Below are 57354 nucleotides of genomic sequence, written 5' to 3'. Positions count from 1 at the left end.
CAAGCCTGACAGGATGCCGTCCGGACCCGTCAGTACAGCCTGCGAAATCGCTGGCGAGGGCAGACAGGTGATAACGGCATCGACGCCGGCTGCCAGCGCCTGCGGACTGTCGGCCCACAGCGCGCCGCGTTCCAGCAATGGTTCCGCACGGCTGCGGTCCCGGTCGTGAATGGTGAGCGGAAAACCCTCGCGCACGAGACTGCCCGCCAGGTACTGGCCCAAATGCCCAAGTCCGATAAAGCCGTAGCGCATATCCGTCCTCCGTTTCAGGTCGCTCCGGGAGTGATGAAATGGCTTCATCCGCCGCCGGCCATGGTCGTCATAGTCTCAAGCCGCATCCTCAAGGATCATGGCTGCGCCCTTTTCGGCCACCATCATCGTCGGTGCATTGATGTTGCCGGCGGTGACATTGGGAAAGACCGAGGCATCGACGATGCGCAGGCCCTCCACCCCGTGCACCCGAAGCCGGGCATCCACCACCGAGGTCTCCGCATCCGGTCCCATCGCGCAGCTGCCGCAGAGGTGATAGATCGAGCTGGCATTGGCGCGGAAATAATCGAGCAGGCTTTCGTCGCTTGCAGCTGTTGGCGACGGGGAAACCTCGGCGTCGATAATGGCCGCCAGCGACGGCGCCGAAGCGATCCGCCGCACCAGCCGGCTCCCCTCGATGACTTCAGTGATATCGCGCTCCGTCGATAAATAGTTCGGCTGGATCAGCGCTGCGGCGGCAGGATCGCTGGAGGCCAGCGCAATCCGGCCACGGCTTGTCGGGCGGCAGGAATTGAACGCAATCAGGAAACCCGCATAAGGCTCGGGCACCATGGACGCGCTGGCATCGACAGGGATGCGGTAGGACAGCGGATTGAAATAGAGCTGGATATTGGGCCGCGCCTGCGCTGGCGACCCGCGGAAGAACCCGCCCGCCTGGTTGACGCTCATGGCGAAAGGCCCCTTGCGGGTCAGCATATATTGCAGTCCCAGCCGCGCCTGGCCGAACAGGCTTGCGAACACGCCGTTCAATGTCGGCCGGTTGGCACGGTAGTAAAAGCTTGCCGCCAGATGATCCTGCAGGTTCTCCCCGACGGCCGGCAGATGGCGGCGGCTCTCGATACCTTTTTCGTTAAGCGCTTTTCCATCGCCGATGCCCGAAAGTTGCAGCAGTTTCGGCGTATCGATCGCACCGGCCGACAGGATGACCTCGCGCCGCGCCGAAAATATCCGCTTGACGCCATCCTGCAGGACCTCGACGCCGGCCGCGCGCCCGTCCGGCGCAAAAACCAGCCTTTGCGCAAGGGAACGGTGCGCGATCGAGACATTAGCTCTTTTCAGCGCCGGGCGCAGATATTCGGCGCTGGAATGCGAGCGCCGGCCGTTGCGGGTGTTGATATCGTAGACCCCCGCACCTTCGATCGAGGCGCCGTTAAAATCGGCGGTGGCTGGCAGATGCAACTCCTCGCAGCCCTTCAGATAGGCATCGGTGACAGGGTGGGTCATGCCGCGCATCGGCGTCACATGGATCGGGCCATGGCCGCCATGCCAGGGGGAGGCACCATTTTCATGGGTCTCGAGCTTCTTGAAAAAGGGCAGGACATCGGCAGCGCCCCAGCCGGGATTCCCCGCCGCTTCCCAATCGTCGAAATCATCGGCCGCACCCCGCACGAACACCATGGCGTTGATCGAACCGGACCCGCCCTGGACCTTGCCGCGCGGCACATAGATCCTGCGCCCGTCGAGCCCCGCTTCCGGCTCGGTCGAATACATCCAGTTGACCTTGGGATTGTAATAGCTCTTGGCGTATCCGATCGGGATCTTGAACCAGAAGGACGTGTCCTTGCCGCCCGCCTCGATGAGGAGAACGCTGTAGCGGCCGCTCTCGCTGAGGCGGCTTGCAAGGATGCAGCCGGCCGAACCCGCGCCAACAATGACGAAATCGTAGATCATGGACGGTCTCTGTTCAGGCTCAGCCCCTGGCGGGCATGAATTCCTTGATATCGGCGGGCGTTGCGGCCATCTGCAAGTGCAGGCGGTCGCCGGTATAGGGAGAGTGCTTTGCGATCACATCGAGATCGAGCTCGATGCCAAGGCCCGGCTCGCGCGAGGGAATGAGATAACCATCGTCGAACTGCAGCTTGGTTTTCAGCACCTCTGCGTGGAAGCCGCCGAAATCCATGATCGCTTCGTGGATCAGGAAGTTGGGGGTTGCGGCCGAAAGCTGGATGCTGGCGGCGGCGCCCACCGGCCCGTTATAGAGATGCGGTGCGATCTGGGCATAGAAGGCCTCGGCCATCCCGGCGATCTTCTTGGCCTCCAGCAGGCCGCCGACGCGGGCGACATTCATCTGCAGGATCGCCGCTGCGCCAAGCTGCAGCACACGCTGGAATTCGTATTTCGTCGTCAGCCGCTCGCCGGTCGAGATCGGGATGGAGGTGGCGCGCGCCACTTCGGCCATGGCCGCTTCCTGACCGGGCGGCACCGGCTCTTCGAACCACAGCGGATCGTATTTCTCCAGCCGCCGCGCCAGCCGGATCGCCGAGGACGGCACCATCTGTCCATGCGTGCCGAAAAGGATATCCGCCCGGCTGCCGATCGCTTCGCGGATCTTGGCGCAGAAGAGTTCGCAACGGTCGAGAACACCCATCGAAAGCTGGTGGCCGGAATAATTGGTGTAGGGACCGGCCGGATCGAACTTGACGGCGGTGAAGCCCATCTCGACCATGCGGATGGCCTCTTCGGCGGCAAGATCCGGGTCGTTGTAATCGTAGTCGCCGGCCGCGTTCTTCGGATAGAGATAGGTATAGGCGCGCAGCTTTTCGTGGACGGTCCCACCCAGCAGATCGGAGACCGGCCGGCCGGCAGCCTTGCCGATAATGTCCCAACAGGCGATTTCCAGGCCCGAGACGATCCCCATCATCGTCGTATCAGGCCGCTGCGTGAAGCCGCTCGAATAGGCCGCCCGCCAGAAACGCTCGATCTGGTGGGGGTCGTGATCGAGAAGATAGCGCTGGAAGACATCGTCGATCAGCGCAACCATGGCCGAGGGATGAAACGAGGTCGCATAGATTTCGCCGACGCCCGAAATGCCGCAGGCCGTCTCAAGCTCGACGAAAATCCAGTACATGCCGCCGACATGCGGTGGTGGAACGGCAACCACGTGGGTTTTCAGCGATGCGATCTTCATGGGGTGATTCCTCCTCGCCGGGTCATCAATGTTTCAGGATAACAAGCCGCGTCTGCGTGAATTCGAGCATGCCGTGCTTGCCGTCATCGCCGCCGAGCCCGGATTTCTTCCAGCCCGCATGATAGCCCTGGTAGGGATCGGCCGGGAAACGGTTGACGTAAAGCTCGCCTGCTTCGATCTCGCTCGCCGCCTGCATGACCTTGCGGTAATTTTCCGAAAACAGCACCGAGGCGAGCCCGAACTGGTGATCGCTGGCAAGCGCCAAAGCCTCATCGAACGTCTCGTAGGACAACACCGCCAGCACCGGGCCAAACACCTCTTCGCGGACGATCTCCATTTCCTGGCGGCAGCCGGTCATCAGGGTCGGCGGATAGAAATAGCCTTCGCCATCCGGAATCGCACCACCCGCAATAACTGTCGCTCCCTCCGCCACGGCCCGCTCGACCATGCCGTGAATACGGGCTCGCGCCGCCGCATTGGCAAGCGGTCCCATCATCTCGGGGTCAATGGCGCGGTCGCCGAAACGGCGGGCGGCGAAGCCCTGGCGCAGCTTCTCGACCAAAGCATCGTGGATCGACCTATGGACGTAAAGCCGCTCGGCAGAGGTACAGACCTGTCCGCAATGGGCCGTCTTTGCGCCGAGGACCATGCGGGCCACGGCGTCGAGATCGGCATCGGGCTCGACGATGACAGGCGACTTGCCGCCAAGCTCCAGGGAGGGTTTGGCAATATTGGTCTTGCAGTAATCGAGCACCGTCTGGCCCGCCGAAACGCTGCCGGTCAGCGTGATCATGCCGACGGCCGGATGCGTGCACATGGTGCGGGCCACATCGTGCGACATCGTCATGATGTTGACGAGCCCGTCCGGCAGACCCGCTTCCAGCACCGCTTGTGCAAACGCGAAGGCGGAGGCCGGGGTTGTGTTACTCGGACGGACAACGACGGCATTGCCGGTGATGAGGGCGGGCGCGATCTTGCGCACCAGCGTATAGATCGGAAAATTGAACGGGATCAGGCAGGCAACGACGCCGATCGGCTCGCGCTTAAGCAGCAGCGTCTCATCCGGCGTATCGCTTTCGATGATCTCGCCTTCGATGCGGCGCGCCCATTCCGCGTGATAGCGCATCAGTTCGACGCCGTAGATGGCTTCGGCGATGGCGTCCGCAAGGCTCTTGCCGGATTCCAGCGCCAGCGCCTCGCCAATCGTCGGGGCATGCCGCTCGACCGCATCGGCCAGTTTGCGCAAGGCATTGCCACGCTGGATCGCCGCGAGCTTGCGCCAAAGCTTCTGCGCGCTTTTCGCTGCCTCGACCGCCGCTATGACATCCGCGTCGTCTGCGGCCGGAACCGTGGTGAAGATCTGGCCATTGGCCGGATTGCGCACCTCGATCTCAGCCAAGCCGGCCTTATCGACAAAACGGCCACCGATGAAGTTGCGATATTGCGTCATGAGCCCACCCGAAACATAGTCTGTTTCACGCAGTAGACGGGACCTTGGGCCCCGTTCGCAAGCGACTTATTATCGGGCCAAGCATTCCAAAAACGAATGTTTCGCCTTGCTCATTGTGCTGCGGCGTTGGAGCCTTCAGCCAGCGCGATCTCATTCATCAGCCATGTGCGAAATTGCTGGACACTGGCGCTCTCAGGCTGGTCGGTGCGGGTAACCAGCCAGTAGGATTCATGGCCCTCGATCTCGACATCGAGCACGGGCACAAGCTGGCCGCTTTGCAGCTGGCTTTCCACCATGAAGCGATCGACCACGGCAATTCCAAGCCCGTTGCAGGCGGCCTCGATCACCAGGTCGAGAAGATCGAATTCCATACCGCCGCGCACATCGGTGCCGCCGAGACCGGCGGCATCCAGCCAATGCTGCCAGGTGAGATAGCGCTGGTCGGCGGCGGCCAGCACATGCAGGAAGGTAAAGGACGAAAGGTCGATCCGGCCACCGCGCTCCGCTGCCCTCAAAAGGCCGGGCGCGCAGACTGCAATGTGCCGTTCGGTCATCAGGATGCGCGATTGCAGCATCGGCCATTCGCCATCGCCGAAGCGAATGGCGCAATCGAGCAGGCTGCGCTCGGCCAGCGTATCCTTGAGATCGGTGCTGAGGCTGATCTCGATCTCCGGCAAGGCCTCGCGCAGCCGCGACAGCCGGGGCATCAGCCAGCGCTTGGCAAAGGTCGGCGGCACGTTGATACGCAGCCGGTTGCGGTTGCTCTTCTCCATGATCGAGCGCACTGTCTGCTCGACATTGTGAAAGGCAAGCTGCAGCGTTGCCAGAAGTTCGGCACCCGCGCGCGTCAATTCGAGATCATGATGATGGCGGATCAAAAGGTTTTCGCCCAGCTGCTTTTCCAGATTGCGCACCTGGCGGCTGACCGCACTTTGCGTGAGGTTCAGCAGCTCGGCCGCACGCGTGAAACTGCGTGTCTGCCCGACGACCTCGAACACCTTCATCGCCGAAAGCGCAGGTAATTTCCGCATGCCATCGCTTCCATATATTCCATCGACCGGCATCGGCCGGAGCACGCTGTCATCTATGTTCCAGGCGTCCCGGCAAGGTCAAGTTTCCGATGTTTGCCGCGCCACACCTTCTTCGGCAGAACGATCGGCCTTTGCCCGCTTGCCGCGCCCATATTGGCTATCGCAGCACCAGCCGCAGCGCTTTTTGCGTGTCCTTGAGCAAAGACAGGTAGCGATGCCCCATCTCGGCTGCCGGCACATGCGCTGCCGGCGCGCCGATATTGATGGCAGCCAGCACACGCCCGCGATCGTTTTCAACGGGGACGGCGATGGAGCAGAGGCCGAGTTCCAGCTCCTGATCGATGACGGCATATCCCTGCGACCGCACAAGGCGAAGCTCTTCCATGAGCGCGTCCGGGGCCGTCTTGGTCACCGGCGTATTGGCCTTGAGTTCCGAGCGGTCCAGAATGCTGCGCGCCTCCGCTTCGGGCAACGAAGCCAAGAGAGCCCGCCCCATCGAGGCGCAATAGGCAGGCAAGCGCGATCCCGGAGAAAGATTGATCGACATCACCCGCTTTTGCGCGGCGCGGGCGATATAGACGATCTCGGTCCCATCGAGAACAGAGGCGGAGGCACTTTGCCCCGCCTTTTCCGAGAGCTGGTCGAGATAGGGCTGGATCACCAGGGGCAGGGGCGTTGCCGAAAGATAGGCATGGCCGAGCCGCAGCACCTTCGGCGTCAACGCAAAAAACTTGCCGTCATAATCGGCGTAACCCAGATCGGCGAGTGTGAGCAGGCAGCGGCGCACCGTCGCCCTGTCGAGTTCCGTGAGCTTCGCAGCCTCGGCGATGGTGAGCTTCGGACGTGCTTCCCCGAAGGCTTCGATGACCTTCAGGCCGCGGGCAAAGCCGCTGACGAAATCCGATTCCCGCATAACCACGCCTCGCAAATTTGATCTTTGTCTGTGCGTTATACGAACAAATATCAAATAACGCACGAAATATTTGACGGCGCACGGATTCGGGCGCTTATTTGCGCTACCCAAAGATCAGGAGGAGAATGCCTTGGCGCGACTGACTTCGCTGGCGGAAGCCATTTCCGAAAACGTGCGGGACGGCGATACTGTCGCCATGGAAGGGTTCACCCATCTGATCCCCTATGCCGCCGGTCACGAGGTGATCCGGCAGGGCAAAAAGGATTTGTTCCTGATCCGCATGACGCCGGATATTCTCTACGATCAGTTGATCGGGGCGGGTGCTGCGCGCGGCATGAAATTCTCCTGGGGCGGCAATCCGGGCGTCGGCTCGCTGCACCGCTTCCGCGATGCCGTCGAAAACCAGTGGCCACGGCCGCTGGAGATCGAGGAACACTCCCACGCCGCGATGGCGAACGGCTATGAAGCCGGCGCCGCAAACCTGCCATTTGCCATGCTGCGCGGCTATATCGGCGCCGACCTTCCCAAGGTGAACCCGAATATCAAGCAGGTCACATGCCCCTTCACAGGCGAGGTGCTGGCGGCCGTGCCGGCCATCCGCCCGGACGTGACGATCATCCATGCTCTCAAGGCCGACCGGAAGGGCAATGTGCTGCTCGAAGGGATCGTTGGCGTGCAGAAGGAAGCGGTGCTTGGTGCAAAGCGCTCGATCGTCACGGTCGAGGAGATCGTCGATGACCTGAACGCGCCTTCACCCAATTCCGTCATTCTGCCTTCCTGGGCCGTGACTGCGGTTGTTGCCGTGCCCGGTGGCGCTTTTCCATCCTATGCGCACGGCTATTATCCACGCTCGAACGCCTTCTACATTGCCTGGGACGAGATCGCCCGCGACCGCGATACGTTCCAGGCCTGGATCGAGGACAACATCATGAAGGCCGGGCCGGAAGACTTTGCCAGGCATGCAAAGAAGGCCGCGTGAGGAGATGACGATGAGCGACTTCACCCCCACCGAAATGATGACCATTGCGGCCGCGCGTGCACTGACCAACGAGGATGTCTGTTTCGTCGGCATCGGCGCGCCATCGGCTGCCTGCAACGTGGCACGGCTCACCCATGCGCCGGATATCACGCTGATCTATGAAAGCGGCACGGTCGGCACCAGGCCGGATGTTCTGCCGCTGTCGATCGGCGATGGCGAGTTGTGCGCCACGGCGCTGTTCACCGTCCCAGTGCCTGAAATGTTCCGCTACTGGCTGCAGGGCGGGCGCATCACCACCGGCTTTCTCGGCGGCGCCCAGATCGACAGATTCGCCAATCTCAACACCACGGTGGTCGGTCCCTACGATCATCCGAAGGTGCGCCTGCCCGGTGGTGGTGGCGCTCCGGAGATTGCCAGCAATTGCGGCCAGATTTTCATTACCATGGCGCTCTCCAAACGCGGCTTCGTCGATAAGCTCAATTTCATCACCTCGATGGGCCACGGCGAAGGCGGCAATCACCGCGAACGGCTCGGCATGAAGACCAAGGGACCGAGCCGCGTGATCACGGACCTCTGCATCCTCGAGCCGGACCCGGTCACCAAGGAATTGACCGTGGTGTCGATCCATCAGGGCGTGACCCGCGCGCAAATCTCTGAGAATTGCGGCTGGCCGATCAAGTTTGCCGACACGGTGATGGACACGCCCGCTCCGACTGAAACCGAGCTGCAGACCCTGCGCGACATCAACGCCCGCACCAGGAAAGCCCATCAGGGCGACGGGGAGGCGGCGTGATGGCTGAAGCCTATATCTGCGACTATATCCGCACGCCGATCGGCCGTTTCGGTGGTTCTCTCTCTTCCGTGCGGGCCGATGATCTCGGCGCCATTCCGCTGAAAGCGCTGATGCAACGCAATGCTTCCGTTGACTGGCAGGCGGTGGACGATGTGATTTTCGGCTGCGCCAACCAGGCGGGTGAGGACAATCGCAACATCGCGCGCATGTCGCTGCTGCTCTCCGGCATGCCGCTTGACGTGTCCGGCACCACCATCAACCGGTTGTGCGGCTCCGGCATGGATGCCGTCATCACGGCCGCCCGTGCCATCCGTGCCGGCGAGGCCGAACTGATGATTGCCGGGGGCGTGGAAAGCATGTCGCGCGCGCCGTTCGTCATGCCCAAGGCCGAAACTGCCTTTTCCCGCGCCGCCGAAATTCACGATACGACAATCGGCTGGCGCTTCATCAATCCGTTGATGAAGAAACAATATGGCGTCGATTCGATGCCGGAGACCGGCGAAAAAGTCGCCGAGGATTACAAGGTGAGCCGGGCAGACCAGGACGCCTTCGCACTCCACTCACAGAACAAGGCGGCCGCTGCCCAGGACAACGGACGTCTTGCGCGCGAGATCACCGCCGTCGTCATCCCGCAGCGCAAGGGTGATCCGGTCACCATCGACAGGGATGAGCACCCCCGCGCAACCACGATCGAAACGCTTGCCAAGCTCGGCACACCCTTCAGGAAGGAAGGCGGTACCGTGACCGCCGGCAATGCCTCCGGCGTCAACGATGGCGCTGCCGCGCTGATCATTGCCTCGGAAGCCGCCGTGAAGAAACATGGCCTGACGCCGGTCGCCCGCGTCATGGGAGGTGCGGCTGCAGGCGTGCCGCCGCGCATCATGGGCATCGGCCCGGTACCCGCCTCGCAAAAGCTGATGGCGCGGCTGGGCATGACGCAAGACCAGTTCGATGTGATCGAGCTCAACGAAGCCTTTGCCAGCCAGGGTCTCGCCGTCCTTCGCGAACTCGGCATCGCCGATGAGGATCCACGCGTCAACCGCAACGGCGGCGCCATCGCGCTTGGGCATCCGCTTGGCATGTCCGGCGCCCGCATCACCGGCACCGCCGCCCTCGACCTCCAGCTGACCGGTGGCCGCTTTTCCCTATCGACCATGTGCATCGGTGTCGGGCAGGGGATCGCAATCGCGCTCGAACGTGCCTGATGCAAGGAAGCGGCGGCGATATCGGTTGCCGACACATTCCTGGTTGGAGAGGGAGGCCTTTCGGATGCCTCCCATTGCTCAGTAATCCAACCCCACATAATTCTCGGCCAGCACCGTAGCTGCCGCGCGCGAATGGGTGAGATAGTCCAGTTCGGCTTCCTGGATCTTCTGGTCGAAGGCGCCGGTATCCGGAAAACGGTGCATCATTGTCGTCATCCACCAGGAGAAACGCACCGCTTTCCAGACACGGGAGAGGGCGCGTACAGAATAGGCGTCGATACCGGCAGGCGAGCGCTCCTGATAATATTCGCAAAGGCCGGCATGAAGGTAATGAACATCGCTTGCCGCCAGGTTCAGCCCCTTGGCCCCCGTCGGCGGGACGATATGCGCCGCATCGCCAAGGAGAAAGAGAGAGCCGAACCGCAGCGGCTCGGCCACGAACGAGCGCAGCGGCGCGATCGATTTTTCAAAGGACGGGCCGGTGACAAGCGCTTCGGCGTGATGCTCGGGCAATCGGGTGCGCAGTTCGTCCCAGAACCGCTGATCGCTCCAGTCCTCCACTTTCTCGTCCAAGGCACACTGCAGATAATAGCGGCTGCGGCTTTGCGAGCGCATCGAGCAGAGCGCGAAACCACGGGGATGATTGGCATAGATCAATTCGTGATTGACCGGCGGCACATCGGCGAGCAGGCCAAGCCAGCCGAACGGGTAGACCTTTTCAAACGTGGTGATCGATTTTTCCGGCACGCTCCTGCGGCTGACACCATGGAACCCGTCGCATCCGGCGATGAAATCGCAGTCGATCCGGTGGGTGACGCCCGCCTTCTCATAGGTGACATAGGGCGAGCAGCCGTCGAAATCGTGCGGGCAAACATTCACCGCATCATAGATCGTCGTTGCGCCGGTTGCCTCGCGCTGCTGCATCAGGTCGCGCGTCAGCTCGGTCTGGCCATAGACCATCACCCCTTTGCCACCGGTCAGATTAGCAAGGTCGATGCGGTGGTCACGGCCATCGAAGGCAAGCTGGAAGCCGCCATGCGGCAAACCCTCGGCATGCATCCGCGCACCAGCTCCGGCCTTGTCCATCAGCCCGACCGTGCCCTGCTCAAGCACGCCGGCACGCACGCGGCCCAGAATGTAGTCCTTGTCCGCACGGTCCAGAATGATGGCCTCGATACCGGATTTCGCCAGAAATTGCCCGAGCAGCAGGCCGGACGGTCCCGAACCGATGATGACGACCTGTGTGCGCATGTTTCCTCCCGAAATAGTGCCGCTGGATTGTTGCACCGGGCGGGGGCCGTCTCCATGGACATCAAACCCAGAAAGTTGCACAAATCGAACATTCGGAAAATGTCAGGACATGATGCGCGCGATCCCCACCTATGAGCTCTATGGCGAAAAATCCAGTGATTCACCGCGCTTCTGGCTGCATTGCGAAACGATCCCGTCACGCAGCAGCCTGCATCATTGGGAAATCGGTCAGCATCGCCACGAGCAGTTCTTTCAGATCCTGTACATCGCGGCAGGATCGGGCGACGCGGTTTTTGGCGATGCCGTCCAGGCCATTGCAGCCCCCGCCGTCATCACGGTGCCGCCGCTTTGCCGTCACGGCTTCCGGTTCTCCAGGGATATCGATGGTTACGTGTTCACGGTGCTTGCGTCGCATCTGAAAACCATGCCCGGCGATCACAGCCGGTTTGGCGCCTGGCTCAGCCTGCCGCGCCTGACGGCGCTGCTGCCGGACGACACCGGCAGCCGCTATATCGCCGATACGCTGCACCGGCTGGCGGCAGAGGCAGCAGCCCGGCGCACCGGGGCGGCCGATCTTTGCGAGGCCTATCTCACCTCCGCGCTCAGGCTGACGGCACGGCTGACGTCCGGGGGGCAGGCGGACGAAGAGGCGGGAGCGACGGCGAACGAGCGGCGGCTGAGCCGGTTGACCGGTTTGATCCACCAGCATTTCCGCTCCCACAAACCAGCATCCTTCTATGCAGATGCGCTGGGGTTGTCGCCCACACATCTCAACCGCATCGTCAAACAGCTGACCGGCGGTAGCACCCAGATGCTGATCAACGGCAAGCTGATCGACGAGGCGCAACGCGAACTGCTGTTCACGCAAATTCCCGTGCAGGAAATCGGCTTCCGGCTCGGCTTTGCCGATCCCGCCTATTTCTCCCGTTTTTTCCTGACGCGGACAGGCCTTTCGCCACGGCAATGGCGGCGCAGCCAGGGTGAGAGCTGAGCCGCTTTAACTGACGTCCATGGCAATCGCCGCAATTTACGCGACGCGCATGGACGGGCAGAACTTTGCCGGATAGGAATTCGGGCGGAATGCGCTAGCGCTTCCGTCATCATAGCAGAACTTCCGGAGATCCCATGAGCAAGGACCCATCGACGCTTCAGACCGTGAGCACGCCAGCTGTCCTGGTCGATCTCGACATCGCCCAGCGCAATATCGATCATTTCCAGGCCTATGCTGACGCCCATGGCTTGAAGGTCCGCCCGCATATCAAGACGCACAAGCTGCCGGCGGTGGCCGAGATGCAACTTAGGGCAGGGGCCATCGGCGTGACCTGCCAGAAGGTTTCGGAAGCCGAGGCCATGGTCGCCGCCAGCGCTGAAATCCGCGACGTTCTCATCACCTACAATATTCTCGGCGCCGAAAAGCTCGCGCATCTCGCAGCGCTTGCACGCAAGGTGACGCTGAGTGTCGTTGCCGACAACGAGACGGTCATCGACGGCCTCTCCGCCGCCTTTGCGCAGGAAGCTCAGCCGCTGCGGGTACTGGTCGAATGCAATACCGGGGCTGACCGCTGCGGCGTGCCGACGCCCGAAGCCGCAGCCACGCTTGCGCAACGGATCGCCAAGGCCGAAGGCCTGGTCTTCGGCGGGCTGATGACCTATCCGCCGGCCAATGATGCGGCCGCGGTCGAATCCTTCATGACCCGCGCCAAGGCGTTCATCGAGGCAGCCGGCATTACGGTGCCGGTCATCACATCGGGCGGCACACCTTCGATGATGGACGCGGCCAAGGCACCGGTGACGACCGAATACCGGCCGGGAACCTATGTCTATAACGACCGCTCTCTGGTGACGCGCGGCGTCTGCACATGGGACGACTGCGCGCTGACGGTGGTGGCAACTGTGGTGTCCGTGCCCGCTGCCAATCGTGCCATCATCGACGCCGGCTCAAAGGCGCTGACCTCCGACCTGCTCGGCCTCTCGGGCTATGGCCATGTGCTTAACCGCGACGACATCGCCATCGACCAGCTTTCGGAAGAGCACGGCCGCCTGGTCAGCGACGGGCCGATCAACCTGAAAGTCGGCGACCGGCTGCGCATCGTCCCCAATCACGCTTGCGTCGTCACCAACCTGGTCGACGCGGTCAACATCATCGAAAACGGCGAGATTTCAGCCGTCTGGCCCGTCGCCGCCCGCGGCAGGATCGTTTGAAATCCAGCGTCGCAAGCTCAAGATGACGCAAGATCACTCGCTGATGGTTTGCTGCGCCTCTGCGCTGGCGGACCTCCATGACGACCAGATGAACGCGGCTATGAAGATAATTGTCATGAGGAGCACGATGGTCGGGGCTGGCGCACTGTCGATGAAGAACGAGAGATAGACCCCGAAGAACGATGCCACGGTTGCGACGAGGACAGCGGCAATCAGCATCGTTCCCATCGTCCGAGTGATCAGGAAGGCAATGGCGCCCGGTGCAATCAGCATGGCGATGGCGAGGATCAGCCCGACGGCCTTCAGGGCTCCGACGATCGTCAGCGAAAGAAGGACGAGCAATCCGTAGTGCAGCCAGTTGACGGGCAGACCGACGGCCTTTGCCTGGGCCGGATCGAAGGCATGCAAAAGGAAATCCCGCCACTTTACCGCAAGAATAGCGGTCGTCACCAGCGCGATCAGTCCGGTTTGGAGGATATCCGCCCAGCCAATGCCGAGCATGTCGCCAAAGAGGATATGGTCGAGATGCACATCGCTCTGGATCTTGGTGTAGAGCACCAAACCGAAGCCGAACATGCCTGAGAACACCACGCCCATCACCGTATCCTGCTTGATACGGCTGTTTTCCTTGAGATATCCGGTCAGAAGCGCACATGACATGCCGGCGGCAAAGGCACCAACGGCAAACGGCAGACCGGCAATGTAGGAGATGACGACACCTGGAAAGACCGCATGCGAAATCGCGTCGCCCATCAGCGACCAGCCTTTCAGGACGAGAAAGCAGGAAAGCAGCGCCGTCGGGACCGCCACCAGCACCGAGATCAGCAGCGCATTGCGCATGAACGGGAATTCGAAGACGGCCATGAGCATGTCGAGGGACATCATGCGGTCACCTCCAGAGCCTGAGCTGTGCGCCTGCGGGCGGCAAGCAGCCCATGTTTCGGGGCAAAAACGAAGGCAGCGAAAAAGAGAAGCGTTTGGAAAAGGATGATAATGCCGCCGGTGGCGCCATCCAGGAAATAGCTGACATAGGCGCCGAAGAAGCTCGTCAACGCGCCGATCGCCACGCTGATGATGATCAGCCGGGGAAAGCGGTCGGTCAGCAGATAGGCGGTGGCGCCGGGCGTAACCACCATCGCAATGACGAGAAACGCCCCGACCGTCTGCAATGCCGCGACCGTGCAGGCCGACAACAGGGTGAAGAACATCACCTTCAGCAATGTGGTGCGGATACCGATCGAACGCGCGTGGCTTTCGTCGAAGAAGGTCACCATCAGATCCTTCCATTTCGCCGTCAGGATGATCAGCGAGATCATCCCGATCAGCGCAAGCTGCAGGGTGTCGGCCGGTGTAATGGCCAGAATATTGCCGAGCACGATCGTCTGGATATTCACCGACGTTGGCGACAGAGAGATCATGAACAGGCCAAGTCCGAAGAAAGACGTAAAGATCAGACCGATAATGGTGTCTTCCTTCAGCCGGGTACGCTGGTTGAGGAACAGCATCGCGCCAGCGGCAAGCCCACCGGAGAAGAAGGCGCCGAGCGAAAAGGGCAGGCCGAGCATATAGGCGCCGGCAACGCCGGGAACGATCGCGTGCGAGAGCGCATCGCCAATCAGCGACCAGCCCTTCAGCATGAGATAGGACGACAGGAACGCGCAGACGGCGCCAACCAGCGCACTCACCCACATGGCGTTCAGCATATAGCCGTAGGTAAACGGCTCCATCAGCGTGGCGATCATCGTCTGTTGACCTCCGCGCCGGTTTTCGGCGTTGCAGTCTGCGGCTTTGCGGGCTGCGGCACCATCTGCCCCTTGGCGCCGTACATGACCAGTGGCCGCTCGTCGTCGCTGATAACCGACAGTTGCCGTGGATCGGCGTCGTCGTGCAGGCTGTTGCCGCCAAGGACGAAATGGCGCAGCACGCCGCCGAATGCGCGTTCAAGGTTTTCCCGGGTGAATGTGGTTTCCGTCGGCCCGTAGGCCAGCACCGTGTTCTTGAGAAGCACAGCGCGATCGCAAAACTCCGGAACGCTGCCGAGATTATGTGTCGAGACCAGCATCACCCGGCCTTCGTCACGCGAGCCCATCAGCAGCCGGATGATCGCGTCCTCGGTCTTGACATCGACGCCGGTGAAGGGTTCGTCGAGCAGGATGACGCGGCCATCCTGCGCGAGCGCACGCGCCAGGAAGACACGCTTCTTCTGCCCGCCCGACAATTCGCCGATCTGGCGCTTGCGGAAATCGCTCATGCCGACGCGGGCGAGGGCGGCTTCGACCGCATCGTGATCGGCCTTGCGCGCGATGCGCAGCATGTTCATGTGGCCGTAGCGGCCCATCATCACCACGTCTTCGACGAGAACCGGAAAATTCCAATCCACTTCTTCCGCCTGCGGCACATAGGCGACAAGGTTGTTCTTCAGCGCTTGCGGCACCGAAAGCCCAAGCACCGAGATGTCGCCGCGTGCCAGCCGGGCAAACCCCATGATCGCCTTGAACAGGGTCGATTTGCCGCTGCCGTTGACGCCCACCAGCGCCGTGATGGTGCCGGTCGGGATGTCGAAGGAAGCATCGAGCAAGGCGCGATGGCCGTTGCGATAGGTCACCGTTGCGCCGGAAACGCGAATGCCGCTGCCTGGCTGCCCGGATTTTATCTCTTGGCCGGGCCCGGTTTCAACCTGCCGGGTCATTGCGAAAGACCCTTGACGATCGTTTCGGACGTGACGCGCAGGAGGTCGATATAGGTCGGAACCGGACCGTCCGTCTCGCTCAAGGAATCCACATAAAGCACGCCGCCATAGCGTGCGCCGGTTTCGCGGGCCACCTGCTGTGCCGGACCGGGCGAAATCGTGCTTTCGGAGAAAACGACAGGGATTGTGTTGGCGCGGACCGCGTCAATCACCTTGCGCACCTGTTGCGGCGTACCCTGCTGATCGGCGTTGATCGGCCAGAGATAAAGCTCCTTCAGACCAAAGTCGCGGGCGAGATAGCTGAAAGCGCCTTCGCTCGACACCAGCCAGCGCTTGTCTTCAGGGATCTTGCCGATTTCGGCGCGAATGGGCGCGATTGCCGCCTCGATCTTCTGTTTATAGGCCGCGGCATTGGCCTGGTAGATCGCAGCATTGGCGGGGTCGTATTTGACGAAAGCATCGCGGATATTATCCACATAGATCAGCGCCGATGAGGGCGACATCCAGGCATGCGGGTTAGGCTTGCCGCTATAGGGGCCTTCGGCAATGCCCATCGGCTCCACACCCTTTGAAACGACAACACCGGGAACATCACCGAAATTCTGGAAGAATTTTTCAAACCAGAGTTCGAGATTGAGGCCGTTCCAAAGGATCAGCTTGGCGTCGTGCGCCTTCAGGATGTCGCGCGGGGTCGGCTGGTAATTATGGATTTCCGCACCTGGCTTGGTGATCGATAGGACGGTTGCGGCATTACCGGCAACGTTGCTGGCCATATCGGCAATCACGGTGAATGTGGTGACAACCTTGAATTTCTCCTGCGCCGCTGCGGTTCCCGCAGCCAGCGCCAGGACTGCCAGTACCGTTGCTCCAGCCAGTATAAAGCGTCTCGTCTGATCGATCATTCCATGCTCCTTGATGACGCGGGCAGGATAACGGGAATGATCTGCACAAGTCAATGCAAATGAGAAGCATTCGCAACTGGCTATTTTCAAACGCGTCATGCTTGGGCTAAATGGCTTCCGTTTAACGATGAAGCGCTTTAGTGTACGGCCATGAAACAGAACCAGAATCGCGTTGTGGAATTGGAGGGCGTGCTGAGGGACGGCGGCGTGCGCGTGACGCGTCAGCGCGCAGCGATCCTGAAGATACTCGCCAATGCCGAGGATCACCCGGATGCCAGCGAATTGCACCGCCGGGCAAAGGAAATCGACGCTACTGTTTCGCTTTCAACTGTCTACAGAACGCTGTCTGCGCTGCAGCAGCAGGGCGTCGTGCATCGCCACGCCTTTGAAAGCGCCACCGCCCGATTTGAGACTGCGGATGCACCGCACCACGATCATCTGATCGACATCGACACCGGCGCGGTCATCGAATTCCGTTCCGACAAGATCGAGCAGCTACAAGCCGAGATCGCCGCAGAACTCGGCTACGACCTGGTCCGCCACCGCTTGGAACTCTACTGCCGCAAGCGCAAGACCTGACGGGCCTGAGGCAAGCCGCGCCGGAACTCGAGAGAAGCCGCCGGCATGGTCGGGATGTTGCACTTCATCCTTGAACCCACCCGGCTACAGCTCCGGAATGGATAAGGTTAGTTATGGAACTTTCACCTATGCCGCCGCCAATCCACCCATCAATGCCCGAACCCGGTCAAAAACGACGTCAGGTTATCGCCGAGCGCGTCGCAGAGATAGCCGCCTTCCTGGACGATGACGGTTGGGAGGCTGAGGTTGCTGATGGCTTCGGCGATGCGGGCAAAGCCGGGGGTGGAAACGGATAGTCCGCCGAAGGGATCGCCTTCGAAGGCGTCGAGGCCAAGCGCAACCACCAGCGCGTCCGGTGCATAGGCTTCGATGCGGCGGTTGGCGGCGTCGAGTGCTTCGAGGAAACCGGCGTCGGCGGTCTTGCGTGGCAGTGGCAGATTGTAGTTGTAGCCCAGCCCCAGGCCTTCGCCGCGTTCATCGGCATTGCCCCAGAAGAACGGATAGAAGCGCACGGGATCGGCATGCAACGATACCGTCAGCACGTCGCTGCGGCCATAGAAGATGCCCTGCGTTCCGTTGCCGTGATGCAGATCGATATCGAGGATAGCGACGCGTTTCGACGACGTCAGCAGATGCTGAGCAGCAATTGCGGAATTGTTGAGGAAGCAGAACCCTCCGGCCACATCGGCAAAGGCGTGGTGACCCGGCGGGCGGCAGAGCGCATAGGTGTGGTGGGCGCCGGCCAGAATCGCTTCCGCCGCCTCGACAGCGCTCCAGGCGCTCCAGCAGGCGCTGCCCCAGGTATCGGACGAGATCGGGCAAGCCGTATCGGCCATGTGATAACCGGCCTGGCCGACGGCGGAGGCTGGATAGCAGCCGGTTCTTGCCAGCGGATGGATATTCGGGATCACCTCTTGCGAGGCACCCTCGATGCGCTGCCAGCGCAGAAAGATGTTTTGCAGGAATTCCAGATATTCCGGCGTATGCACAGCGGCGATTGGTTTTAGGCCATGATTACGCGGTCTGACGATCTCGGAGCCCGCCGCCTTTGCGCCTGCGAGAAGCCGTGCGATCCGCTCCGGCTTTTCCGGATTGGGCTGGGGGGCGCCGCTGGAGAGAAACATTTTCGGATCGTGTTTCGCCTGCTCTTCAGCGTAAAATGTCTTCATACTCATTGCTTAAACCCCGCTCTCATGCTCTCCGGCCAGCGCTTCGAAAGCCTCGCCATAGGCCGCATGAATGCGCTCCTCGCTGGACCAGGCAAGCCCCATCCGCTCATAAAAATGCTGCGCCGAGACATTCTTCGCTTCGACCGACAGGCGCAGATAGCGGCCCCCCTCGGTGCGGACATGCGCTGCCGTGTGGCGCAGGAGCGCCACGCCGACCCCTGTGCCGCGAAAGCGTTCTTCGACGGCAATATCCTGGATATAGGCGCCGGTGCAGCCGCGCCATGTGGAAAAGCTTGGAAAAAACAGACACATGCCGGCAAATTCGCCACCGGATTCCGCCAGCAGAACGGTGAAGGCAGGCTTTGGCCCGAAACCATGCTTGCGCAGGTCTTCCGGCGTCGCAGTCACCTTGCCTTCCGCATCGAGATGCCGGGCGATGATGAGCAGGCCGGCATGGATGAGATGCACGTCCTCGGCGGCCGCAACGCGGATCGTTACGGGCGGGTTCGAATGCTCCGCCATCAGAAGCCCACCCGATCGCCGCCCTTGAGCGCCAGCATCGCGCGCGCCTCGCCGGGGGTCGCGACGTCCAGCGACAGGGCTTCAAGAATGGTGCGGATGCGGCTCACCTGGTCCGCATTGGATTTGGCCAGTTCACCGCGCCCGAGATAGAGGCTGTCTTCGAGCCCGACCCGCACATTGCCGCCCATCGCCGCTCCCATGGTGATCAGCGGCATCTGCTGGCGGCCGGCCGCCAGAACAGAGAAGCGATAGTCCGCGCCGAACAGCTTGTCGGCAATGCGCTTCATATGGCTGAGATTGTCGGGATCGGCGCCGATGCCGCCGAGAATTCCCAGCACGAACTGGATGAACAGCGGGCCTTTCACCAGCCCGCGATCGTAGAAATGCTTCAGCGAATAGAGATGGCCGACATCATAGCATTCGAATTCGAAACGCGTGCCGCACCCCTCGCCCAGCCGTTTGAGAATATCTTCGATATCGGCAAAGGTGTTCTTGAAGATCGTGCCGCGCGTCGCCTCCAGCAGCTGCGGCTCCCAGTCGTGTTGCCATTCCATGCCGGGCTTGGCGAGCGGGAAAATACCGAAATTCATCGAGCCCATGTTGAGCGAGCACATTTCCGGCTGTGCCTGGAGCGAGGCGGCCAGGCGCTCGTCCAGCGTCATCAGCGAGCTGCCGCCGGTGGAAATATTGATGACGGCATCCGTCGACTGCTTGATGCGTGGCAGGAATTGCATGAACACGGCGGGATCGGCGGTCGGGCGGCCATCCGTTGGATTGCGGGCATGCAGATGCAGGATCGACGCGCCGGCTTCGGCCGCAGCGATCGCCTGTCCGGCGATCTCGTCCGGCGTGACCGGCAGATAGGGGCTCATCGACGGTGTGTGGACGGAGCCGGTGACGGCGCAGGTGATGATGACTTTGTTCTTCATGATCGCGCTCTCAGCCGTTCACCGGCAGGTCGAGTTCACGTGCCAGCTGCTCGAAACTATCGCCAAGGATCGAGACCATATCGCCGATTTCCTGAGCCGTGATGATCAGCGGCGGGGCCAGAATGAGATTGTCGGCCTCGTAGCCATCGCCGCGGATACGGCGCGAATAGAGGATGAGGCCTTTTTCATAGGCGATATCGAGCAGCCGCTGGTTGGTCGCCTGTGATTTCGGAAAGGATTTAAAGGTCACAGGATCGGCGACGAGATCGGCGCCGATCAACAGCCCCTTGCCGCGCACGCCGGCTATAAAGGGGAAGCGCCTGGAAAGCCCCTCCAGTTCGGATTTCAGCAGATCCCCCATCGCAGCCGCATTGGCTTCGACGCCAAGCCGTTCCATTTCCTCAAGCACAGCCAGACCGGCAGCGCAGGCCAGCGGATTGCCGGCATAGGTATAGCCATGCTGGAAGCCGCCCATGTCGAGCACTGGCTTGACCAGCTTGGACGAGGCAACCATGGCGCCAAGCGCGGCGTAGCCGGAGCCGATGCCCTTCGAGAGAGTGATGATGTCAGGCTTGCAGTTCCAGTGGTCGCCGCCGAGATAGCGGCCGGTGCGCGCCGCGCCGCTCATCACCTCGTCATGGATCAGCAGGATACCGTATTTGTCGCAGATTTCGCGGATGCGCGCAAAATAGCTATCGGGTGCGACAAGCGCTGCCGTTGCCGCCCCGCCGATTGGCTCCATGATGAACGCAACGACGCTGTCAGGCCCTTCGGCAAGGATTTTCTCCTCCAGCATGTCGGCGTAACGCAGGCCGCGCTGTTCCATCGTCAGGTTGTCGCGGTCGCGGTAGGCTGTCGGAGCCGGAATGGCCGGCATCGGCTGGATCTGCGGCGCAAAGGTTTCAGTCAGCGCCAGGTCTCCGGTCACGCCAAGTGCGCCCATCGTGCCGCCATGGTAGGACGGAAACCGGCAGATCACTTTCCAGCGCTTCGGCTGGCTGGTTGCCACTGCCCATTGCCGCGCCAGCTTGATTGCCGATTCCACGGCTTCCGAACCGCCGGAGACGAAAAAGATCCGGTCGAGATCGCCAGGCATCTTTCCGGCGAGCCGCCGGGCCAGCTCTTCGGCCGGCTCGTTTTCAAAATGCAGACGGTAGGCAAAGCTCGTCTTCTCCATCTGCCGCTTCATGGCATCGATGACGTGCCGGTTGCCGTGGCCGATATTGCTGACCATCGGCCCGCTCGAGCCGTCGATGAAGCGGCGGCCGTCCGCGGTCCAGAAATAAATGCCCTCGGCGCGATCGACCAGCGGCCGGCGCAGGCGGGTCACGTAGAAGAGATGGGATGCGGGCCGCTCATTGGCTTGGATGGTCATGATGCTCTGCTCTTTGGTGAAATTATCGGTTGAGATAGCGGTTCAGCACATTGGCGGTGACGCGCTCGACCATGGCGTCACGGCGCAGCAGGCCTGCCACCCATTCGCAGGTCCCAGCGTGGAAAACCTCGCCCTTGCCGCGCTTGAAGTTGACGATCATGCCGTTGCTGTAGCGAACCTTTTCCATGTTCTCGTCGCTCGCTTCGCCATAGAGCGTCTCGGCAATGAACCGCCCGTCCTCGTCGCCGAAAAACAGATCTTCGCGCGTCAGGATATCGCTTTCCTCGACCTGGCTCGCCATGCCCAGAGCCAGGATTTCCAGCCCCTCCGGCGCGCCGCTGTCAGCTGCCGGATAAGGCAGGCCGTAGCGAATCTCATAGGCAAGACCATCGACTTCGTAGCCATAGATATGGCTGTCGGCGCCGAGCAGGTCGCCGTAGAACAGGCCGGTTCCGGCAAAGGCCCAGTGACGCGGCCGGTAGATCGGGAAACCGCGCACGCCGCGCGGCGCGCAGCCGCCCCAGCCGGAATAGACACCATTGGTGGCGTTGAGCCCGAAAGTCAGTGCGCCGGGGCGGCCTATCTCCGGCGCTTCCCAGGAATTGGTGGCGCGGGTGACATCGCCGCTTTGGTAGATCGGGTCTTCTTTGCGCGCGACATATTTGTAGCAGACCTGCCGCTGGCCCTCGTCTTCAAGCCGCGTCTGCCACATGAAATTGCCGGCAAAGCGCGCGACATGTCCGCCCTGATCGACATAGGCATCGACGGCATCGCGCATTTCCCAGGTCCAGTATTCGTCATGGCCGACGAAGACGACGCAGTCGTAATCATTGAGAATGCCGGGATTGTTGTGCAACTCGTGCTGGCTGGCCAGATCGACGCCATAGCCCTCGCGCTCGGCCCAGCGGAAGAACTGGCTGTCATAGCTTGCCCAGCCGGACGAGGTGTATTTCTTCGAATAGCCGTTGGCAAAGGCCCATTCCATATGCGGATACCGCGGGATGGTGCCCGGCGGCAGGCTGACCTCCAGCGGCACGCGCGGCGCATCCAGCGGCAGTACGACAAAGCCGCGGCAAAGCGGCCGCTCGATGCTGACGGTAGTCGCATATTTGTCGCGGTTGGGACCGGTAATGCCCTGATAATGGTTCGATCCGCCCCAGGTATTATAGGCCGTCCAGGTGCCGGTGGCGGCGACCTGCAGGATGCGGCCGGGTTTCGGACCGGGTTTCGGCAGGACGATGATCATGTGGTGACATTGGATCGGCTTGCCGTCGCGCCCTTCAGCCGTCAGCGTGATGCGATAGGCGCCGGATGGCCAGCTGTCATGGACCTGAAACTTAAAAGTGGGCTCCCAGCCACAGCCGGTGACGGAGACCTGGTCCGGCGTTTCCTGCCAGACCGTTTCGATATTGTCGGTGCCATAAACGCTGGTCTCGGCGGCACCGTCACGCACGATTTCCAGACGGCAGGAGGACGCGGTCGAGCTGATATGCAGGTCCACCATTGCGCCGGGCGCATAGGCATAGGACCGTGTGTAGCACCAGATTTCGCCACGGGCGCCGTCCATGCCCGGATATTCGTAATAGTGACCGCGAACGGCCTGGTGCCGCTGCTCCGGGGTCAATCCGAAATCGGGGAAAACTGGGTCTTGATCGGTCACGTCATGCCTCGCTGGGTCGTCGGTCCACGATGATCAAACCACAATGGACTCCACCCGACAAATACATTAGGTGAAGGACCAGCATTCACCAAATGAATGAGGTGACCCATGGCCAGCCCAAGACGCCGTTTTGTCTGGGAGATCGACTGGAACCTCCTGCGCACCTTCACGGTGATCGTCGAGGAAAAGAGCCTGACGGCTGCGGGCAACCGGCTGTCGCTGAAGCAGCCGACCATCAGCAATGCGCTGCGCCGCCTCGAAGAGCATATGGCCTGCCGCCTGATCGACCGCGCCTCCAACCATTTCCGCACGACGCCGGCAGGAACCCGGCTCTATGCCGAATGCCAGACCATGTTCAACATCGTCAACGGCCTGCCGGATCTCGTGAAGGACGATCCGGATCTGGTGACCGGCCATGTGGAGATGGCCTTTGCCAGCCATATCGAATGCCCGTTCCTCGACCGGTTCCTGGCCGACTTCCACAGGACGTTTCCGCGTGTCAGTTTCTCCACCACGGTCTCCGCCAGCCAAACGGTGATCGAGAATGTCCTGTCCGGCGAAGCCTGCCTCGGCATCTGTCTTGCCCATGAAAAGCACCCGGAACTGGACTACACCGTGCTCTATCGCGAGCATTTCGGCTTTTTCTGCGCCCCCGGTCATCCGCTGTTCGGCAAACGCGGGACGCAGACTGCCGATCTCGCTACGCTTGATTACGTATCCTTCAAGACCGATCACCTCGGCGGCGCACTCGCACCGGTCGCCCGGCTGCGGCAGCGGGAAAATTTCAGCGGCCAGGTGCTTGGTCTTTTCACCAATCTCGAAGAGGTCAAGCGGCTGATCAAAGTCGGTTTCGGCTTCGGGCCGCTCCCTATCCATGTCGTCGCCGCCGATATCGAGGCGCGGCAACTCTGGCAATTGCCGCCCTACGAAAACCCGCCCGCCGCCGATGTCTACCTAGTCACCCGGCGGTTTGCGCGCGGCAGCCGCGCCGAAAATCTGCTGGTGGACAGACTGGTTGCCGCGATCGACGCGGTACCGCTGAGCGGCCGTACCTATCCTGCAGGGCTTGCGGATTCAGCGGCAGTAACGCCCAGTGACATTCCCTGAATGAATGACAGGCTGGGTTCTATTGTTCTTCGCGGGAGGACGGCGTCCCCTGTCTGGTGAATCCCTTCCTCTTGTGTGCCAGCAGACCGGATCACCCATCCAAACGTGTCCCCTACTCCACACAGCTTTCATCAGCGCCGGATAAACGCGCTTGACGGCAGCGTCATGATTTGCACTATTGCTCAGATGTCAGACCAATTCTGGTTTCGGCTGGAAAGCGGACGATGAAGCATTTGGATGCAAGAGCAGCGCTTGTCCCCCTGCCCCCGGCCGACCGGGCGCAGCAGGTGACGGCGGCGCTTGCCGATTACATCCAGCGCTCCAACCTTGTTCCGGGCGACCGTCTTCCGGCCGAGCGCGAGCTGATGAGTGCGCTTGCCGTCGGCCGCTCGACCATCCGCGAAGTCATCCGCCATTTCCAGGCACTCGGCGTCGTCGAGGCCCGCAAGGGCAGCGGCACCTACCTGTTGAAGCCGATTTCCGGCACCACGATCCACATGCCTCTGTCGCTGGACACCACGCATCTGCGCGACGTGCTTTTGATGACCCTGCAGGTGCGCCGCGGCATCGAGGCGGAAGCCGGCATGGTTGCCGCCCGCGTCCGCACAGCGCAGGACGTGCGGATGATCGAGGAGAAGCTCAACGAGATGGAACGGGTGCATCTCTCCAAGGGCACATCCGGGCCGGAAGACCTTGCCTTCCATCTTGCCATTTACGACGCCACCCACAATCCGCTGTTCAAGCAGCTGCTCGAACAGATGCGCGGCGCTTTCGAGCGTTTTTGGGAAAAGCCTTTCGACCGGCCGGACTTTGCCCGCCGCTCCTTTCCGTTCCACCGCACTCTCTTCGATGCGATCGCGGCCCAGGACCCTGAAGCCGCCCGCAGCGAAACACTGAAAATCCTCGCGATCGTCGAGGAAGACATCAAGGAAATGTCCAAATGAGCAACGGGTTCGATCCGTTCGAAGAAGCCTCCCTCATCGTCGCCCATGACGTGAGCAATGCCTATGATGCCGTCGTGCCGCCGATCGTGCAGACGTCGCTGTTCACCTTCACCGATTATGACGACATGGTCGCTTCCTATCGCGGCGAAAAGGTCCGGCCGATCTATACGCGCGGCCTGAACCCGACCGTGCGGATTTTCGAGGACATGCTGGCGAAACTCGAAGGCGCCGAAGACGCCATCGGCTTTGCCAGCGGCATGTCGGCCATCTCATCGACGGTGCTGTCCTTCGTTGAGCCCGGAGACCGCATCGTTGCCGTCAAGCATCTTTATCCTGATGCCTACCGCCTGTTCGGCACCTTCTTCAAGCGCATGGGCATCGAGGTGACCTATGTCGATGGCCGCGACGAGGAAGAGGTCGCCAAGGCCCTGCCAGGCGCAAAGTTTCTCTATCTCGAAAGCCCGACAAGCTGGGTCATGCAAACGCATGACGTCGCAGCCCTTGCAGCGCTCGCCAAGCGCCATGGCGTCATCAGTGCCATCGACAATAGCTGGGCAAGCCCGGTCTTCCAGCAGCCGATCGCGCTCGGTGTCGATCTCGTCATCCATTCGGCCTCAAAATATCTTGGTGGCCACAGCGATGTCGTCGCCGGTGTCGTTGCGGGCTCCAAAGAGTTGATTGGCCGCATCCGCTCGGAAGCCTATCCCTATCTCGGCGGCAAGCTGTCGCCGTTCGATGCCTGGCTTCTGATCCGCGGCATGCGCACGTTGCCGATCCGCATGAAGGCGCATGAGCAATCGGCCGTCGAAATCGCCAAGCGCCTGCAGGCGCACGATGCGATTGAGACGGTCTGCTATCCGGGCCTTGCCAATCAGCTGGCTCCAGGCCTCAAGGGCACGTCCGGCCTATTCTCGTTCATTTTCAAGGACGGCGTCAATGTCCGCACCTTCTCCGATCACCTTGAGCTGTTCAAGCTCGGTGTCAGCTGGGGCGGCCACGAAAGCCTGATCGTACCGGGCGAAGTCGTCCTTTCACAAAAAGCACAACCCAATTCCGCGGTCGCCTTCGGCATCAGCCCGCGGTCGGTAAGGCTCCATGTCGGCCTGGAGGGAACGGAGGCCCTCTGGAGCGATATTGAAGCGGCAATCACAGCCGCCTCGATAGGCTGACACGACAGCAAGCAAACCACTTGAACAATAAAAGGGAAACGAAAATGAGGAAACTGATTGCCGCGACCTTGGTCGCCACGCTGATGGCAGGCACAGCGCTCGCCGACACCAAGCTGAAACTGGTTGAAGTCATCACCAGCCCGGAACGCACCGAGACGCTGAAGTCGATCGTCGCCAAGTTCGAAGCCGCCAATCCCGGCACCACGGTCGAGATCATCTCGCTGCCCTGGGGCGAAGCCTTCCAGAAGTTCGCCACGATGGTGTCGGCAGGTGAAATCCCGGATGTGATGGAAATGCCGGATACCTGGCTGTCGCTCTACGCCAATAACGGCATGCTCGAAAGCCTGGAGCCTTATCTCAAGACCTGGGACCAGACGCCGGAACTGACGGATCGCGCGCTGGAACTCGGCCGCGACGTCAAGGACACGGCGTATATGCTGCCCTACGGCTTCTATCTGCGGGCGATGTTCTACAACAAGAAGATCTTCGCCGAAGCCGGTGTCGATGGCCCGCCAAAGACGATGGACGACTTTGTCGCCGCCGCCGAAAAGATCAAGAAGCTGCCGGGCAAATATGCCTATTGCATGCGCGGCGGTCCGGGCGGCCTCAACGGCTGGATGATGATGGGCGCCACCATGGCGGGCGACAACACCTATTTCAATGCCGATGGCACATCCAAGTTTTCGGAGGAAGGCTGGGTCAAGGGCTTTACCTGGATGACCGACCTCTACAAGAACGGCTATGCGCCGAAGGACAGCGTCAACTGGGGCTTCAACGAAATCGTCGCCGGCTTCTACACCGGCACCTGCGCGATGCTCGACCAGGATCCGGATGCGCTGATCGCCATTGCCGAACGCATGGACGCCGCCGATTACGGCATCACGACCATGCCGAAGGGACCCTCCGGCAAGACCTTCCCGACCATCGGTTTTGCCGGCTGGTCGATGATGTCGGCCAGCGCCAACAAGGACCTGTCCTGGAAGCTGATCGCCACGCTCGAAGGCCCGGAAGGCAATATCGAGTGGAACAAGAAGATCGGCGCCCTGCCCGCGCTCAAATCAGCCGAGAAGGACCCCTTCTTTGCCACCGATCAGTTCAAGGGCTGGTTCGAGGAATTGGCCGACAAGGACGCGGTTCCGACGGTGATGCCGACTTACCTCGAAGAATTCGCCTTCTTCAAGGATTCCATGGCGATCAAGACCAGCCAGGAAGCCATGCTCGGCGATATCACGCCGGAAGAGATGGCCAAGCAATGGGCTGACTATATGACCAAGGCGCAACAAAAGTTCCTTGCGAAAAAGTAAGCCAAGGACTGTGCTGAGGCGTGCCCCTCCCCAACCCCTCCCCACAAGGGGGAGGGGCTCGGACACCGCACTGCCCAAGGCTTGAGGCGAGAGGTTTACCCCGAGTTTTCTCCTCCCTTGTGGGGGAGATGGCCGACAGGCTAGAGGGGGTGTTGCCTGCGAGCAAGCGTGCGCCCTTGAATGCCGAACTCCGCGAACAGCTATGAAACGGAAATATCTGACGATGGCCTCACAAGCAGCAGCCCGCAATTGCGGCGCGCACAGGGATCAGCGGCCGCTGAAAAAGCGGCTTGCCGATGCCTCCGCGCCCTATCTCTATAGCGCGCCCGCGCTGATCCTGATCGTCACCGTCATGCTGGTGCCGCTGGTGCTCGGCATTTCCTATGCCTTCCGCGATATCCAGCTGCTCAATCCCTTTTCCGGCGGCTTTATCGGGCTCGATCATTTCCGCACGCTTTATGAAGACCAGAATTTCTACCGGGCCCTGAAGAACACGCTGTGGTGGACGGGCTGGTCGGTGCTCCTGCAATTCGTCTTCGGCCTGATCCTCGCGCTTTTGCTCGACAAGCCCTTCTATGGCCGCGCTATCGTCCAGGCTTTGGTCTTCCTGCCGTGGGCCGTTCCCAGCTTTCTAGCCGGCCTCAACTGGGCCTGGCTGTTCAATCCCGTCGTCGGCCCCATTCCGCATTGGCTGTTTGCGATGGGACTCATGAGCGAGCCGTCCAATATCCTCTCCGATCCGCACCTCTCCATGTGGGGGCCGATCATTGCCAATGTCTGGTGGGGAATTCCCTTCTTCGCCATCACGCTTCTGGCAGCGCTGCAGGCGATCCCGCGTGACCTCTATGAAGCGGCCAGCATTGACGGCGCCGGTCCGGTGCAGCGTTTCGTCTCGATCACCCTGCCCTTTCTCGCCCCGACCATTGCCATCACCGTTCTCCTGCGCACAGTCTGGATCTCCAATTTCGCCGACCTGATCATCGTCATGACCAATGGCGGCCCGGCCGACCGCAGCCAGATCGTCGCCAGCTATATTTTCACGCAAGCCTTCAAGCGGCTGGATTTCGGCTATGCCTCAGCCATCGCACTGGTCCTGCTTGTGCTGCTGATCACCTATTCGATGCTGATCGTGATCCTGCGGCAGTGGCTCCTGAGCAAGGATTGAGATCATGACCGGCACACGCATCCTCTCCGTTCTCGCGCATCGTCTGGCCATTCTCGCCTATGTCGTCTTCGCGCTGTTTCCGCTCTACTGGCTCCTCAAAGTTTCGGTCACGCCCAACAAGCTGCTCTATTCCGAAGGCATCCGGATGTGGCCGTCGCGGACAAGTTTCGAGCATTTCGATTTCGTGCTGAAACACAGCGAATTCCCGACCTTCTTCAAGAACAGCCTGATCGTTTCCGGCTCCACCGCGATCATCGTCACGATACTCGCTTCGCTGGCCGGCTATGCCATGTCGCGCTTCAATTTCCGCGGCAAATACTGGATCGTGACGTTGATGCTGCTTACGCAGATGTTCCCGCTGGTCATGCTGGTGGCACCCATCTTCAAGATCCTCTCGCCGCTCGGCCTCACCAACAGCCTGACCGGCCTCGTCATCGTCTACACCGCCTTCAACGTGCCGTTCGCGACGTTCCTGATGCAGTCCTTCTTCGACGGCATCCCGAAGGATCTCGAGGAGGCCGCGATGATCGACGGCGCCACCCAGTTCGTTGCCTTCCGCCAAATCATTCTGCCGCTGACGCTGCCGGGTATCGCCGCGACCCTCGGCTTCGTCTTCACGGCCGCCTGGAGCGAACTCCTGTTCTCGCTGATGCTGATCTCCGGCAATGATGCGGCGACTTTCCCCGTTGGGCTCCTGTCCTTCGTGTCCAAATTCTCGGTCGATTTCGGACAGATGATGGCGGCGGGCGTCATGGCGCTCATCCCGGCCTGCCTGTTCTTCCTGTTGATCCAACGTTACCTCGTGCAGGGCCTGACGGCCGGCGCCGTGAAAGGCTGATCCCATGGCATCCATCGATATCGCCGCTATCCGCAAGTCCTATGGCATCCACCCGGTGCTGCATGGTGTCGATCTTGAGATCAAGGATGGCGAGTTCGTCGTCCTGGTCGGCCCGTCGGGCTGCGGCAAGTCCACGCTGCTGCGGATGATCGCCGGTCTGGAAGCGGTCACGTCAGGCGAAATCCGCATCGACGGCAAACGCGTCAACGACCTTGCCCCGAAAGACCGCGACATTGCCATGGTGTTCCAGTCCTACGCGCTCTATCCGCATATGAGCGTGGCGAAAAACATGAGCTACAGCCTGCGCCTCAGAAAAACCGCCAAGGAAAAGATCGCCTCCGTGGTTGCCGGTGCTGCCAGCAAGCTCGGGCTCGACCCTTTGATGGAACGGCGTCCGAAAGCTCTGTCCGGCGGCCAGCGCCAGCGCGTCGCCATGGGCCGCGCCATCGTGCGCGAGCCCAAGGCCTTCCTGTTCGACGAACCGCTGTCCAACCTCGATGCCCGCCTGCGCGAGCAGATGCGCGCCGAGATCAAGAAGCTGCACCAGGACCTCGGCGCTACCTCGATCTACGTCACCCACGACCAGATCGAAGCCATGACGCTGGCCGACCGGATCGTCGCCATGCATGGCGGCATTATTCAGCAGGTCGGCAGCCCGCTCGAACTCTATGACAACCCCGCCAACCTCTTCGTCGCCGGCTTCATCGGCTCGCCGGGCATGAACTTCTTCGAAGGCCGCTACATGGCGGCCGGCGAGACCGCAAATTTCGCTCTGACCGGCGGCATCGTCTTGCCGCTCGGTGGCACCGCCAATCTCGAAGATGGCAGCCGCGCCACCCTCGGCATCCGGCCGGAACATGTGGTTCTCGGCGCCGAGGGCCCGGATGTGCTCGCAGCGACCGTCGATCTGGTCGAGCCGACCGGCTTCGGCATCATCGTCCACCTGAAACTCGGCCCCGTCGCCTTCAAGGCCTTCACGCTCGACCGCCGTTTCCTTGGCATGCACGGCGAGGTCAATGTCAGGCTACCGGTGACAAACCTGCATTTCTTCAACGAGGCTGGTCAGAAGGTCTGATTTCATAGGGCACAGCGGTGGCTTGCGGTTTTGACATTGCCCGGCAATTCAGTAATTTCCACATAAGCAAGCGTTTGTGAGAGAAGTTCGGCCAAAAAGACTTTTTTGGAGTAGCCGTGCAGCAGGCGGAAGCACTTCTAATCGTTGATATGCAGGCGGCATTCGTCACTGGCAATGCAGCCGTTCCAGGACATGCCGCGCTGCTTGAGGCGGTCCAAGCCGCTATCGATGCCGCGCGCGCTGCGACAACCCCAGTCATCTTCCTGCAGAATGACGGTGCACCCGGCACGGTGGATGCGCCGCATCAACCGGGCTGGGAATTGCACTTCCCGCCACGTGCACATGAAATCGTCGTCAGAAAAACCATGGACAATGGCTTCGAACAAACCGGACTGGACGATATCCTCACCGGGCTTGGTATTCAGACCCTGGCGCTTTGCGGCGTCCTCTCGGAGATGTGCGTGGCCGCGACGGCTCGGGGCGCGATGCAGCGCGGCTATGGTGTCATCCTGCCGCATGACGGCCACGCAACCTATGACGTCCCGCCCGGCCCCGGCGGTTCTGGACTGGTTCCAGCCGCCATGGCCGCACGATCAGCAGAATGGTCGCTCGGCGACGAAATCATCGTCGTCGCCTCGGTCGCGGATATCCGTTTCTCCATCCCAGAAAAAAGATAGCGCCGAGTACCGCAAAGACGCTGCCGCCTGCGGCCTATTCGACCGCTGGAGCTTCCACCGGCATCAGGGTGAACAGTTCCTGCGCACGCTTGACGCCGCGCAGGGCATATCGGCCGATGGACACCACTTCCGAATTGCGCGGCGGCGGTGCGGCAGCCACGAATTGCGACGACATGATCACGCTGCGATCGACGAAGCGGCACATGGAGGCAATGCGGCTGACCTCGTTGACGGCCGGGCCGATCACCGTGAAATCCAGCCGGTCGCTGGAGCCGATATTGCCGTAGAAGACATCGCCGATATGCAGCCCGAGATAGACCTCGGTGACGGGCCGCCCCTCCAGCAGGCGCAGCTCGTTCAGGCCTTTCAGTTTGGCGCGCAGGTTCTGTTCGGCGAGCAGCGCCCGGCCGCAGGCGTCCTCGCGTTCCTCTGCCTTGAAGATCGCCAGCGTGCCGTCGCCGATCAGTTTCAGCACATTGCCGCCGGCCTCGTGAATGGAGGAGATTACCGCATCGGCATAATCGTTGAGAAAGGGGATGATTTCGTCGGGCGGCAGGTTATCGGAAATGCGCGTGTAGTTCTGCAGGTCGGAGAACCATAAAACGGCGGAAATCCGCTCGGCCTTGCCGCGCGAGATGCGGCCTTCGAGCACCTGCTTTGCCGCATCTTCGCCGAGATAGACTTCGGCAATGGTCCGCGAAATACGGGTCAGCGATCCCGACTTGATCGCCAGCGCCAGCACCGGAACCAGCTGCCGCAGCGCTGCGAGATCCTCGTCGCGAAACCCCTCTTCATCCGTGGTGGTCCAATGCGAATAGAAACAGTCCATATCGCCGATATGGCTTTCCTGGGCAAAGCGATGGATCATCGCGATATAGTCTTTATGCCCGGCCGCCAGCATCACATCCAGCATGTAGAAATCGGCGGGATCGCCGAAACCAAGCCGCCGGCGCAGCTCATTCTGATTGTTTTCACGTAAGTGAAAGAACGCGGATCGCTCCCAGTTATCGGCCGAAACGCCCTCATTGGTGGGGCCATATTCGAAGGCCGTTTTCACCGGCTCCTGGCTGTCCCACTGGAAGGCCCGCCCTTCATAGACCGGGTGCAGCGTATCGATCAGCGCCAGGCCACGATCGAGCCGCATGCCTGCCTCGCGAACGCGCTGGCAGAAGCCGTTGACGATGTCCATTTCGTCGGTGCCCTTCAGGCCCTGCGTCGTCAACCAGGCGGAAATCTCGCTGATATCGTTGGCGTTCATATCGATTTCCCTGATTCCTGCCCACATTCACACGTCTATCGCATAACCGATCGATCCGGAATCGAATTCAGAAACGGGGCCGGTCTACCGGCCATGCGGGGAGATATGTGAGGGGGAGCCTCGTGACGTTGCCGCCCCATGTGGGGAAGCTGCAGCCGGACGGCAAGGCTAAACAAGTGTCTTTTTACATATCGTCCTGGCGTGTGACAAATTCGCGCGACAGCCAATCGATGAAGACGCGCACGCGCGGCGAAAGCTGACGGCTGCGGGGGTAAAGCAGCGACACAGGCGTGCGGGTCGGCGGATTGTCGGGAAGGACGGCGACGAGCGTGCCCTGCCTCAAATCCTCCTCCAGCGAATAGCGCGGCGCCTGCATGATGCCGAGCCCCAGCCTTGCCGCCGCCGCCAGCATATCGGCACCGTTGACGGACACCGTGGACGGCAGCGAAACGGTGCGGACAGTGCCATCCACGGTAAACTCCAGCGGCAGCAGGCCGCCGATCGCCGTCGACCAGAAGCCGACCATCTGGTGGCCACCCAGATCGTCGATACTCTTCGGCAGGCCAAAGCGGGCGAGATAGGCCGGCGAGACGCAGGTCACCTCTTCCAGAAGGGCGACGCGCCGCGCGATCATGTCGCTATCCTGCAGGTCGCCGACCCGCAGCACGCAATCGATCCCCTCGCGGATCAGATCGACCAGCCTGTCGCCTTCGCTCATATAGATCTGGATATCCGGAAATTCCTGCAGGAACGCCGGCAATCCCGGCAGGACGAAATGCCGGGCGAGCTTGCCGTGTACATCGACCCGCAACAGGCCCTTCGGCTTGGCCCCTGCAAAGGCGCCCTCCGCATCCTCGATATCGGAGAGAATGGTCAGACAGCGGCGATAATAGGCTTCGCCATCGAGCGTCGGGCTGACATGGCGTGTGGTGCGCTGGAGAAGACGGACCCCGAGGCGCGCTTCCAGCTGCTTGACCGCGTCGGTCACGGTCGAGCGCGGCAGGCCGGTGTCTTCGGCTGCCAGCGTGAAACTGCGCCGCTCCACCACGCGCGAAAACACCCGCATCGCTTCAAATCTGTCCATCGCGGATTGTTCGCCAATTTCGAATAGTGATGCCGAATAATGGCTAATTATCCGCAGAATGAAAAGCGGCATCTTCTCCTCATCAAAAACGCGCTGTGGCGTGGTTAACCAAGGAGAAAGACAATGCCGGATAACAGCAACAGGATCGCCATCGTCACCGGCGCCTCGCGCGGCATCGGCGCAGCCATTGCCGAACGTCTCGCTGCGGATGGTTTCACCGTCGTCCTCAACTATTCGGGCGATGCCGCACCCGCTGAAATCCTGGCGCGGAAAATCGAAGACCGCGGCGGCCGCGCACTGACCGCAAAGGCCGATGTCAGCGACGCGGAAGCGGTCCGCCAGATGTTCGACGCCACGCAAACAGCCTTTGGCGGCGTCGATGTGCTCGTCAACAATGCCGGCATCATGACGCTTTCATCGCTCGCCGACAGCAGCGACGCCCTGTTCGACCGCCAGATCGCCGTCAATCTCAAGGGCACGTTCAACACGCTGCGGGAAGCGGCAAGACGCCTGCGCGACGGCGGCCGGATCATCAATTTCTCGACCAGCGTCGTTGGCCTGAAGCTTGAGAATTACAGCGTCTATGCCGCCACCAAGGCCGCCGTCGAAACGCTGACCGCCATCCTGTCGAAGGAGCTGCGCGGCCGCTCGATCACGGTCAATGCGGTGGCGCCCGGCCCGACAGCCACCGATCTCTTTCTCAACGGCAAGAGCGAAGAGCTGATCGCCCGCATGGCGAAGATGAACCCGCTGGAACGCCTTGGCACGCCAGAAGATATCGCCTCCGCCGTCGCATTCCTCGCTGGCCCCGATGGCGCCTGGATCAACGGCCAGGTCCTGCGCGCCAATGGCGGCATGGTCTGAGCGTCAACCGAGCCTTCCCAGGGAGCGTCGCACTTTGATCCGCGCCTCCCCATTCGCCGTCGAAGGCCCAGAGATCAACGGCCCCCCGCCCACCTATTTTTCCGAAGGAACAGGACCATGAGCAAGCACATCATCGTCATCACCGGCGCTTCCAGCGGCTTCGGTGCCATGGCCGCCAGGGCGCTCGCAACAGAAGGCCATACGGTTTATGCCGGCATGCGCGCCACCGGAACCCGCAATGCCAAAGCCGTCGCCGATGCGGCAGCGTTTGCCACTGAGCACGGTGTCGATCTGCGCTCCGTCGAACTTGACGTCACCGCCGATGCCTCCGTCGAGGAAGGGATCGCTGAAATCATCGCGGATGCCGGCCGTCTCGACGTCGTCATCCACAATGCAGGCCATATGTCCTTCGGTCCCGCCGAAGCCTTCACGCCGGAGCAGTTTGCCGAACTCTACGACATCAACGTCCTGTCCACCCAGCGGATCAACCGCGCGGCACTCCCGCATATGCGCAAGCGGGGCCAGGGCCTGGTCGTCTGGGTCTCGTCCTCTTCCACACGCGGCGGCACACCGCCTTATCTGGCCCCCTACTTTGCCGCAAAGGCCGCGATGGATTCGCTCGCCGTCTCCTATGCGGCGGAGCTCACCCGCTGGGGCATCGAAACATCGATCGTCGTGCCCGGCGCTTTTACCAAAGGCACCAACCATTTCGCCCATTCCGGCTCGCCGGCGGACGAAGCCCGTGCCGCAGAATATAACGGCGGCCCTTACAAGGGCGTGGCAGAAAAGGCGTTGAAAGGTCTCGCAGCTCTGGAGCCTGCCGATGCCGATCCGGCTTCCGTTGCTGAGGCCATTGTCAATATCGTCAACAGGCCCTTCGGCACGCGCCCATTCCGCGTCCATATCGATCCATCGCAGGATGGTGCCGAAATCGTCAACGGCGTTGCCGACCGCGTCAGGGCTGAAATGTTCCGCAATATCGGCCTGACCGATCTCCTGACACCTGCCGGTAACGGCTGAACCGCAACTCGCCGGTTTCGTGTCGAACCGGCCTTGGCTCCAAACATCTCAAAGGAGAAGACAATGACCTCCGATATCAAGGCGCCCCCCGGCCCGGCATCTCTACGCTTCACCGTCCTGACGCTTGCAGCCGCCCTGACCGCAGCCATCGCCGCAACCACCTCCGCCAGCCTCGGCTGGCCGGTCTGGGCGATGTTCATGGGCTGGGTTGCATTCTTTACCTGCGGCCATTCCGGCAAGGACGCGCTCTACAGCTACCTGTGCCTTGCCATCGGCATCGCGATCGGAACCGGGGCCGCCCTTGCCGTCGGCGCATTATTGCCGCTGATCGGGCCGTTCGCCTTCGGCGCCGTCGTCTTTGTCGTGGCTGTTATCGTCGTCTCGTTGCGGGCGGCGGCCCCCATCAACAACATTCCAGCCTATTTCCTTGGCCTGATCACTTTCTTCGCCGCCCATCTCGAACCGGGCATGCTTGCCTTTTCAGAGCTTGCCGCCGTCAGCGGGCTCGGCTCCTTCGCCGGCTGGACCGCCCATCAGCTCCAAGCGAAAATCGCCCGGGCAGATTAGCGGGAATGAAAATACGGATATCCGGGTGTGGCTTTTCGCATGACGAAAGACACAAAGCCTGAAAAGCCACCCCGTTCTCCGATCGTGTCTTTTCCGTGATGACACGCGGTGCGAATGATGTAAGCTACAAATGAAATAGCATTGCCTGTTTGACAGGGCTGTGGCGTCAAAGCCGGGGGCAGCCAACGGGCAAAGCATCTACCGACTTGAAATATTTGCTGATTTTGAACGAACCGCGACTTGGTCATACCCGTGCCCAGACTGCCCGAAATCACGTTAAGTCCGGCAAGGCTGACCACTCAAAAACGTCGTGAACTGACCCGTGCACCCGTGCGGGGAAACGTGTTTCATGCGCTTCAGGGGGCTTATCAATGCTACGATACTGGCTTGTTCCGGCAATACTGCTTTTCTCCACGACCCTGACCGCGGGCCCCTCCTTCGCACAGGAACAACAGAAAGCCCCGGTCACTGTGGCCAAACCGGTTGTGCGCGATGTCGTCGATAGCGACGAGTTCATCGGCCGCTTTGAAGCCGTCGATGAAGTCACCCTGCGCTCGCGGGTCGGCGGTTATCTCGACCAGGTCAATTTCAAGGATGGCGCGATGGTGAAGAAGGGCGATCCGCTTTTCGTCATCGACCAGCGCCCCTTCAAAACAGCGCTTGATGTCGCGACATCGGCGCAGGAAGTGGCAAAATCAACACTGACCTTCGCGGAATCGGAATTCAACCGTACCGAAGCCCTGGTGCAGAAAGGCACGCTTTCGATCTCCACCCTCGATGACCGCCGCCGCGAGCTGCAGTCCGGCCAGGCCAATCTGCGCGGCGCCGAGGCAAGTCTCGCCCGCGCCAAGCTCGATATGGAATATACCACGATCGTCGCCCCGCTTGGCGGCCGCATCGACCGGCGGCTGATCTCGGTCGGCAACCTGGTGCAGGCCGACCAGACCGCCTTGACGACGATCGTGTCGCTCGATCCGATCGACTTCTACTTCGATGTCGACGAACGCCGGCTGTTGAACTATGCCCGTGTCGCCCGCGAACATGGCAGCGACCTGCAGGAAGGCGGCGGCGCGCTGGAGGTCTCCGTGACCATCGCCGACCGCACCGAAAAACCCTTCAAGGGCAAACTGGATTTCGCCGAAAACCGCGTCGATCAGGAAACCGGCACGATGCGGGTGCGCGCCCGTTTCGACAATCCGCAATTCGTGCTGCAGCCTGGCCTGTTTGGCCGCGTCGAGGTCAATGCGTCCAATACCTACAAGGGCATTCTCGTGCCCGATGAAGCCGTCGGTTCCGACCAAGATCAGCGCGTCGTCTATGTTGTTGCCGAGGATGGCAGCTTCACCACCAAACCCGTTCGCATCGGACCGAAACTCTACGGTTACCGGGTGATCCGCGAAGGCATGACCGGCGACGAGACCATCGTCGTCAACGGCCTGATGCGGTTGAGACCAGGCGTGATCGTCGATCCGAAACTGGTTGTCCTGCCGCCGGAAGCAGTGGCTGTGGAGAACGGCCAATGAGATTTGCCCATTTCTTCGTGGACAGGCCGATCTTCGCATCGGTCCTGTCGATCGTGCTCCTGATCGTCGGCGGCATCGCCTATTTTCAGCTGCCGATCGCCCAATATCCGGAGATCGCGCCGCCGACCATCGTCATCCGCACCGCCTATCCCGGAGCCGATGCCGAGACCATCGCCGATACGGTCTCCACCCCGTTGGAACAGGAAATCAACGGCGTCGAGGACATGCTCTACATGTCCTCCTATTCGACAGCGGACGGTTCGATGGCGCTCACCGTCACCTTCAAGCTCGGCACCGATCTCGACAAGGCGCAGGTGCTGGTGCAGAACCGCGTCTCGATCGCCGAGCCGCGCCTGCCGGAAGAGGTCCGCCGCATCGGGGTGACCACGGCGAAAAGCTCGCCAGACCTGATGATGGTCGTCCATCTCATCTCGCCGAATGACCGCTACGACCAGCTCTATGTCTCCAACTATGCCCGCAGCCGCGCTCGCGATCAGCTGGTGAGGCTGGAAGGCGTGGGTGACGTCATCCTGTTCGGCGAACGCGAATATGCGCTGCGCATCTGGCTCGATCCGGAAAAGCTTGCCTCCTACGGCATGACCTCCGGCGATGTCGTGCAGTCGTTGCGCGATCAGAACGTCCAGGTGTCCGGCGGCTCGATCGGCGGGCCGCCGAACGCGGGCACCAATGCCTTCCAGTATACGGTCACCACCGAGGGCCGCTTCAGCGATGCCCGGCAGTTCCGCTATGTCATCGTCAAATCGACGGCGAGCGGACGTCTCGTGCAGTTGCAGGATGTCGCCCGCATCGAGCTTGGCGCCAAGGACTACGTCACCAACAGTTACCTGAACGGCAAGGCCGCCGTCGCCATGGGCATCTTCTCGCGCCCTGGCACCAATGCCCTGGAAGCTGCCGAACAGATCAAGGGGACGATGGAAACCCTGAAGAAGGATTTCCCGCCCGGTCTCGAATATACCATCGTCTACAATCCGACGGAGTTCATCTCCGAATCCATCAACGAGGTCTACAAGACCATCCTCGAAGCGGCCATTCTGGTCGCCATCGTCGTGCTGATCTTCCTGCAGTCCTGGCGCACCGCGCTGATCCCGATCGTCGCCATCCCTGTGTCGCTGATCGGAACTTTCGCGCTGTTGCTGGCCTTCGGCTTCTCGCTCAATATGCTAACCCTGTTCGGTCTGGTTCTGGCAATCGGCATCGTCGTGGATGACGCCATCGTTGTGGTGGAAAATGTCGAGCGAAATCTCTCCAAGGGAATGACGCCCAAACAGGCGGCGCATGTGACGATGGACGAGGTCGGCACCGCCGTCATCGCCATCTCGCTGGTGCTGATCGCAGTCTTCGTGCCGACTGCGTTCATCCCCGGCATTTCCGGGCAGTTCTACCTGCAATTCGCGGTGACAATTTCCGTGGCAACGGCGATTTCCGCCTTGAATTCGCTGACGCTGTCGCCCGCTCTTGCTGCCTTGATCCTGCGTCCGCATCAGGACCACCACGAAACCCGCAATCCTTTGACGCGCGTCGCCAGAGGCCTTGCCAATGGGTTCAACTCCGGTTTCGACCGGATGACCAGGGGCTATTCCTGGGTTGTCCATCATCTGGTCTCGACGCGGATCGCGCTCGGCGCCAGCCTGATCGTGTTTTTCGGATTGCTGGCGGCGACCTGGTACATGGCGCAGATCGTGCCGCGCGGCTTCGTGCCGACGATGGACCAGGGCTATGCGATCGTCGTCGTGCAATTGCCCGAAGGCGCCTCGCTTGCCCGCACCGACGCCGTCATCCAGCGCGCGTCCCATATGATCCTCAAGGTGCCGGGTGTCAAGAACGCCGTCGCCTTCTCCGGCTTCAACGGCGCGACCTTTACCAATGCGTCCAATTCCGGCGTGGTCTTTGCCGCCTTCGACACGTTCGAGGAACGCCTGAAACACGGCTATAGCGCCAACCAGATCATCGGCCAGCTCTACGGTTCGATGCAGAGCATCGAGGAAGCCTTCATCATCGCCGTGCCGCCGCCATCCATCCGCGGTATCGGCAATTCCGGCGGCTTCAAGATGCAGATCGTCGACCGCGAAAGCTCCGACATGCGCCGGGCCCTGGGCCTTGCCTATCAGATGATGGGTGCCGCCAACCAGACGAAGGGGCTGACCGGTGTCTTCACCACTTTCTCCGCCTCCAGCCCGCAATATTTTCTGGCGATCGACCGCGACAAGGCGCGGGCGCTGAGCGTGCCGATCCCCAATATCTTTGAGACCCTGTCGATCAACCTCGGCACGTCCTATGTCAACGACTTCAATGCTTTCGGGCGCGTCTATCAGGTGCGCGCGCAGGCCGATCAGCAATATAGGCTGGACCGGGAAGACATTCTCGCCCTGAAGGTGCGCTCCGCCACCGGGGCGCTGGTGCCGCTCGGAACGCTTGTCGATATCCGCGATACCACAGGCCCTGCGCTCGTCCAGCGCTACAATATGTATGTGTCTGTCCCGATCCAGGGCAATCCGGCACCCGGCATCTCGACCGGCGCGGCCCTCGACAAGATGGAGGGACTGGCCGCCCAGATCCTGCCGCCTGGCACCTCGTTCGAATGGACGGACCTTGCCTTCCAAGAGCGCAATACCGGCAATACGGCGATCTTCATCTTCGCCCTCTCGGTGATCTTCGTGTTCCTGGCGCTATCGGCCCAATATGAAAGCTGGATATTGCCGCTGGCGATCATCCTCGTCGTGCCGATGGCCGTGCTTGCCGCTCTGATCGGCGTTCATCTGCGCGGCCAGGACAACAATATCCTGACCCAGATCGGACTGATCGTGCTGATCGGCCTTGCGGCCAAGAATGCGATCCTGATCGTCGAGTTTGCGCGGCAAGCGCAGGATGAGGGCATGAACCCGGTCAATGCCGCCATCGAGGCCAGCCGCCTGCGCCTGCGGCCGATCCTGATGACCGCCTTCGCCTTCATTCTCGGCGTCGTGCCGCTGATGATCGCCACAGGCCCCGGCGCCGAAATGCGCCAGTCTCTCGGCACCGCCGTCTTCTCCGGCATGCTCGGCGTGACCATCCTCGGCCTGTTCCTCACCCCGGTCTTCTACGTCGCGCTGCGCTCGTTCGGCTACAGGCCAAAGGAAAAACCGATCCCGCCGGAAGCGGGGATGATTTGAGAAATAACGGGCCGGGCAGCGTTTGCCCGGCTTTTTCTTTCAGGGCGTCCCGTGCCCTACCGGTCGGGCGTGATCAGCACCACGGTCGGAAAATATGTCCTGTAGCGCGCCCTATCCCGCGTCAACAGCGCTAGCCGCTCAACGGCCGCATGCGCGCCGATAAAGAAATCCGGCAGGACGCCGGCGCGCGAACCACCCGCTTTGCGGTATGTCTGAAAGACTTTTCCGGCAAGGAACAATGCCGCGCGTGGCATCGCCGCAATCTCGATCCCGGCTTCGGATAAAAACGCCTCTAGCCTTTCGATCCGCTCGTAGCGCACCGCCAGTTCGGCATAGACGACATCATTGATCAGCAGCGGACCGCGCAGGGCAGCGGCCTCCAGCTGGTCGATCGACCAGTCCGACCAGTTGGGGTCGTCCGTCACCACATCGAGCAGAATATTGGTATCGATCAGCGTCACTCATCACCGCGCGTCAGCGCCATGATGGCATCGGTGCTCAAGCCCTTGCCCGCATGGCCGCGCAGCTTGCTGAAGCGGCTGGCAGGGCGTTTTTCGTCGGCGCGCGTCAGGACGACGCTGCCGTCGGGGCTGCGCTGAAAATCCACCCGCGTTCCCGGCACGATGCCGAGAAAATCGCGCACCGGCTTGGGAATGGTCACCTGCCCTTTCGTCGTCACTGTCGCGCTCATGCTGCACCTCGGTAAGGATTGTTTTTACAAAGGTATTACATTGGCAAGCCAAGTTCAAGACGAAGCGCTCGAACGCCATTGCGGCATCATCCGCTCGATCAGCGCTGATACCTTGCTGGCGGTGGGCGGTGCATCGGCAAAGAGGATGCGGTACATGATCGGGGCGACCACGGCGTCGATCACTGTCTCCACATCCGGAAAGTCTTCGCCGCGCTCCCGCGCGCGGCCGGCGATGACCTGCAGCTGTTCGCGGGTATAGCCGCAGCATTTTCCGGCGTTGCGGCTGTCGGTTGCGACGCTGGACAGGACATCGCGGATCATGGCGCGGCCAGGCCCGGAGGCCATTTCGTCGGCATATTGTTCCGCCCATTGCATCAGATCGGTGCGCGCCGACCCGGTATCCTTGGGCGGTGCATCCGGGCGCAGCCGCTCGACGGCAACGTCGGCCAGAAGCTCCTGCAGGTCGCCCCAGCGCCGGTAGATCGTCGAGGGCGTGACGCCGGCTTCGGCTGCAATCAGCGGGATGGTCACGTCGCTGCGGTCCATCGCCACCAGAAGACTGCGCACAGCCTGGTGCACCGAGGCCTGCACGCGAGCGCTGCGTCCGCCCGGCCGGATATTTTCCCGTATGTTCATCGGCGCCATCTCCGCTCAATGTTATCAGCACCATCGCTAAAGCAAATAATTTGCTTTTATATCGCAGTCGCGTTACAAGAGCTAACGCAATATTTTAGCTTTTAGGGACAATAGTGCCATGTCGAGCAAAAGTGAACCGGTTTTCGGCGATTTTTCACCCGCCAAGCGGCTGTGGGCGCTGAGCTTTCACGCGGCAACCCTGATCACGTTCCTCGCCGCCTCGGCTGCGCCCACCCCGCTTTATCATCTCTATCAGGTGAGCTGGCATTTCTCGCCGATCCTGCTCACCTTCATCTTCAGCGTCTATGCGTTCAGCCTGCTGACGACGCTGTTGATCGTCGGCTCCCTGTCCGATCATATCGGCCGGCGCCCCGTCATCTTCGCTGCCATCCTCTTACAGGCTGCCGCCATGCTCCTGTTCATGCTGGCAGACAGCCCCTCCTGGCTGATCGCCGCCCGCATCGTGCAGGGCATCGCCACCGGGGCTGCAAGCGGCGCCATCGGCGCGGCCCTGGTCGATGCCAACAAGACAAGCGGCCCGATCGTCAACAGCATCTCGCCGCTGCTCGGCATGGCGGTGGGTGCGCTGGGTGCCGGCGCGCTCGTGCAGTTTGCGCCCGATCCGATGCGTCTCGTCTATCTCGTGCTGTTTGCAGCCTTGCTGGCGCAGGCCGTCTTCGTGTGGAGCGTTCCCGAAACGGCTATGTCCAAGCCCGGCGCGCTGGCATCGCTGCGTCCGCATGTCGGCGTACCGCCGCAGGTCCGCCCGTCGCTGATGGCGATCACGCCCATCAACATCTCGATCTGGTCGCTTGGCGGTTTCTATCTCTCGCTGATGCCGTCGCTCGTGGGTGCCGCCACCGGCAATCATTCGCCGATGACAGGCGGCCTGACGGTCGCGGCCCTGACGCTGAGCGGCGCGCTCGCCGTCTTCTTCCGCCGCCAGAAGCCCGCCCGTGCCAATCTCACGCTCGGCGTTTTCACCATGATGATCGGACTGCTGATCGTCGTCGCCGGCGTCCATACCGGCTGGGTGGCTCTGTTGTTTGCCGGCACGATCATCGCCGGAACCGGTTTCGGCGCCTGCTTCCTCGGTGCGGTCAGCACGATCATGCCGCTAGCCAAGCCGGAAGAACGCGCCGGTCTGCTGTCGGCCTATTATGTCCAGAGCTATCTGGCCTTCAGCATTCCCGCCATTCTGGCTGGCTTCCTGTCGCGCGCCGTCGGGCTGACCATGACTGCGGATATCTATGTCTGCGTCATCATCGTTCTGACATCGGCCGGCTATGCCGCAATGTCGCTTGCCCGGGTGCAGCCTGCTGGATGAATGCCTTACGCTCCTTCAGCTGCGGCCTCAGCGCGAAAATCGTCGCCGAACACCAGCATCGTTGGCACATCCCGTTTTGCCGCCGCCTCCAGCGCCGGTTTCAAGCCCTTAAAGCTTTCCAGCCGCTGCGCATGCCAGCCATAGGCACGGCCGATGGCGATGAAATCGGGAGTGTGCAGATCGACGCCGAGCGGTGGGATGTTCTTCGCCACCATATAGGACTTAATCTCGCCGTAACCGCCATTGTCGTGCAGCATGAGGATGACAGGCGCCTTCGCCTCCATCGCAGACGCAAGCTCGGCGAGCGAAAACTGCAAGCCGCCATCGCCCGCCAGCACCACCACCGGACGGTCCGGCTGCCCGATCTTGGCGCCGATGCCGGCAGGCAGGCCATAGCCAAGCGTGCCGTAACCGGTCGCCGAATTGAAATAGGAGCCGGGCGAGGCCGCCACATAAGCGGTATTCCCGGCATAGACCAGCTGGGTGGAATCCCCGGCGATCAGCACGCCGGGCAACGTATCACGGATCGCCTCCAGAATGATCAGATCGTTGATCATGGCGGCGGGAATATCGTGATGGACGCGCGTTTCGACTTCAGCCGCGCGCAGGGCACCGTCATGCACACGCACGGACACCAGAGCTGCCAATCCGGCTGCGCATGCCGCTGAATCACCGACAATGCCGATTTCGGGCGCGCGCGTCCGCATCAGTTGTGCCGGGTCGATATCGACGCGAATAAAGGTTCCGGGAATGGAAAAGAACCCGTCCTCGTACATGTCGTAATCGGTGGCTCCAAGCTCCGTGCCGATGCCGAGCACCACATCGGCCGCCTCGATCAGCGCACGGGTGGCCGGCATGCTGGCAGAAAAATTGACCGCCAGCGTATGCCCCGGCGGCAGAATGCCCCGGCCATTGGTGGTCATCACCACCGGCGCATCGAGCCTTTCGGCCAGCGCCCGGATCTGCGCCGCCGCACCAATGGCGCCACCTCCTGCCAAGATCACCGGTGCCTTGGCCGCATCCAGAACCGCTGCCGCCATGCTCAAGGCACCTGCATCCCCCGCCGGCCGCGACAGGCGCAACGGGTTGTCCGCAACGGTCAGATGATCCGCCGGAGCCAGCATGACATTGATCGGAAGCTCGATATGAACGGGCCTCGGCCGGGCACTGTCGAAGATCGCAAAGCCGCGCGCCAAAGCCGGCGCAAGATCCTCCGGCCGGTTGACGGTGCAGCTGAAGGCCGAGACGCCGCTGACCAGCGCCTGCTGGTTGGGCAGCTCATGCAGCCAGCCTTCTCCTGATCCCATCCGGCCGTGTGCATTGACGGTCGAGATCACCAGCATCGGTATGCTGTCACCGTAAGCCTGCCCCATCGCGGTGACGATATTGGTCATGCCCGGCCCGGTGATGATGAAACAGACGCCCGGCTTGCCGGTCGCGCGCGCATAACCATCCGCCATGAACCCCGCCCCCTGCTCGTGGCGTGGCGTCACATGCCGGATCGCGCTGCCCGCCAGCCCGCGATAGAGCTCGACCGTATGCACGCCCGGAATACCAAAGACGGTATCGACGCCATAGGAGGTGAGCAGTTTCGTCAGATACATGCCGGTACTGATCATGCGGATAGTCCTCGTCTCATTCTTTGCTATACAATTGTATAATTTAGCCGCGTGCAAGACCTGCGCGGGCTTCTCTCAGGATTTGCGGGAAAGCTTGAGGGTAAAGGCGGTTTTCACCAGAATGACCGTAATGACGATACCGATCAGGATCACCGAGATCGCGGCAATGGCGGGATCGATATTGTCGCGCAGCCCCATCCACATCATCCGCGGCAGGGTCACGGCATCGACGCTGGTAATGAACAGTGTCACGCCGATTTCTTCCCAGGAGAGCATGAAGGACAGGAAGAAGGCGGTGAAGATACCGAACTTGATATTGGGCAAAATGACCTTGAACACCCGCTGGCTGACCGAAGCACCAAAACCGCGCGCGGCCAGATCGATGCGCCGGTCCACCTGCGCCAGGGCAACGGTCACCATCACCACCGCGAACGGCGCGATCATCACAGCATGGGCGATGGCGACGCCCACCCAGGTATCGTAGGCCACGACATCGTTGACCTTGGACAGCGTCGTCAGGAAGAAATACAGCGTAATGGCCGACACGACCGGCGGCGCCACCATTGGCAAAAGTACGAAGCCGAACAGCAGGCTGCCGAACCACGGCCGGAACATCCAGATGCCGAGACTGAACATCAGCGCCAGAAGCGTCGCGATGACAGAACTGAGAATACCGATGCGCAGGCTGAGCCAGATGCTTTGCAGCCAGGCGGGATTGTCGAGAAGCGCCTGATAGTGCCGGAGCGACCACACATCGGTCGGCATCGACAGAAAGCGCGCCGGGGTAAAGGAGACCGGCACGACCGCAATCAGCGGCAGGAGCAGGAACAGCGCCACCGCAAAGGCGAGGAAAACGGCAATCGGCGTGGGTTTCATCGACATCGGCTCAACCCAGCATCTTGTTGGGCCGCACCAGCCGCAGCATCAGGATCAAAAGTGCTGCGACAATCAGCATGAGGATGACGCTGATCGCAGCGCCCAGCCCCCAGTCCGGGCTCTGGAACAGGCGCAGGTAGATCAGTTCCGCAATCATGACGCTGCGGCCGCCACCCAGGATCGCTGGCGTGATGAAAAAGCCGAGCGCAAAGACGAACACCATCAGCCCGGCGCCGAGAATGCCGGGCAGCGTCATCGGCACGAAGATCGACCAGAAGATCCTGAGCCGCGATGCCCCCATGCCGCGGGCCGCCAGAAACACCCGCTCGTCTAGGCTGCGCATGGCGGACGCAATCGGAAAGACGGCAAACGGTATGAGAAAATGCATCATGCCGAGCACGACGCCGAACTCGTTGCGCACCATCGTTAGCGGCTCGGAAATAATGCCGGCCGCCTGCAGCCAGGTGTTAATCAGCCCGCGATTGGACAAAAGCGCCACCCAGCCGAAGGCGCGGGTCAACACCGAAATCCAGAACGGAATGAGGATACAGAGCTCCGTCACCAGCCGCTGCGCCGGCGTACCGCGCACCCAGACATAGGCAACCGCATAGGCAGCCGCGACAGCGCAGAAGGTGACGATCAGGCAGATGCGGAAGGTGCGGAAAAACACCGACTGGATCAGCGGATCGGTGACCGCCTTGCCATATTGCGAAAACCCGGGCTCCGGCAGGGTGACACTCCACTGCATGACGCCGAGGAAGGGCACGAGATAGGCAAGGCCAAGAAACAGCACGAGAGGGCTGAGCAAGAGCACCGGTTTCAGTCTGTCGGATTTCATGGCGGTGCTCCTTTCTGTGATGCGGACTTGATACGATGGCAGCGTCAGGCTCCCTCTTCTCCCCGCCGGGGAGAAGGTGGCGCGTAGCGCCGGATGAGGGGGCGGCAGGCTCTGAATTCGCCGCCCCCTCATCGCCTCACTGCGTTCGGCTCTTCTCCCCGAAGGGGAGAAGAGGAAGACCGCTTAAGCCGAAATAATCTTCGTATACTCATCCAAAGCCGGACCGTAATTGGTCTCGTACCAGGCCATGTCGAGCGCGATCTGTTTGGACATGTTCGCCGGATCGACGGGGCTGAGACGGGCCTGTTCCGGAGACAACAGCGCATCGGCAGCCGGGTTTGCCGGGCCTTGGCCGAGCATCTCGAACATGATGACCTGCTTCTTCGGGTCCTGCGCCGAGGCGATGAACTTCATCGCTGCGTCCTTGCCGCCCGGATTGCCCTTGATCACGCCCATGGCGCCGGGCGAGATCAGGCCTTGGTCCCAGACGAACTTGATCGAACCGCCGGAATCCTTTTCGATCAGCCCGGCACGGGTCGACCAGATCAGCGCCATCGACGCCTCGCCGTTCAGAAGCACCGACTGGCTCTCGGCCCCGCCACCCCAATAGGAAACGATGTTGTCCTTGAAAGCTTCGATCTTCTTGTGGGCGCGCTCGAGATCGAGCGGGTAGAGCTTTGCGGGCTCCACACCATCGGCGAGAAGTGCTGCCTCCCACATGCCCGCACCCCATTTGTAAAGCGAGCGCTTGCCTGGAAATTTTTCAACATCGAAGAAATCGGCCATGTCGGCCGGCACCTTGTCGCCGAATTTCGAGGCGTCATAGGCGATGATATAGGAGAAGAAATAGGTCGAGGCGGCATATTCCCAGCCGAAGCCTTCGCGCATCTTTGCCTTGTCGACGATCGCGTAATCGATCGGCTCCATCATGCCCTTCTTGCCGAGCGCTTCTGCCGAGAAGGGATCGATATCGACGATATCCCAGGCCGGCTTGCCGCTTGAAAACTGTGCGGCGACAGCGCCCTCGGTCGGGCCGGAGCCGTCCTGCTTCACGGTGACGCCGGCTTCTTCCTTGAAGGGCGCGCCATAGGCCTTGTCATAGGCTGGACCGGCATCGCCGCCCCAGTTGACGAAGACCAGTTCGCCTTCCGCCGCCCAGCCGCGCGTCGCGCCAAGCGCGATCGGGCTGACCGACAGAAACAGGGCTGCCAGCTGGGTAAATCTGCGGCGGGATATGCCGCCATTGGCCAATATTTCGCTCATGCCGTTCTCCTCTGGTTTTTGCGGCGCGCCTTTATCGGCGTCGCTCGTGTCATGCACGTTCAGGCACGTTCAAAGCACTTACAGAAAGAAACCCTGGTTGGCGGGCCAGCCGGCCCAGACCTGCCGTCCCGGCTGGAAGGCGCTTTTCACCTCCCGCGTCGGCATTTGCAAAACGAGATCGATGCCCCCCGGCGTCTTCAGGCCAAAGCGCGTTTCGGCACCGAGATAAGTGATGTCGCCAATCTCGGCCTTCAGCATATTGCCCTCGGGCGGCGCCTGCTCGAACATCACCATATGTTCGGGCCGGATGGCGAAATGTTCGCTGACAGACTGACCCGGCGCTGAAATCCGCATCGGATGCCCTTCGAATAGCCCCTCCGCGCCATCCGCCGTTGCTTTGACGGCTGACAGCGACAGGAAATTCACATCGCCCAGAAATTCCGCCACGAACCTGTTTGCCGGCCGCTCGTAGACATCCTTCGGCGTGCCCAGCTGCTGCAACTTGCCGTGATTGAAAATCCCGATGCGGGTCGAGAGCGCCAAGGCCTCGGACTGGTCGTGAGTGACGAAGACGAAGGTCGTGCCGGTCTCCTGATGCAGCCGCCGGACCTCTTCCTGCATCGAGGACCGCAGGTTCTTGTCGAGTGCGGAAAACGGCTCGTCGAGCAAAAGCACGGAAGGCTCGAAGACCAGGGCGCGGGCCAGCGCCACCCGCTGCTGCTGGCCGCCGGACAAGCCGGATGGCCGCTTCTTTTCATGCCCGCGCAGGCCGACACGATCAATGATCCGATCGACGCTGCTCTTGATGTCAGTGTCAGCGCGTCCCTGCACCTGCAGCGGAAAGGCAATGTTTTGCTCGACCGTCATATGCGGAAACAGCGCATAGCCCTGGAAGACCATGCCGAAGGCGCGCTTTTCGGCGGGGACGGTGGTGATATCCGCGCCGTTCTTGCGAAGCGTCCCCGATGTCGGCGTCTCGAAGCCGGCCAGGATCATCAGGAAGGTGCTTTTGCCAGAGCCGGAGGGGCCGAGAAGTGTCAGGAACTCACCGGAGCCGATGGTCAGCGAGATATCGCTCAGGGCATGGAAATCGCCATAGGCCTTGCCTATCCCGTTCGCTGTGATTTCGGCCGCCTCGTGCCCGCTCTTCATCGACGCTCCTTTTCCAACCCCCGAAATCGTATGGGCGTTTGAGCGGCAGGACAAACGAAATCTTTTCCCCGCTTGGACAAATATAATTTGCCAAAAGCCGCCTTCTCCCCCCGCAGCTGCCTAGGCATCTGCGTCATTTATAAGCATCTCCGAGCGCAGCCACGAACTGAAGGCCACCACGGCCTGGTTGTCGGCCTTGGCCTCCGATGTCACCAGGTAATAGGAGCGGCTGGAATTGATGCTGATATCGAAGGGCTGCACCAATTGCCCGCTGTTCATGGCGTGCCGGCAGGTAAAGCGGTCGCCCACGGCAACCCCCTGTCCCGACAAAGTCGCGGCGAAAACCAGGTTCATGTCGGAAAACACGATGCCGGTCGACGCGTAGCTCTGGTCCACTCCCGCCAATGCCAGCCAGGTCTCCCAATCTTCGTAGTCGGTGAGGTGCAGCAAGCACATCTTCTTGATGTCGCTGGGGTCGTTCAACCCGCCGATCTTGTTCAAGAGGACCGGGCTGCAGAGCGGCGCAAACTCCACCTCGATGATCAGTTCCACCTGCATCGACGGCCAGTTTCCCGTGCCGAATGCGATGAAAACATCGACATCGGGATTGCTGATATCGTCGAGCCGGCGCGGCGTGACGATGGAGATGCGCACATCCGGATAGGCATCGCGGAAATGCGAGATGTAATTGCACAGCCAGTTGGAGGCAAAGCCCGGCGGGCAGCTGACGGTGATCGAGCCGCTGACACCGCGGCTGGCATGGCGCGAGGCCGACCCCGCAATGGCGTTCAGCGCCTGCCTGATATCGGCGGCATAGCCCAGCCCCTGCTCGGTCAACTCGATGCGCGTGCCGACCCGGTTGAAGATCTGGAAGCCGAGCTCCCGCTCCAGCAGGCGCAGTTGATGGCTGATGGCGCTGCGCGTCAGGTTGAGTTCGTCGGCAGCCTTCCAGACCGTGCCATGGCGTGCAAAACTCTCCAGCGCCCGCAAAGCCTGTGTCGATGGAATTCTCTGCATCGGCGCCCTCCTGATAAGGAGGAAAGGCTAGTCCGGATTTTGAGCATTGGCGAACTTAATTTGTCGAAGGCGGGAAAACATTTCACTTTTTCAAAGATGGGATCGGCGCTTAACTGATCGCAGCAACTCAGCCGATCCCTCCAGCGAAACGAACCGTCGTGCCGATATCCGCCGCCCAGACCTCAGCCCTGAGCTATGTCGAGACCATCCGGGCCGACCTGTCGGACTGGACGGCGCGGATCTTCTCGTTTGGCGAAACAGCCTGGCGTGAATATGAATCAGCCGCCTGGTATGTCGATCTCCTGCGCAAACAGGGCTTTTCCGTCGAGGAAGGCTCAGCCGGCATGCCGACGGCCTTCTCGGCCGAATGGAGCAATGGTCCCGGCCCCGTCATCGGCATGTATGCAGAATATGACGCCGTGCCCGGCAATTGTCAGGCGGCCACGACGCGCCGCGAACCGCGCGAAAACCTGAGTTTTGAGGCGGGAGGCCATACCGATCCGCATTCGGCGCTGGGTATCGGCGCACTCGGCGGCCTGCTCGCCACCAAGGCAGCGATGCAGCGGCACGATATCAAAGGAACCCTGCGCTTCACTGGCGAACCGGCGGAAAAAGTGCGCGGCTCCAAGCCGATCCACGCGGCCAAGGGCTATTATGACGGATTGGACGGCATGTTTTCGTTCCACCCGTTCTACATGCTGCCAATGTGCAATACGGTGCGCTGGGATACGCATTGTGGTGCTGCCTATTCGATGATCTACCGTTTCGTCTGCGACCAGCCGGAGGCCTGGGGCCGCAGCGACGATGCGCCGATCCCGCAATCGCATTCCGCCGTGCGCGCGCCCGGTGCCAACGATGCGCTGATGACCATGTACATGGCGTCCAAGGCACTGCGCGATTCGATGCTTACCCATCAGGGCGGCTGGTCGATCAGCGAAGCGATCTTGACGGCGGGCCAGGCAACCGCAGACAACCTGCCGGCCAGCCTTGCCGAAATCCAATATATGATCCGCGTGCCAACCATCGCCATGGCCGAGCAAGTGGCCTCGGTGCTCGACCGCAATGCGGGCGCGGCCGCAGCCATGACCGGCTGCCGCTACGAACGCCACTGGGTTTCCAAATCCCGGCCAGGCCTTGCCAACCACGCGATGGCCGATCTCGTCTGGGACGCCCTGCAGAGCGTCGGCCCGCCGCGCTGGGACGAGGCCGCAAGGACCGCCGCCCGCGAAATCCAGGCAAACCTGGGCGTCGAGACAATGGAAAATCCTTTCATCGACGAGATGGAAAAGCTGATCTCCCCGCAGGACGCAGAAGCCATCCTGCGGCGCGATCTCGCCCCGTCGCAGCTGAATTCCACCTCGGACGATTATACCGACATGAGCTGGCACGCGCCGACTGCCCGCTTCTACATCGCCCGTCCGGCGCTCAAGGCACCGGCGGGTTACACCTATCCCGTCTGGGTCTCCAATGCGCTCGGCGGCATACCGGCCACCATCGATCCGACCGTGCTCTGCGCCGCCAAGACGATTGCGGTCTCTGCCATCCGGCTTTTGCAAGACGATACTCTTCGCAAAGCCGCCAGAACCGAGTTTAACGAGCGCACCGGTGGCGGCATCGGCGGGTCCAGTTGGATCCCGCCCCTTTGCGATTACGAACCCCCCATTCATTTCCGCTGGCCCGAATATGTGACCACCGCCCGTGGCCGCGACTGGTGGATCCCCAAACCCTCAACCCCGGAGGCATGATATGCAGTTCAACGAGCCCTTTTCGCTTCAGCGCCGCAATCCGAAGGGCGGCACCGCGCCGCTTACCCGCTGGGGCTTCAAGAACGAGACCGATCCCTTGACCGACGTGCTGCTCGGCTCGCCGGCGCACCTGCGGCACCTCTCCACCAGCTCACTGTCGCGCAAGCATCTGCGCGAGGCGCCCTGCAATATCCAGGTGGCGCAGTCGCAGCACAAGGAACTGGTCTCGGCCTATGAGCATTTCGGCGTGAAGATCCACTGGCATGAGCCGACGCCGGAACTGCCGATGCAGGTCTATTCACGCGATTCGAGTGTCATGACCCCCTACGGCGCCATCATCACCGCCATGGCCAACTGGTGGCGGCGCGGCGAAAACTATGCCGCCATCCGCACCTATGAAAAGCTCGGCATTCCCATCTACGATATGGTGACGGCAGGCACCTTCGAGGGCGGCGATTTCAACGTCATCGAGGACGGCGTCGTGCTGATCGGCTGCGGCGGCGCCCGCACGCAGGAGGAAGGCGCCCGCCAGGTGGAGGACTGGTTTAAAAAGGAAGGCTGGGAAACCCGCCTCGCCTTCATCGACGAATATTACGTGCATATCGACCTGATGGTCGTTCCGATCGCGCCTAAGCTGACGGCCGTCTGCCTTGCCTGTACCGAACCGGGCATCGTCGATTGGCTGAAGGCCAAGGGCCACGAAATCATCGACGTGCCCTTCCAGGACACGATGGCACTGGGCTGCAATTTCATGTCGCTCGGCCGCGACCGCGTCATCGCCCCGACATCGTCGAAGACATTGATCGACAAACTGCGCGCCCGCGGCTTCGAAGTCGCCGCCGTCGATATGAGCGAAATCTCCAAGACTGGCGGCGGCATCCATTGCATGGCGCAGGCTCTGGTACGGGAAGCGGCGTAGGAGGGGTCTTCCCTTCTCCCCAGCGGGGAGAAGGTGGCGCGTAGCGCCGGATGAGGGGGGCGAAGCCATTCATTGACGAGTTTGCCGAACCGCCCCCTCATCGCCTCACTCCGTTCGGCACTTCTCCCCGCTGGGGAGAAGGGAAAGAGGTCCGAACCGGCCAGAATGACGGGCAGAATTGCACTTCCAATCGACTGACACTGGAGTTGCAGGGCTTTCTCCGGACCCTTCAAACCCGCTAAGGTTCCCGGCGATTCGAGGAGCATCCGGACCGAGCATGACAGATCTTCACAGACGTTTTCCCTGCATCCCCGACATGGAGAAAGCGGCCGCGCGGCGCATGCCGGGCTTTGTGCATGACTATCTGATTGGCGGCCTTGGCCGGGAAAGCGGCGTCCGGCGCAATGCTGAAGCTTTCGACACGATCGAACTGATGCCACGCTACCTGTCGGAAGCGCCCGCGCCGGATCTGAGCGTCACGGTGCTCGGAAAACGGTTCGACACGCCATTCGGCGTCGCCCCGCTCGGTCTTGCCGGCCTGCTCTGGCCCGGCTGCGAAGTGCCGATCGCGAAAGCGGCCAAGGCTCACAACATCCCGCATGTGCTCTCGACTTTTGCCAATCGCGCCATGGAAACCATCGGACCGGTCACCGGCGACAATGGCTGGTTCCAGTTCTATCCGCCCAACGATCCGGCCATGGAAGCCGATATGCTCGCCCGCGCCGCCCGGTCCGGCTATCAGACGCTGGTTCTGACCGTCGATATCCCCGCGCCGACCCGCCGCGAGCGCGATATTCGCAACGGCATGTCCGTGCCGCCGATCCTTGATCTGAAGACGATGGTCCAGATCGCCACCCATCCGCATTGGGCAAGCCATGTGCTGCGCCACGGCATTCCGGATTTCGAAAACCTGTCCCCCTATTACCCCAAGGGTTCGTCGCTGAAACAGTCGGCTGAATTCGTCGGCCGCGTCATGACCGGTCATCTCGGCGCCGACCGCGTGCGCCGCATCCGCGATGCCTGGAAGGGCACGCTGCTGATCAAGGGCGTGCTCGACGTTTCGGAAGCGCAGGCCTATCTCTCCATGGGCGCCGACGGCCTGATCGTCTCCAATCACGGTGGCCGTCAGCTCGACGCGGCCCCCACCGCCATCTCCGTCCTGCCCGCCATTCGCGCAGCGCTGGGTCCCGGCGTGCTGATCGCCGCCGATGGCGGTATCCGCTCGGGCCTCGATGTCGCCCGCATGCTGGCGTTCGGCGCCGATTTCGTTCTGATCGGCCGCCCCTTCATTTTTGCCAGCGCCGCGATGGGGGCTGCCGGTGGCAATCATCTGATTGATATCCTCAAGGCCGAACTGTCCGGCGCGATGGCCCAGCTTGGCTGCCGGACGGTTGCCGAGCTGCCCTCCTTCCTCTATGCGCCCGCCCGTCACAATGCCCGGCAGGGCTGAAGCGGAGAAGAAAACCATGACCGTTATCGATGACCTGATTGAAGCCCTTGGTACAGACGTGGTGCTGACCGGTGAGGCCATCGGCGGCCGTTACCGCAGCGATGCCAGCGGCACCGGCAAAGCTCTACCGCTTGCCGTTTTGCGTCCCGCCAGCACCGAAGAGGTCGCAACCGCCCTTTCCATCTGCGACCGGCACTGCCAGCCCGTCGTGCCGCAGGGTGGCCTCACGGGCCTTGCCGGCGGCGCCAATGCGCGCGCTGGCGATATCGCAATATCGCTGGAGCGCATGTCCGGCGTCGAGGAGATCGACATTGCCGCCGGCACCATGACCCTTCTGGCCGGAACGCCGCTCGAGGTGGCGCAGCTTGTCGCCGAAACCGCCGGCTTCCTGCTGCCGATCGATCTGGGTGCCCGCGGCTCCTGCCAGATCGGCGGCAATATCTCCACCAATGCCGGCGGCATCCGCGTGATCCGCCATGGCGTCACCCGTGACAATGTGCTGGGCGTCGAGGCCGTGCTGGCCGATGGCACCGTGCTGTCGTCGCTGAACCGCATGACCAAGAACAATACCGGCTATGATTTGCGCCAGTTGTTCATCGGCTCGGAAGGCACGCTCGGCATCGTCACGCGCGCCGTGCTGCGGCTGCGCCCCCTGCCCGCCTCCCGGCTGACCGCACTGTGCGCCATCGAAAGCTACGTGTCCGTCGTCGCGCTGCTCAAATCGGCCCAGCGCAGCCTTTCAGGCCTGTCGGCCTTCGAAGCCATGTGGCAAAGCTATTTCCGCTTCAACGCCGAAGCGCTCAACCTGACGTTCTTCGACAAGGCCTATCCGTTTGCCGTCATCATCGAACAGGATGTCGATGGCAGCGATGAGGACAAGGACCGTTTCGAGGCCTTCCTCGGCAAGGCTTTCGAAGATGGCCTAGTCACTGATGCGCTGATCGCCCAGTCGGAAAAGGAAGCCCGCGCCTTCTGGTCGGTGCGCGAGGGCCACATGGTGGATCAGCTTCTGCCGGGCCTGATCAATCTCGACGTCAGCCTGCCGGTGGGACAGCTCGACGATTTCGCCGGCGATTGCGAAAGAGCCCTTTTGGCGCGCTTTCCCGCCGCCCACGTCTCCTTCTTCGGCCATGTCGGCGATAGCAACCTGCATGTGGCAGCTTGGATTAACACGCCGCGCGATGAGGACCTGCATGAGATCGACGCCATCGCCTATGATCTCGTGCGGACATACAAGGGGTCGATTTCGGCCGAACACGGCATCGGCACGCTGAAGCGCGACTTCCTCGATCATTCCCGCAGCGAAGCGGAGATTGGCGTCATGCGCCGCATCAAGACGGCGCTCGATCCCAATGGCATCATGAACCCCGGCAAGGTCATTCCGCCGCGATAACACGATAGCAGGCTCCGGCGATTGCGGCTTTGCAGCATAGCAAAAGCTGGCATTGCCGGCCGATCTCGGCGAAGATGGCCGATCCGAAAACCGGAACCGGGAGAAACACCATGTTGCCTCACCCCCGTACCGGCGCGATTGCCGCGCTTATCGTTTCCATTCCTCTCCTGCCGCTTAACCCGGCGGCAGCGGCCTCGCCCGAGCCCGTCGAGGCCGAACATGGCATGGTCGTCACCGCCCAGCATCTCGCTTCCGACATCGGCGTCGAGGTATTGAAGAAGGGCGGCAATGCCGTCGATGCGGCGGTGGCCGTCGGTTATGCGCTGGCCGTCGTCTATCCAACCGCTGGCAATATCGGAGGCGGCGGGTTCATGACCATCCGGCTGAAAGACGGCAAGACCACCTTCCTCGATTTCCGCGAACGCGCACCGCTCGCCGCCACCAAGACCATGTATCTCGACAGCAAGGGCGAGATCGTCAAGGGTGCCAGCACCGCCGGCTATCTGGCCGTCGGCGTGCCCGGCTCCGTCCTGGGCCTTGAGACGGCGCGGGAAAAATACGGCACGCTGTCGCGGCAGGAACTTCTGGCGCCCGCCATCCGCTTTGCCAAAGACGGTTTCGTGCTCGATCAGGGCGATGTCGCCTCGCTGCAGAACGGCGCCAAGAAGCTGTCCATGGACAAGGCCGCCACCGCAATCTTTCTCAAGCCCGACGGCAAGACGTTTTCGATCGGCGACACCCTGGTCCAGGCGGAGTTGGCCGCTAGCCTGGCCAGCATCTCGGAGAAAGGCCCCGACGCCTTCTACAAGGGGGCGATTGCCGGCGATATCGTCAAGGCGAGTGCGGCGACCGGCGGTATTCTCGCCAAGACCGATTTCGAACAATACACGGTCCGTGAACTGAAACCCGTGACCTGCAATTATCGCGGCTATGAGATCGCCTCCTCGCCCCCGCCAAGCTCCGGCGGCGTCATCATCTGCGAAATCCTCAACGTGCTGGAAGGCTATCCGCTCTCCTATCTCGGCTATGGCTCGGCCGAAACAGTGCATGCGATGGTCGAGGCGATGCGCCATGCCTATGTCGATCGCAACTCGGCGCTCGGCGATCCCGATTTCGTTGAAAACCCCGTCGAAAAGCTCACCGACAAGGCCTATGCCAAGGAAATCCGCGCTGGGATCAATCCCTTCAAGGCTGGGATTTCGAAGGACCTGATGCCAAAGGGCATGGGCGAAAGCACCGAGACCACCCACTATTCGATCATCGACAATGATGGCAACGCGGTCGCGGTCACCTATACGCTGAACGGCTCCTTCGGTGCGGGCGTCGTTGCTCCGGGAACCGGTATCCTGCTCAACAACGAGATGGACGATTTCACCTCAAAGCCCGGTTCGCCCAATCTCTACGGTCTGGTCCAGGGGGAGGCCAATGCGATCGCGCCGAAGAAAACGCCGCTGTCATCGATGAGCCCGACGATCATCTCCAAAGACGGCAAGCCGTTCATGGTCATCGGGAGCCCCGGCGGCGCGCGCATCATCACCATCACACTCGAAGCGATCATCAATGTCATCGACCACGGCATGAGCATCCAGGAAGCCATCGACGCCCCGCGCATCCATCATCAATGGCTGCCCGATAAAGTGTACATGGAACCCTTCGCGCTGTCGTCGGATACGCTGAAACTGCTGACGGAAATGGGCCACGACGTCGCCGTCGATCCGGGCTGGACCATCTGGGGCCAGGCGGCCGGCATCCTTGTCGGGGGCAAGAACCTGACCGAGATCGAGGAGGGCGGCGGCGGCCGCTACAATGGCGCCATGGACAGCCGCGCGACGTCCG

Annotated in this window: 52 protein-coding genes (1 of these 52 only partly in view); 25 read left to right on the top strand and 27 right to left on the bottom strand. The window is 61.6% G+C overall.

The window, feature by feature from the left end; translation table 11 throughout:
* The 6 genes from ASD32_RS06515 to ASD32_RS06490 form a co-directional block, all read right to left on the bottom strand.
* Positions 1-252: the 5' end (the start) of an NAD(P)-dependent oxidoreductase gene (locus ASD32_RS06515; RefSeq protein ID WP_060637203.1), read on the bottom strand. Its footprint begins 654 nt before the window's first position; only the first 252 of its 906 coding nucleotides appear in the window; it begins with the start codon at positions 250-252; its stop codon lies beyond the left edge, outside the window.
* Between the two features lie 75 nt (positions 253-327).
* Positions 328-1941 carry a GMC family oxidoreductase N-terminal domain-containing protein gene (locus tag ASD32_RS06510; protein WP_060637202.1) on the bottom strand — a complete coding sequence of 538 codons (1614 nt, stop codon included), beginning with the start codon at positions 1939-1941 and terminating at the stop codon, positions 328-330.
* Between the two features lie 19 nt (positions 1942-1960).
* Positions 1961-3178, bottom strand: a complete 1218-nt coding sequence (locus ASD32_RS06505; RefSeq protein ID WP_060637201.1) for a mandelate racemase/muconate lactonizing enzyme family protein — start codon at positions 3176-3178, stop codon at positions 1961-1963.
* 25 nt (positions 3179-3203) lie between these two features.
* A complete protein-coding gene (aldA, locus tag ASD32_RS06500; protein WP_060637200.1) occupies positions 3204-4628 on the bottom strand; it encodes an aldehyde dehydrogenase in 1425 nt (474 codons plus the stop codon).
* Positions 4629-4738: 110 nt separating this feature from the next.
* Entirely contained in the window at positions 4739-5659 is a 921-nt protein-coding gene (locus ASD32_RS06495) for a LysR substrate-binding domain-containing protein (RefSeq protein WP_060637241.1), read from the bottom strand.
* Between the two features lie 157 nt (positions 5660-5816).
* Entirely contained in the window at positions 5817-6572 is a 756-nt protein-coding gene (locus ASD32_RS06490) for an IclR family transcriptional regulator C-terminal domain-containing protein (RefSeq protein WP_060637199.1), read from the bottom strand.
* A 130-nt stretch (positions 6573-6702) separates the two neighbouring features.
* Between ASD32_RS06490 and ASD32_RS06485 the strand changes: the two genes are divergently transcribed.
* The 3 genes from ASD32_RS06485 to pcaF are packed head-to-tail and all read left to right on the top strand — an operon-like array spanning position 6703 to position 9549.
* A complete protein-coding gene (locus ASD32_RS06485) occupies positions 6703-7551 on the top strand; it encodes a CoA transferase subunit A (RefSeq protein ID WP_060637198.1) in 849 nt (282 codons plus the stop codon).
* A 10-nt stretch (positions 7552-7561) separates the two neighbouring features.
* Positions 7562-8344 carry a CoA-transferase subunit beta gene (locus tag ASD32_RS06480; protein WP_060637197.1) on the top strand — a complete coding sequence of 261 codons (783 nt, stop codon included), beginning with the start codon at positions 7562-7564 and terminating at the stop codon, positions 8342-8344.
* Positions 8344-9549 (top strand): 3-oxoadipyl-CoA thiolase, encoded by a 1206-nt coding sequence (pcaF, locus tag ASD32_RS06475; RefSeq protein ID WP_060637196.1) that lies wholly within the window; start codon positions 8344-8346, stop codon positions 9547-9549. Before ASD32_RS06480 ends, pcaF begins: the two co-directional genes overlap by 1 nt.
* 78 nt (positions 9550-9627) lie before the next feature.
* Here pcaF and pobA read toward each other — a convergent pair whose 3' ends face one another.
* On the bottom strand, positions 9628-10800 hold the full coding sequence (gene pobA / locus ASD32_RS06470; protein ID WP_060637195.1) for a 4-hydroxybenzoate 3-monooxygenase: 1173 nt from the start codon (positions 10798-10800) through the stop codon (positions 9628-9630).
* A gap of 109 nt (positions 10801-10909) precedes the next feature.
* Between pobA and ASD32_RS06465 the strand changes: the two genes are divergently transcribed.
* Positions 10910-11791 (top strand): helix-turn-helix domain-containing protein, encoded by an 882-nt coding sequence (locus tag ASD32_RS06465; protein ID WP_060637194.1) that lies wholly within the window; start codon positions 10910-10912, stop codon positions 11789-11791.
* A gap of 134 nt (positions 11792-11925) precedes the next feature.
* The gene (locus ASD32_RS06460; protein WP_060637193.1) at positions 11926-13002 is read left to right on the top strand and encodes a D-TA family PLP-dependent enzyme; all 1077 of its coding nucleotides are present in this window, start codon (positions 11926-11928) and stop codon (positions 13000-13002) included.
* A 33-nt stretch (positions 13003-13035) separates the two neighbouring features.
* On the opposite strand, the gene ASD32_RS06455 is transcribed toward ASD32_RS06460, so the two are convergent.
* Genes ASD32_RS06455 through ASD32_RS06440 form a run of 4 tightly spaced genes read right to left on the bottom strand, consistent with a single transcriptional unit; the run spans position 13036 to position 16593 of the window.
* On the bottom strand, positions 13036-13887 hold the full coding sequence (locus ASD32_RS06455) for a metal ABC transporter permease (protein WP_060637192.1): 852 nt from the start codon (positions 13885-13887) through the stop codon (positions 13036-13038).
* Positions 13884-14744, bottom strand: coding sequence for a metal ABC transporter permease (locus ASD32_RS06450; protein WP_060637191.1), 861 nt, complete (start codon positions 14742-14744; stop codon positions 13884-13886). Before ASD32_RS06450 ends, ASD32_RS06455 begins: the two co-directional genes overlap by 4 nt.
* The gene (locus ASD32_RS06445; RefSeq protein WP_060637190.1) at positions 14741-15691 is read right to left on the bottom strand and encodes a manganese/iron ABC transporter ATP-binding protein; all 951 of its coding nucleotides are present in this window, start codon (positions 15689-15691) and stop codon (positions 14741-14743) included. The genes ASD32_RS06450 and ASD32_RS06445 overlap by 4 nt, the downstream gene beginning before the upstream one ends.
* Positions 15688-16593: a metal ABC transporter substrate-binding protein gene (locus tag ASD32_RS06440; RefSeq protein WP_060637189.1), complete on the bottom strand. Its 906-nt coding sequence runs from the start codon at positions 16591-16593 to the stop codon at positions 15688-15690. Before ASD32_RS06440 ends, ASD32_RS06445 begins: the two co-directional genes overlap by 4 nt.
* Positions 16594-16743: 150 nt before the next feature.
* Between ASD32_RS06440 and ASD32_RS06435 the strand changes: the two genes are divergently transcribed.
* Complete coding sequence (locus tag ASD32_RS06435; protein WP_060637188.1) at positions 16744-17172, top strand: Fur family transcriptional regulator; 429 nt, start codon at positions 16744-16746, stop codon at positions 17170-17172.
* 149 nt (positions 17173-17321) lie between these two features.
* On the opposite strand, the gene ASD32_RS06430 is transcribed toward ASD32_RS06435, so the two are convergent.
* The 5 genes from ASD32_RS06430 to ASD32_RS06410 are packed head-to-tail and all read right to left on the bottom strand — an operon-like array spanning position 17322 to position 22827.
* Positions 17322-18341, bottom strand: coding sequence for a histone deacetylase family protein (locus ASD32_RS06430; RefSeq protein ID WP_060637187.1), 1020 nt, complete (start codon positions 18339-18341; stop codon positions 17322-17324).
* Positions 18342-18350: 9 nt separating this feature from the next.
* Entirely contained in the window at positions 18351-18863 is a 513-nt protein-coding gene (locus ASD32_RS06425) for a GNAT family N-acetyltransferase (RefSeq protein ID WP_060637186.1), read from the bottom strand.
* Entirely contained in the window at positions 18863-19795 is a 933-nt protein-coding gene (locus tag ASD32_RS06420; protein WP_156383077.1) for a 3-keto-5-aminohexanoate cleavage protein, read from the bottom strand. Before ASD32_RS06420 ends, ASD32_RS06425 begins: the two co-directional genes overlap by 1 nt.
* 7 nt (positions 19796-19802) lie before the next feature.
* A complete protein-coding gene (locus ASD32_RS06415; protein WP_060637184.1) occupies positions 19803-21167 on the bottom strand; it encodes an aspartate aminotransferase family protein in 1365 nt (454 codons plus the stop codon).
* A 22-nt stretch (positions 21168-21189) separates the two neighbouring features.
* Positions 21190-22827 carry a N,N-dimethylformamidase beta subunit family domain-containing protein gene (locus ASD32_RS06410; protein ID WP_060637183.1) on the bottom strand — a complete coding sequence of 546 codons (1638 nt, stop codon included), beginning with the start codon at positions 22825-22827 and terminating at the stop codon, positions 21190-21192.
* Between the two features lie 108 nt (positions 22828-22935).
* Here ASD32_RS06410 and ASD32_RS06405 point away from each other — a divergent pair, with 108 nt between their 5' ends.
* The 8 genes from ASD32_RS06405 to ASD32_RS06370 all read left to right on the top strand — a co-directional run bounded on the left by ASD32_RS06405 (position 22936) and on the right by ASD32_RS06370 (position 31106).
* Positions 22936-23934, top strand: coding sequence for a LysR family transcriptional regulator (locus ASD32_RS06405; RefSeq protein ID WP_082546666.1), 999 nt, complete (start codon positions 22936-22938; stop codon positions 23932-23934).
* Between the two features lie 224 nt (positions 23935-24158).
* Positions 24159-24878 (top strand): FadR/GntR family transcriptional regulator, encoded by a 720-nt coding sequence (locus ASD32_RS06400; RefSeq protein ID WP_060637182.1) that lies wholly within the window; start codon positions 24159-24161, stop codon positions 24876-24878.
* Positions 24875-26047 carry a PLP-dependent transferase gene (locus ASD32_RS06395; RefSeq protein WP_060637181.1) on the top strand — a complete coding sequence of 391 codons (1173 nt, stop codon included), beginning with the start codon at positions 24875-24877 and terminating at the stop codon, positions 26045-26047. The genes ASD32_RS06400 and ASD32_RS06395 overlap by 4 nt, the downstream gene beginning before the upstream one ends.
* Before the next feature lie 44 nt (positions 26048-26091).
* Positions 26092-27351, top strand: coding sequence for a sugar ABC transporter substrate-binding protein (locus ASD32_RS06390; RefSeq protein WP_060637180.1), 1260 nt, complete (start codon positions 26092-26094; stop codon positions 27349-27351).
* Positions 27352-27574: 223 nt separating this feature from the next.
* On the top strand, positions 27575-28516 hold the full coding sequence (locus ASD32_RS06385; RefSeq protein WP_060637179.1) for a sugar ABC transporter permease: 942 nt from the start codon (positions 27575-27577) through the stop codon (positions 28514-28516).
* Positions 28517-28520: 4 nt separating this feature from the next.
* Positions 28521-29354, top strand: a complete 834-nt coding sequence (locus ASD32_RS06380) for a carbohydrate ABC transporter permease (RefSeq protein WP_060637178.1) — start codon at positions 28521-28523, stop codon at positions 29352-29354.
* Between the two features lie 4 nt (positions 29355-29358).
* Positions 29359-30429, top strand: coding sequence for a sn-glycerol-3-phosphate ABC transporter ATP-binding protein UgpC (ugpC, locus tag ASD32_RS06375; protein WP_060637177.1), 1071 nt, complete (start codon positions 29359-29361; stop codon positions 30427-30429).
* A 116-nt stretch (positions 30430-30545) separates the two neighbouring features.
* Positions 30546-31106: an isochorismatase family protein gene (locus ASD32_RS06370; protein WP_244490114.1), complete on the top strand. Its 561-nt coding sequence runs from the start codon at positions 30546-30548 to the stop codon at positions 31104-31106.
* Positions 31107-31140: 34 nt separating this feature from the next.
* Here ASD32_RS06370 and ASD32_RS06365 read toward each other — a convergent pair whose 3' ends face one another.
* Positions 31141-32364, bottom strand: a complete 1224-nt coding sequence (locus tag ASD32_RS06365) for an adenylate/guanylate cyclase domain-containing protein (protein ID WP_060637176.1) — start codon at positions 32362-32364, stop codon at positions 31141-31143.
* A gap of 184 nt (positions 32365-32548) precedes the next feature.
* Positions 32549-33448, bottom strand: a complete 900-nt coding sequence (locus ASD32_RS06360; protein WP_060637239.1) for a LysR family transcriptional regulator — start codon at positions 33446-33448, stop codon at positions 32549-32551.
* 123 nt (positions 33449-33571) lie between these two features.
* Between ASD32_RS06360 and ASD32_RS06355 the strand changes: the two genes are divergently transcribed.
* The 5 genes from ASD32_RS06355 (at position 33572) to ASD32_RS06335 (ending at position 40592) form a co-directional block, all read left to right on the top strand.
* Positions 33572-34312 carry an SDR family oxidoreductase gene (locus tag ASD32_RS06355; protein WP_060637175.1) on the top strand — a complete coding sequence of 247 codons (741 nt, stop codon included), beginning with the start codon at positions 33572-33574 and terminating at the stop codon, positions 34310-34312.
* Between the two features lie 117 nt (positions 34313-34429).
* Entirely contained in the window at positions 34430-35332 is a 903-nt protein-coding gene (locus ASD32_RS06350) for an SDR family oxidoreductase (protein WP_060637174.1), read from the top strand.
* Between the two features lie 63 nt (positions 35333-35395).
* Positions 35396-35899: a DUF1097 domain-containing protein gene (locus ASD32_RS06345; protein WP_060637173.1), complete on the top strand. Its 504-nt coding sequence runs from the start codon at positions 35396-35398 to the stop codon at positions 35897-35899.
* A 371-nt stretch (positions 35900-36270) separates the two neighbouring features.
* Positions 36271-37422 (top strand): efflux RND transporter periplasmic adaptor subunit, encoded by a 1152-nt coding sequence (locus tag ASD32_RS06340; protein ID WP_060637172.1) that lies wholly within the window; start codon positions 36271-36273, stop codon positions 37420-37422.
* Positions 37419-40592, top strand: coding sequence for a multidrug efflux RND transporter permease subunit (locus tag ASD32_RS06335; RefSeq protein ID WP_060637171.1), 3174 nt, complete (start codon positions 37419-37421; stop codon positions 40590-40592). Before ASD32_RS06340 ends, ASD32_RS06335 begins: the two co-directional genes overlap by 4 nt.
* Positions 40593-40648: 56 nt before the next feature.
* Here the strand turns inward: ASD32_RS06335 and ASD32_RS06330 are convergent, their stop codons facing one another.
* From ASD32_RS06330 to ASD32_RS06320, 3 genes are read right to left on the bottom strand one after another with little or no spacing between them, the layout of a single operon-like run.
* Positions 40649-41053: a type II toxin-antitoxin system VapC family toxin gene (locus ASD32_RS06330; protein ID WP_060637170.1), complete on the bottom strand. Its 405-nt coding sequence runs from the start codon at positions 41051-41053 to the stop codon at positions 40649-40651.
* On the bottom strand, positions 41050-41283 hold the full coding sequence (locus ASD32_RS06325; RefSeq protein ID WP_060637169.1) for an AbrB/MazE/SpoVT family DNA-binding domain-containing protein: 234 nt from the start codon (positions 41281-41283) through the stop codon (positions 41050-41052). The genes ASD32_RS06330 and ASD32_RS06325 overlap by 4 nt, the downstream gene beginning before the upstream one ends.
* A 54-nt stretch (positions 41284-41337) precedes the next feature.
* Positions 41338-41919 (bottom strand): TetR/AcrR family transcriptional regulator, encoded by a 582-nt coding sequence (locus tag ASD32_RS06320; protein ID WP_060637238.1) that lies wholly within the window; start codon positions 41917-41919, stop codon positions 41338-41340.
* Positions 41920-42037: 118 nt separating this feature from the next.
* Between ASD32_RS06320 and ASD32_RS06315 the strand changes: the two genes are divergently transcribed.
* Positions 42038-43246, top strand: a complete 1209-nt coding sequence (locus tag ASD32_RS06315) for an MFS transporter (protein ID WP_060637168.1) — start codon at positions 42038-42040, stop codon at positions 43244-43246.
* Between the two features lie 5 nt (positions 43247-43251).
* On the opposite strand, the gene ASD32_RS06310 is transcribed toward ASD32_RS06315, so the two are convergent.
* From ASD32_RS06310 to ASD32_RS06285, 6 genes are all read right to left on the bottom strand, one after another.
* Positions 43252-44865, bottom strand: a complete 1614-nt coding sequence (locus tag ASD32_RS06310; RefSeq protein ID WP_060637167.1) for a 5-guanidino-2-oxopentanoate decarboxylase — start codon at positions 44863-44865, stop codon at positions 43252-43254.
* Positions 44866-44940: 75 nt separating this feature from the next.
* Positions 44941-45747 (bottom strand): ABC transporter permease, encoded by an 807-nt coding sequence (locus ASD32_RS06305; protein ID WP_060637166.1) that lies wholly within the window; start codon positions 45745-45747, stop codon positions 44941-44943.
* 4 nt (positions 45748-45751) lie between these two features.
* A complete protein-coding gene (locus ASD32_RS06300; protein WP_060637165.1) occupies positions 45752-46579 on the bottom strand; it encodes an ABC transporter permease in 828 nt (275 codons plus the stop codon).
* Between the two features lie 183 nt (positions 46580-46762).
* Positions 46763-47842 carry an ABC transporter substrate-binding protein gene (locus ASD32_RS06295; protein ID WP_060637164.1) on the bottom strand — a complete coding sequence of 360 codons (1080 nt, stop codon included), beginning with the start codon at positions 47840-47842 and terminating at the stop codon, positions 46763-46765.
* Between the two features lie 78 nt (positions 47843-47920).
* Entirely contained in the window at positions 47921-48994 is a 1074-nt protein-coding gene (locus tag ASD32_RS06290) for an ABC transporter ATP-binding protein (protein WP_060637163.1), read from the bottom strand.
* A 120-nt stretch (positions 48995-49114) separates the two neighbouring features.
* Entirely contained in the window at positions 49115-50011 is an 897-nt protein-coding gene (locus ASD32_RS06285; RefSeq protein ID WP_060637162.1) for a LysR substrate-binding domain-containing protein, read from the bottom strand.
* 164 nt (positions 50012-50175) lie between these two features.
* On the opposite strand from ASD32_RS06285, the gene ASD32_RS06280 reads away from it, so the two are divergent.
* The 5 genes from ASD32_RS06280 to ggt form a co-directional block, all read left to right on the top strand.
* A complete protein-coding gene (locus ASD32_RS06280; protein ID WP_060637237.1) occupies positions 50176-51756 on the top strand; it encodes a hypothetical protein in 1581 nt (526 codons plus the stop codon).
* A 1-nt stretch (position 51757) separates the two neighbouring features.
* Complete coding sequence (locus ASD32_RS06275) at positions 51758-52675, top strand: dimethylarginine dimethylaminohydrolase family protein (RefSeq protein ID WP_060637161.1); 918 nt, start codon at positions 51758-51760, stop codon at positions 52673-52675.
* A gap of 277 nt (positions 52676-52952) precedes the next feature.
* Positions 52953-54125: an alpha-hydroxy acid oxidase gene (locus ASD32_RS06270; RefSeq protein WP_082546665.1), complete on the top strand. Its 1173-nt coding sequence runs from the start codon at positions 52953-52955 to the stop codon at positions 54123-54125.
* Between the two features lie 16 nt (positions 54126-54141).
* Positions 54142-55518, top strand: a complete 1377-nt coding sequence (locus ASD32_RS06265; RefSeq protein WP_060637159.1) for an FAD-binding oxidoreductase — start codon at positions 54142-54144, stop codon at positions 55516-55518.
* Between the two features lie 110 nt (positions 55519-55628).
* Positions 55629-57354, top strand: a 1726-nt coding sequence (gene ggt, locus ASD32_RS06260; protein WP_060637236.1) for a gamma-glutamyltransferase, incomplete at its 3' end; no start/stop codon positions are given.

The organism is Rhizobium sp. Root483D2 (genome assembly GCF_001426685.1).
Taxonomy (GTDB): Bacteria; Pseudomonadota; Alphaproteobacteria; order Rhizobiales; family Rhizobiaceae; genus Pararhizobium; species Pararhizobium qamdonense.
Note: the sequence above shows the minus strand (reverse complement) of the source record. Positions and strands in the feature narration are given on the sequence as shown.

What these genes read in the sequence shown, in the direction of transcription:
- ASD32_RS06460 (WP_060637193.1), top strand. Translation starts at nt 11,926, where the DNA reads ATGAGCAAGGACCCATCGACGCTTCAGACCGTGAGCACGCCAGCTGTC.
- ASD32_RS06290 (WP_060637163.1), bottom strand. Translation starts at nt 48,994, where the DNA reads ATGAAGAGCGGGCACGAGGCGGCCGAAATCACAGCGAACGGGATAGGC.
- ASD32_RS06395 (WP_060637181.1), top strand. Translation starts at nt 24,875, where the DNA reads ATGAGCAACGGGTTCGATCCGTTCGAAGAAGCCTCCCTCATCGTCGCC.
- ASD32_RS06390 (WP_060637180.1), top strand. Translation starts at nt 26,092, where the DNA reads ATGAGGAAACTGATTGCCGCGACCTTGGTCGCCACGCTGATGGCAGGC.
- ASD32_RS06430 (WP_060637187.1), bottom strand. Translation starts at nt 18,341, where the DNA reads ATGAAGACATTTTACGCTGAAGAGCAGGCGAAACACGATCCGAAAATG.
- pobA (WP_060637195.1), bottom strand. Translation starts at nt 10,800, where the DNA reads ATGCGCACACAGGTCGTCATCATCGGTTCGGGACCGTCCGGCCTGCTG.
- ASD32_RS06505 (WP_060637201.1), bottom strand. Translation starts at nt 3,178, where the DNA reads ATGAAGATCGCATCGCTGAAAACCCACGTGGTTGCCGTTCCACCACCG.
- ASD32_RS06490 (WP_060637199.1), bottom strand. Translation starts at nt 6,572, where the DNA reads ATGCGGGAATCGGATTTCGTCAGCGGCTTTGCCCGCGGCCTGAAGGTC.
- ASD32_RS06335 (WP_060637171.1), top strand. Translation starts at nt 37,419, where the DNA reads ATGAGATTTGCCCATTTCTTCGTGGACAGGCCGATCTTCGCATCGGTC.
- ASD32_RS06445 (WP_060637190.1), bottom strand. Translation starts at nt 15,691, where the DNA reads ATGACCCGGCAGGTTGAAACCGGGCCCGGCCAAGAGATAAAATCCGGG.
- ASD32_RS06440 (WP_060637189.1), bottom strand. Translation starts at nt 16,593, where the DNA reads ATGATCGATCAGACGAGACGCTTTATACTGGCTGGAGCAACGGTACTG.
- ASD32_RS06275 (WP_060637161.1), top strand. Translation starts at nt 51,758, where the DNA reads ATGCAGTTCAACGAGCCCTTTTCGCTTCAGCGCCGCAATCCGAAGGGC.
- ASD32_RS06265 (WP_060637159.1), top strand. Translation starts at nt 54,142, where the DNA reads ATGACCGTTATCGATGACCTGATTGAAGCCCTTGGTACAGACGTGGTG.
- ASD32_RS06405 (WP_082546666.1), top strand. Translation starts at nt 22,936, where the DNA reads ATGGCCAGCCCAAGACGCCGTTTTGTCTGGGAGATCGACTGGAACCTC.
- ASD32_RS06340 (WP_060637172.1), top strand. Translation starts at nt 36,271, where the DNA reads ATGCTACGATACTGGCTTGTTCCGGCAATACTGCTTTTCTCCACGACC.
- ASD32_RS06315 (WP_060637168.1), top strand. Translation starts at nt 42,038, where the DNA reads ATGTCGAGCAAAAGTGAACCGGTTTTCGGCGATTTTTCACCCGCCAAG.
- pcaF (WP_060637196.1), top strand. Translation starts at nt 8,344, where the DNA reads ATGGCTGAAGCCTATATCTGCGACTATATCCGCACGCCGATCGGCCGT.
- ASD32_RS06385 (WP_060637179.1), top strand. Translation starts at nt 27,575, where the DNA reads ATGGCCTCACAAGCAGCAGCCCGCAATTGCGGCGCGCACAGGGATCAG.
- ASD32_RS06270 (WP_082546665.1), top strand. Translation starts at nt 52,953, where the DNA reads ATGACAGATCTTCACAGACGTTTTCCCTGCATCCCCGACATGGAGAAA.
- ASD32_RS06360 (WP_060637239.1), bottom strand. Translation starts at nt 33,448, where the DNA reads ATGGACAGATTTGAAGCGATGCGGGTGTTTTCGCGCGTGGTGGAGCGG.
- ASD32_RS06305 (WP_060637166.1), bottom strand. Translation starts at nt 45,747, where the DNA reads ATGTCGATGAAACCCACGCCGATTGCCGTTTTCCTCGCCTTTGCGGTG.
- ASD32_RS06465 (WP_060637194.1), top strand. Translation starts at nt 10,910, where the DNA reads ATGATGCGCGCGATCCCCACCTATGAGCTCTATGGCGAAAAATCCAGT.
- ASD32_RS06355 (WP_060637175.1), top strand. Translation starts at nt 33,572, where the DNA reads ATGCCGGATAACAGCAACAGGATCGCCATCGTCACCGGCGCCTCGCGC.
- ASD32_RS06365 (WP_060637176.1), bottom strand. Translation starts at nt 32,364, where the DNA reads ATGAACGCCAACGATATCAGCGAGATTTCCGCCTGGTTGACGACGCAG.
- ASD32_RS06285 (WP_060637162.1), bottom strand. Translation starts at nt 50,011, where the DNA reads ATGCAGAGAATTCCATCGACACAGGCTTTGCGGGCGCTGGAGAGTTTT.
- ASD32_RS06435 (WP_060637188.1), top strand. Translation starts at nt 16,744, where the DNA reads ATGAAACAGAACCAGAATCGCGTTGTGGAATTGGAGGGCGTGCTGAGG.
- ASD32_RS06495 (WP_060637241.1), bottom strand. Translation starts at nt 5,659, where the DNA reads ATGCGGAAATTACCTGCGCTTTCGGCGATGAAGGTGTTCGAGGTCGTC.
- ASD32_RS06345 (WP_060637173.1), top strand. Translation starts at nt 35,396, where the DNA reads ATGACCTCCGATATCAAGGCGCCCCCCGGCCCGGCATCTCTACGCTTC.
- aldA (WP_060637200.1), bottom strand. Translation starts at nt 4,628, where the DNA reads ATGACGCAATATCGCAACTTCATCGGTGGCCGTTTTGTCGATAAGGCC.
- ASD32_RS06310 (WP_060637167.1), bottom strand. Translation starts at nt 44,865, where the DNA reads ATGATCAGTACCGGCATGTATCTGACGAAACTGCTCACCTCCTATGGC.
- ASD32_RS06350 (WP_060637174.1), top strand. Translation starts at nt 34,430, where the DNA reads ATGAGCAAGCACATCATCGTCATCACCGGCGCTTCCAGCGGCTTCGGT.
- ASD32_RS06295 (WP_060637164.1), bottom strand. Translation starts at nt 47,842, where the DNA reads ATGAGCGAAATATTGGCCAATGGCGGCATATCCCGCCGCAGATTTACC.
- ASD32_RS06300 (WP_060637165.1), bottom strand. Translation starts at nt 46,579, where the DNA reads ATGAAATCCGACAGACTGAAACCGGTGCTCTTGCTCAGCCCTCTCGTG.
- ASD32_RS06415 (WP_060637184.1), bottom strand. Translation starts at nt 21,167, where the DNA reads ATGACCATCCAAGCCAATGAGCGGCCCGCATCCCATCTCTTCTACGTG.
- ASD32_RS06380 (WP_060637178.1), top strand. Translation starts at nt 28,521, where the DNA reads ATGACCGGCACACGCATCCTCTCCGTTCTCGCGCATCGTCTGGCCATT.
- ASD32_RS06320 (WP_060637238.1), bottom strand. Translation starts at nt 41,919, where the DNA reads ATGAACATACGGGAAAATATCCGGCCGGGCGGACGCAGCGCTCGCGTG.
- ASD32_RS06480 (WP_060637197.1), top strand. Translation starts at nt 7,562, where the DNA reads ATGAGCGACTTCACCCCCACCGAAATGATGACCATTGCGGCCGCGCGT.
- ugpC (WP_060637177.1), top strand. Translation starts at nt 29,359, where the DNA reads ATGGCATCCATCGATATCGCCGCTATCCGCAAGTCCTATGGCATCCAC.
- ASD32_RS06400 (WP_060637182.1), top strand. Translation starts at nt 24,159, where the DNA reads ATGAAGCATTTGGATGCAAGAGCAGCGCTTGTCCCCCTGCCCCCGGCC.
- ASD32_RS06325 (WP_060637169.1), bottom strand. Translation starts at nt 41,283, where the DNA reads ATGAGCGCGACAGTGACGACGAAAGGGCAGGTGACCATTCCCAAGCCG.
- ASD32_RS06425 (WP_060637186.1), bottom strand. Translation starts at nt 18,863, where the DNA reads ATGGCGGAGCATTCGAACCCGCCCGTAACGATCCGCGTTGCGGCCGCC.
- ASD32_RS06455 (WP_060637192.1), bottom strand. Translation starts at nt 13,887, where the DNA reads ATGATGTCCCTCGACATGCTCATGGCCGTCTTCGAATTCCCGTTCATG.
- ASD32_RS06450 (WP_060637191.1), bottom strand. Translation starts at nt 14,744, where the DNA reads ATGATCGCCACGCTGATGGAGCCGTTTACCTACGGCTATATGCTGAAC.
- ASD32_RS06510 (WP_060637202.1), bottom strand. Translation starts at nt 1,941, where the DNA reads ATGATCTACGATTTCGTCATTGTTGGCGCGGGTTCGGCCGGCTGCATC.